Origin of the sequence: Methylobacterium sp. CB376 (assembly GCF_029714205.1) — a bacterium.
Lineage (GTDB): Bacteria > Pseudomonadota > Alphaproteobacteria > Rhizobiales > Beijerinckiaceae > Methylobacterium.
Genome location: NZ_CP121648.1, coordinates 1 through 56,599 on the forward strand (window position 1 = coordinate 1; position 56,599 = coordinate 56,599).

Consider the following 56,599-nt stretch of genomic DNA (forward strand, 5'->3'; position numbering starts at 1 on the left):
ATGCGTGTGGATGGCGGCTTGGCGGAAGGGGTCGATCCGGGCAGGGGCGCTGGCGGCGACGTCGCGGCGGCGTGGCAGCGGGTCAAGCGGCGCCTGCGGGCCGAACTCGGCGAGGATGTCTTCGCGAGCTGGTTCGCGCGGCTCGAATTGCAGGACGTGGCGGGCGGCACCGCCCGGCTGACCGTGCCCACGCGCTTCCTCAAGAGCTGGATCGAGTCCCACTATCTCGACCGGGTCCTGGCGACCTTCCGCAGCGAGGCGGACGGGATCGACGGCATCGAGGTCGGGGTGCGCGGCCCGATGGCCCCGGCCCGGGCGGCGCCGGGCGCGGCGGCCTCCGCGCCGAAGCCCGCCTCGCCGATCCGGACGCCCGGCGCCGCGCCCGCGGCCCCGGCCACGATCGAACTGCCCGACGCGGATCGGGCGCAGCGCGGCGAGGGCGACCTCAGCGGCGCCCCCCTGGACGCGCGCCTGACCTTCCAGACCTTCGTGGTCGGCCGCTCCAACGCCCTGGCGCACGCGGCGGCCGAGCGCGTCGCGGGCCACGAGGGCTCCGGGCCGATCTACAACCCGCTCTACTTCCACGCGGGCGTCGGCCTCGGCAAGACGCACCTCCTGCACGCGATCGGCCACGCCGCCAAGGAGGCGGGGCGCCGGGTGATCTACCTCACCGCCGACCGCTTCATGTACGGCTTCGTCAACGCCCTGAAGACGCAGAACGCCCTCGCCTTCAAGGAGCGCCTGCGCGCCATCGACGTGCTCATCCTGGACGACGTGCAGTTCATCCAGGGCCGCTCGATCCAGGCCGAGTTCGGCCACACGCTCAACGCGCTGATCGATGCCGGCCGGCAGGTCGTGGCCGCCGCCGACCGTCCGCCGACGGAGCTGGAGAGCCTCGACGAGCGGGTGCGCTCCCGCCTCGCGGGCGGACTCGTGGTCGAGATCGGCACCCTCGACGAGGCCCTGCGGGCCACGATCCTGCAATCGCGCCTGGAGGCGGTCCGCGTCAGCCATCCGGGCTTCGAGGTGAGCCCCGCCGTCGCCGAGTACGTCGCCAAGGCGATCACCGCGAATGGCCGCGACCTCGAAGGGGCGGTCAACCGCCTCCTCGCCCACGCCACGCTCACCGGCGCCCCGGTGACGCTGGAGACGGCCGAGACCGCGATCCGCGACCTCGTCAAGAACCGCGAGCCGAAGCGGGTCAAGATCGAGGACATCCAGAAGCTGGTGGCGAGCCGCTACAACGTCTCGCGCTCGGACATCCTGTCGGAGCGGCGCACCGCCGCCGTGGTCAAGCCGCGCCAGATCGCCATGTACCTCTCCAAGGTGCTGACGCTGCGCTCCCTGCCGGAGATCGGCCGCCGCTTCGGCGGGCGCGACCACACCACCGTGCTGCACGCCGTGCGCAAGATCGAGAAGGCGATCGGGGAGGATTCGGCCCTCAGCGACGAGGTCGAACTCCTCAAGCGCATGCTGCAGGATTGACGCCGCGCCGCCGGGCGCCGCCGGCGGTGCTTCGGCGGGGCCCTCGCGGCGCCCCGCCCCGGACCCCGCCTTCGCGCGCGGGCGGCCCCGGCTTGCCTTCGGGATGGAGCTTCGCCAAAGTTTCGACCCCGTGCGGGGCACGGGAAGCGATGCGGTGCCGGCCCTTGCGGGCCGCGAGAGTGTGAGACGGCGGACCACCCCCATGAGAGTCACAGTCGAGCGCGCGGCCCTCCTACGGTCGCTCGGCCACGTGCACCGCGTCGTCGAGCGGCGCAACACGATCCCGATCCTGTCGAACGTGCTGCTGCGCTCCAGCGCCGACGGCCTGCAGCTGAGGGCGACCGACCTCGACATCGAGGTCACGGAGACGATCCCGGCCGACGTGGTGGATGGCGGCGCCACCACGGTGCCGGCCCACGTGATCTACGACATCGTGCGCAAGCTGCCCGACGGCGTCCAGGTCTCCCTGGAGACGACGGGCGAGACCGGCCAGATGCAGATCCGCTCGGGCCGCTCGCGCTTCATGCTGGGCGCCCTGCCGGAGGCGGATTTCCCCGACCTCGCCGCGGGCGAACTGCCCCACCGCTTCCAGCTCCAGGCCGCCGAGCTGAAGAAGCTGATCGACAAGACGCAGTTCGCGATCTCGACCGAGGAGACGCGCTACTACCTGAACGGGATCTTCTTCCACACGATCGAGACGGAGGCGGGCTTGCGCCTGCGCGCCGTCGCGACGGACGGGCACCGGCTCGCGCGGGTCGAGATGCCCGCCCCCGAGGGCAGCCGCGGCATGCCGGGCATCATCGTGCCGCGCAAGGCCGTGGCCGAGATCCAGAAGCTCGTGGAGGATGGCGGCGACAGCGTCGGGGTGGAACTCTCGCCCGCCAAGGTCCGCTTCACCTTCTCCAGCGGGGTGACGCTGATCTCGAAGCTGATCGACGGCACCTTCCCGGATTACCAGCGCGTGATCCCGACCGGGAACGACAAGCTCCTCACCGTCGAGCGCGAGCAATTCGCCAAGGCGGTCGACCGCGTCTCGACCATCTCCTCGGAGCGCGGGCGCGCGGTGAAGCTCGCGGTCGGCGGCGGGCGGCTGTCGCTCTCGGTGAACAACCCGGATTCCGGCAGCGCCACCGAGGAACTCGACGTCGATTACGAGGCCGCGCCCCTCGATATCGGCTTCAACGCCCGCTACCTGCTCGACATCACGGCGCAGCTCGACGGCGACAGCGCCCTGTTCAAGCTCGCCGATCCGGGCTCCCCGACCCTGATCCAGGACAAGGAGGGGGCGCCGGCCCTCTACGTGCTGATGCCGATGCGGGTGTGAGGCGGGCGCGCTCCCGCGCCGGTCGCGCCGGGTTCCGCCAGGCCCGGCCCGGCGGCGCGGGTCCGCGCTCCGCCGGGCCGCGACGGCGCTCCGTGGCGATCGATCGCGTCGGGCCGCGGGCGAGGGATCTTGCAACCCGGCGCCGGGACGGGTGATTGGGTGGCCCAGGACCCATGGCCGCCCCCGATCCCTTCCGCGTCACGCGCCTCATCGCCCGCGACTTCCGCAACCACGCCAGCCTCGACCTCGGCGTGGGCCGGCCCTTCGTGGCGCTGGTGGGCGAGAACGGTGCCGGCAAGACCAACATCCTCGAGGCGCTCTCGCTGTTCGCGCCCGGCCGGGGCCTGCGCCGGGCCGATTTCGCCGCCATGGCGCGCGAGGGCGGGCCGGGCGGCTTCGCGGTGTCGCTCAGCGTCGAGGGGCCGCACGGTGAGCACCGCGTCGGCACCGCCTGGGAGCCGCCGCAGGGGCGCGAGGAGCGCGGCGGGCGCCAGTGCCGGATCGACGGAGCGAGCGCCCCCTCGCCCACCGCCTTCGCGGAGCAGTTGCGGGTCGTCTGGCTCACCCCGGACCTCGACGCGCTGTTCCGCGGCCCGGCGGGGGATCGGCGGCGCTTCCTCGACCGCCTCGTCCTCGCGGTCGATGCCGGCCACGGCAGCCGCGTCAGCGCCCTTGAGCGTGCCCTGCGCTCCCGCAACCGGCTGCTGGAGGAGCGGCCCGAGGACGGGCCCTGGCTCGACGCGATCGAGCGCGAGGTGGCGGAACTGGCGATCGCCGTGGCGCTCGCCCGGCGCGAGACGGTGGAGCGCCTCGACCGGCTGATCCTCGCCACCCGCGACGCGGCCTCGCCCTTCCCCTGGGCGGGGGTCCGGCTCGAGGGCGACATCGACGACCTCGTGGCGGTCTGGCCGGCCGTGGACGCCGAGGACCGCTTCCGCGCGACGCTGCGCCAGAACCGCTTCCGCGACCGCGCCGCGGGCCGCACGCTCGCCGGCCCGCAGGCCTCCGACCTCGTGGTGCGCCACGGCCCCAAGGACGTGCCGGCCGGCACCGCCTCGACCGGCGAGCAGAAGGCGCTGCTGATCGGCCTCGTGCTCGCCCATGCCCGCCTGGTCGCCGGCATGAGCGGGCTGGCGCCCCTCGTCCTCCTCGACGAGGTCGCGGCCCATCTCGACCCGCGCCGGCGCGCGGGCCTGTTCGACGCCCTGGAGGCGCTGCCGGGGCAGGTCTGGATGACCGGGGCGGATCCGGCGCTGTTCGCGGAACTCGGGAGCCGCGGCGACGTGGTCGCGGTGGCGGAGGGGCAGGTGCGGCCCGGCTGAGCCGCCTCAGGGGCGGGCGGAGGGAATGTCGGTCCGCACGACATCGTCGCCGACGAAGGGCAGGGGCACGTCGGGCGGCACGCGCGGGAGCATGGTCCGACGAAGGGGATGCCGGTTCGGCGAAGACCATCTGCCGAGCCGGTGGCCGGATAGCGCGCGACGCGCTCCTGGATCGGTTTGGCGCGCTCGCGCAAGGGGGGCGTCCCCGACGCGCGATGCGTGACGCTTGGCGCCGTTGCGGCGCGTTCGTGAGTGCCATACGCACGGCATCCGTCTTGCTCACGCGCGCGATCGACGCCAGCGTCGCGGCGAGGCGCTCCACCTCGTCGTCCTGGTCGTTCAGGGGCATCGAGACCCTGCCTTTGGGACGCCGGGAGAGCTGTGTCGACCCGGGCCGGCCGCGATCGCCGCGACGGCCCCGAACCGGAGGCGGGACGCGGCGCCCGCCCGACCTTGAAGCAGGGACCCGATGACCTCACGCCTCGACGAGGCCCGCGCCGCCCTTCAGACGACCTTCGGCTACGAGGATTTCCGGCCCGGCCAGGCGGAGGTGATCGGCGCCGTGCTCGACGGGCGCGACGTGCTCGCCGTGATGCCGACCGGCTCCGGCAAGTCGATGACCTACCAGCTCCCGGCCCTGGTCGAGCGCGCCCTCACCGTGGTGGTCTCGCCGCTGATCGCGCTCATGCACGACCAGGTGCAGCAGATGCGCGGCTTCGGGGTCGCGGCCGCCACCCTCAATTCGAGCGTCGACGAGGCGAGCGCCAAGGCGGCATGGCGCCAGATCCGCGCCGGTGACCTGCGCCTCCTCTTCGTCTCGCCCGAGCGCCTGCTGATGGAGGGGCTGATCGAGGCGCTGCAGGGCGCGGGCGTGCGGCGCCTCGCCGTCGACGAGGCGCATTGCGTCTCGCAATGGGGCCACGACTTCCGGCCGGAATACCGGGAGCTCGCCCGCGCCCGCGAGGCCCTGGGCGGCGTCCAGATGGTGGCGCTCACCGCCACCGCCGACACGGCGACGCGGGCCGACATCACCGAGCGGCTCTTCCCGGCCGGGCGCAGGCCCGAGATCTTCGTCCACTCCTTCGACCGGCCGAACATCCGGCTCACCTTCGCCCCCAAGGAGCACCCGACCCGCCAGATCAGCCGCTTCCTGCGCACCCGCCGGTCGGAGAGCGGCATCGTCTACTGCTCGTCGCGCAAGCGCACCGAGCAGCTCGCCCAGATGCTGCAGGAGGAGGGCGTCAACGCCCTGCCCTACCATGCGGGCCTCGACCAGGGCACGCGGATGCGCAACCAGGACGCCTTCCTGCAGGAGGACGGCATGGTCATGGTGGCGACCGTCGCCTTCGGCATGGGCATCAACAAGCCGGACGTGCGCTTCGTCTGCCACGCCGACATGCCCTCGAACGTCGAGGGCTACTACCAGGAGATCGGCCGCGCCGGCCGCGACGGGCTGCCGGCCGACACGCTCACCCTCTACGGCCTCGACGACATGGCCCTGCGCCGCCGCCAGATCGAGGAGAAGGACATCCCGGACGAGCGCCGCCGGGTCGAGCGCCGCAAGCTCGACGCGATGATCGCGCTCTGCGAGGGCGCCACCTGCCGCCGCCAGTCGCTCCTCGCCTATTTCGGCGAGGCGAGCGCCCCGTGCGGGCGCTGCGACCTCTGCCGGGGCGGCGTGGCGCTGGTCGACGGCACCGTGGCGGCCCAGAAGGTGCTCTCGGCGATCGTGCGCACCGGCCAGCGCTTCGGCGCCGCCTATGTCTGCGACCTCGTCCACGGCAAGGAGACCGACCAGATCCGGCGCAACGGCCACACCAAGCTCAAGACCTTCGGCGTCGGGGCCGACAAGCCGGTCGCGGCGTGGCGCTCGATCCTGCGCCAGCTCTTCGCGGCCGGCGCCGTCGCCGAGAACCAGGACGGCTATGGCGGCCTCGCCATGACCGAGAAGGGCGAGGCGATCCTGTTCGGGCGCGAGCCCGTGCAGCTGCGCCCGGACCCCGAGCCGAAGGCCCCCAAGGAGCGCCGGGCCCGCGGGGCGGAGCGCGACGACACGCTCGGCCTCTCGTCCGAGGACGAGGCCCTGTTCCAGCACCTGCGCGGCCTGCGCGCCACCCTGGCCCGCCAGGAGGGCGTCGCCGCCTACATGATCTTCCCCGACCGCACCCTGGTCGAGATGGCCCGCGCGAAGCCGGTCGACCTCTGGGCCCTGCGCTCGGTCCACGGCGTCGGCGAGCGCAAGCGCGAGGCCTACGGCGAGGCCTTCGTCGCGACGATCGCGGATTTCCTCGCCGACGCCGCCAAGCGCGCCGGCTGAGGCGCCCGCCCGGAGCATTCCGCCGAGGCGCCTCGGCGGCAAGGCCGTTGCTCCGCTCCCGGCACGGTCGCCTCCCTCTCCGACCGGGGAAACCCTCGCCGCCAGGCTGGCAAATGCGCGGGCCGATGCGCCCTCGCGGGTCCGCGCCCATTGCCCTCCCTCCCCCGGCTGCCGTATGCGCTGGGCCTCGACCGCGAGGCCGCCGCAGAGGGTGCCGCATGATCCGCAACGACATCGCCATCACGCCCGACCTCGTGCGCCAGCACGGCCTCACCGACGAGGAATACGCCCGCTTCAAGGAGCTGATCGGCCGCGAGCCGACGATCACCGAACTCGGCATCGTCTCGGCGATGTGGAACGAGCACTGCTCCTACAAGTCCTCCCGCATCCACCTGCGCACGCTGCCGACCAAGGCGCCCTGGGTGATCCAGGGGCCGGGCGAGAATGCCGGCGTCATCGACATCGGCGACGGGCGCGCCTGCGTGTTCAAGATGGAGAGCCACAACCACCCGAGCTTCATCGAGCCCTACCAGGGCGCGGCGACCGGGGTCGGCGGCATCCTGCGCGACGTGTTCACCATGGGCGCCCGGCCGATCGCGGCGCTGAACGCCCTGCGCTTCGGCTCCCCCGACCATCCGCGCACCCGCCACCTCGTCTCGGGCGTCGTCGCCGGCATCGGCGGCTACGGCAATTCCTTCGGCGTGCCGACCGTCGGCGGGTCGGTCGGCTTCCACCGGCGCTACGACGGCAACATCCTGGTCAACGCCATGGCGGTCGGCCTCGCCCGCGCCGACGCGATCTTCTACGCGGCCGCCACCGGGGTCGGGAACCCGATCGTCTATCTCGGCTCCAAGACCGGCCGCGACGGCATCCACGGCGCCACCATGGCCTCGGCCGCCTTCGACGAATCCTCCGAGGAGAAGCGCCCGACCGTGCAGGTCGGCGATCCCTTCGCGGAGAAGCTGCTGCTCGAGGCCTGCCTGGAGCTGATGGCCTCCGGCGCCGTGATCGCGATCCAGGACATGGGCGCGGCCGGCCTGACCTGCTCGGCGGTCGAGATGGGCGCCAAGGGCAATCTCGGGGTCGAACTCGACCTCGACGCGGTGCCGACCCGCGAGGCGGGCATGACTGCCTACGAGATGATGCTCTCCGAGAGCCAGGAGCGCATGCTCATGGTGCTCAAGCCCGGCATGGAGGAGGAGGCCAAGGCGATCTTCGTGAAGTGGGGCCTCGACTTCGCGATCATCGGCCACACCACCGACACGCTGCGCTTCGTCATCAAGCACGGCGGCGAGACGGTCGCCGACCTGCCGATCAAGGAGCTCGGCGACGAGGCCCCGCTCTACGACCGGCCGCACCGCACGAACATGCACCACCCGGTCCTCAGGGCCGAGGACGTCCCGGCCCCGGTGACGCACGGCGAAGCCCTGCGGAGGCTGATGGGCTCGCCCGACCTCGCCTCGAAGCGCTGGGTCTGGGAGCAGTACGACCACTACATCCTCGGCAACACGGTCCAGAAGCCGGGCGGCGACGCCGCCGTGGTGCGGGTCGAGGACGGGCCGAAGGGCCTCGCGCTCACCACCGACGTGACGCCGCGCTACTGCGAGGCCGACCCGGTCGAGGGCGGCCGCCAGGCGGTGGCCGAGGCCTACCGGAACATCTCGGCGGTGGGCGGCCGGCCGCTCGCCGTCACCGACAACCTCAATTTCGGCAATCCCGAGAAGCCCGAGGTGATGGGCCAGTTCGTCGGCTGCATCCAGGGCATCGGCGAGGCCTGCCGCGCCCTCGACTTCCCGGTCGTGTCCGGCAACGTCTCCCTCTACAACGAGACCAACGGCGTCGGCATCCTGCCGACCCCGACGATCGGCGGCGTCGGCGTCGTCGACGACGTGCGCCGGATCGCCACCCTCGCCCTCAAGCGCGAGGGCGACGCGCTGGTGCTGATCGGGCGCAGCCAGGGCTGGCTCGGCCAGTCCCTCTACCTCGCCGAGATCTGCGGGCGCGAGGAAGGCGCGCCGCCCCCGGTCGACCTCGCCGCCGAGCGGAGGAACGGCGAGTTCGTGCGCGGGCTGATCGCCTCGGGCCTCGTCGACACCGTCCACGACCTCTCGGATGGCGGCCTCGCGGTGGCGCTCGCCGAGATGGCGATGGCCGGCCGGATCGGCGCGGCACTGCCCGAATGCCCGCTGCCGATCCCGGCCCACGCCTACCTGTTCGGCGAGGATCAGGGCCGCTACCTGCTCGCGGTCGAGCCCGAGACGGTGCCCGACCTGCTCTACAGCGCCGCCGCGCAGGGGATCGACGCCGCCGTCATCGGCGTCACCGGCGCCGATTCATTGACCCTGCCGGGCGACGAGATCATATCCGTGGAGGAGCTGCGCGCCGTCAACGAGGCGTGGCTGCCGACCTACATGGCCGGGCCCGGCGCCTGATCCCGAGGGCCGGATCCCGGCGGAGACGGAGAACGCTTCGATGCCCATGGACGCCCGCGAGATCGAGACGATGATCCGGGAGGCCCTCCCGGACGCGACGGTCGAGATCCGCGACCTCGCCGGCGACGGCGACCACTACGCCGCCACCGTCGTGTCGGCCGCCTTCAAGGGCAAGTCGCGGGTGCAGCAGCATCAGATGGTCTATGGTGCATTGCAGGGTCGCATGGGCGGCGTGCTTCACGCGCTTGCGCTCACCACGGGCGTCCCCCAGGATTAGGGCACCGCATCAGCTGCCGGCGGGCGCGCCGCACCGCCCTCACCGAGAGGACATCATGACCGACATCAACAGCCGCATCGAGAGCGAGATCAAGTCCCAGGACGTTGTCGTGTTCATGAAGGGCACGCCGCAATTCCCGATGTGCGGGTTCTCCGGCCAGGTCGCGCAGATCCTCAACTACCTCGGCGTGCCCTACAAGGGCGTGAACGTGCTGGAGGACATGGAGATCCGCGAGGGCATCAAGGCCTACTCGAACTGGCCGACCATCCCGCAGGTCTACGTGAAGGGCGAGTTCGTCGGCGGCTGCGACATCACCCGCGAGATGTTCCAGTCGGGCGAGCTGCAGCAGCTGCTCTCCGAGAAGGGCATCGCGGTCAAGACCGCCGCCGCCTGAGGGCGAACACCGCCGGACCGGCACGGGAGGGGGCGCGCGAGCGCCCTTTTTCGTGCCCGCCGTGAACCCTCCGCCCCCGGCCGCGTCTGTACCCGAGAGGGGCGGCAGCGGCGGATGGTTCCATGTACGACGTCATCATCGTGGGCGGCGGGCCCGCGGGTCTGAGCGCGGCCCTGGTGCTCGGCCGCTGCCGCCGCACCGTGCTGCTCCTCGACGCCGGGCACCCCCGCAACGCCGTGACGCCGCGCATGAACGGCTATCTCGGCCATGACGGCTGCCCCCCGGGCGCCCTGCGCGACCAGGGCCGGGCCGAACTCTCCCGCTACCCGACCGTCGAGGTCCGCGACGCCGACGTGGCCGACGCGCGGCGCGACGAGGAGGGCTTCACCGTGGTTCTGGCGGATGGCCGGCGCGAGGCCGCCCGCCGCCTCGTCCTCGCCACCGGGCTCGCCACCGAATTGCCGCCCGTCGAGGGATTCCGCGACTTCTGGGGGCGCGGCGTGCACCACTGCCCCTATTGCGACGGCTACGAGAACCGCGACGCGCCGGTGGCGGTCTACGGACGCGGCGGCTGCGGCAAGGGCCTCGCCCTGGAACTCACCGCCTGGACCCGGGACCTGACCCTGTGCAGCGACGGGCCGGCGGAGCACCTGTCCGGGGAGGACCGCGCGCGGCTCGCGCGCCAGGGCATCCGCCTCGACGAGCGCCCGGTCGCCCGCGTCGAGGGCGAGGACGGGCGCCTCGCCCGCATCCGCTTCCGGGACGGCGCCGCCCTGCCCTGCGGCGCCATGTTCTTCACTCCCGCCGAGTGCGTTCCCTCGCCCCTCGTCGCGCGGCTCGGCTGCGACCTCACCCCGAAGGGCACCGTGCCGACGCGCGACTACGAGCAGTCGAACGTCCCGGGCCTCTACGTGGCGGGCGACGCCTCGCGCCGGGTGCAGTTCGCGATCGTGGCCGCCGCGGAGGGCGCCATGGCGGCCTTCGCGATCAATACCGAGCTCCTGCGCGAGGACACCGCGTGAGCCGAGCTTTCGTCCGCCTGATGCGCACGCACGTTGCGCCCATCGCCGCGGTTCATGCCGGCCGGTAGGGCGGTGCGCGGGCGCTTCAAGAATACCCTGCCCGGCAAAACGTTGTTAAGCTTACCGGGTGATTTGCAGCGGGGGGTTGAGCATGCTGGCTTTGGCGAGGGTGTGGCGCGTCCGGCTCTCCCGGGAGCCGCAGCCCGGAGCGCGGGCGGGGGCGCCGCCCGCGCCGGCCCTGGCCGGGCCTCCGGCCGAGGGCGAGCAGGAGCGTCGCGGACTGACCGCCCGCGAACTGATCCGGATGGCGCAATCGGCGCGCATCACCCGCAACTGAGCGTCGCGGCCCCGGCGCGACGGGGCCGCACGATCGCCGCGCGGCGCTGGCGAGCCCGGCGGCGGACCCGATTCGTCCCTGCGGGAGCGCGCGGGGCGCCGGAGCCCTTCGCGAGGCCGGGGCGGCCTGCTTCGCCGCATCGGGCCGGCCGCCGGGCGACCCGCAACCTGTGATCCCCTGAGCCGGTCATCCCGCGGCCGTCGCGTGGTCGGCCGGCAGCAACCAGCGCGCGATGCTTCGCGCGCCGGGCGCCGACGTCCCGCAGCGCAGCGGGGAGATCTGCGTGCGCTGCCGCACATCCATCGCGGCGACCGTTCACTACTTCTTGCGAAAGCCGAACCGCCCAAGTCCTCGGGACTTGCGGGGGAGCTGCAAAACTTTTTGCATGGAGCCACGACGCGGGCGGAACTGTTCAGCTCGCTCCGTGTTTCTCAGTATCCTGTATGCGTACGCGTACCCCACCAGCCACGGGCTCCGCGCCCGGGGGACCGCTATGCCCGATTTCGACGCCCGCCATCTCGACGACACAGAGGCCCTCGCCCGCCTCGCCGAGATCCTGCACCCGACCAAGGCCCTGCGCGGCCAAGCCAAGGCCCGCGGCCGACGCCGCGTGCGCGAGGGCTTGGCCGACCCCGCGAAGCCGGCCGACAAGTCGGACGAGGCGGCCTGACCCTCACCAGATCTGCGGCGTGATCAGGCCCCGGCTGGTCACCACGACCCAGGCCTTGCCCCGGCGCTCGATCGCCTCGACGCGCCCGACGCCCGGCACCGTGTCGCCCGGGCCCACCTCGATCAGGCGCCGGTTGCGGTTCTCGATCATCGCCACGCCGTCGTAGACGTCGCGCAGCACCCAGCTGTCCACCATCGCGGGCGCGGTCGTGGCGCTGGGCGCGGCCGGCGCGGCGGGCTTGGCCGCGGGCTTGTCCGGCAGGCTCCCGGTCAGGGTCGGCTCGGCGCTCGCGAGCTTCGGGGCCGGCGCGGGCGCGACCGCCACCGGGGCCGGCGCCGCCGCGCGCTGGCGGTCGAGCCGCTCGCCGAGGGCCGCCACGCGGGCCTGCTGCTCGCGGTCGAGATGCTCGATCCGGTCGGAGAGGCCGGCGAGCTTGGCCGCCGCGTCGCTCCCGACCTTGCCGATCCGCTCCAGCCGCTCGGCCATCTGCCCGAACTGCGCCGCCGCCTCGCTCCGCGCGGCCTCGGCGGCCGCCTGCGCGGCGCCGGAGCGCTCCTTCACGAGCTTGAGGTCGCCGGCGAGGCGGGCGGATTCCGCGGCCTGCGCGTCGAGGCGCGTCGCCAACTTCTTCCACTCGGCGAGGCCGACCGCCGCGCGCTCCGCCCGCGCGCCCTTCCCCATCAGCGCCACCGCGGCGCCGCCGCCGAAGGCCCCGACGCAGAGGCCGCCGATCAGCGCCGCGACCGGCAGGCCGAGCTTGACGCGCGGGCGCCGCAGCCGCGGAAGGGCCGCCCGGGCGCGCGCCGCCACGTCCTTGAGACGCCCCTCCGCGGAGGCCGCCTTCGTGCCGGGCGCGTCCCCGGCCTGATCCTTGCCGTCGCTCATGACGAAAAGCTTCCTCGCCGTCCTGGAAGCTTTTGGTTAACGATACTTCTTTACCGAATGGTTAGCGCCTCAGGGGCTGCGGAGCGGCGCGGGGTCGCCCCGCGCCGGGGTGCGGTCCTCAGGCGGCGAGCCCGCGCTTGCGCAGGAGCGGGTCGATGCTCGGCAACCTGCCCCGGAAGGCCATGTAGGCGCGGCGCGCGTCGCGCAGGTTTCCGGCCCCGTACACGAAGGTGCGCAGGCGCTGCGCGGTCTCGGGGTCGAAGATGTCGCCGGCCTCGCGGAAGGCGTCGAAGGCGTCCGCGTCCAGCACCTCGGACCACAGGTAGGAATAGTAGCCCGCCGCGTAGCCGCCCGCGAAGATGTGGGCGAAGTGCGGCGAGCGGTGGCGCATGCTGATCTCGGCCGGCATCCCGATCCGGGTCAGGGTCTCGGCCTCGAAGGACCCGACATCGAGTCCCGCCTCGGCCGCCTCCGACAGGTGCAGGTCGAGGTCGACGATCGCCGAGGCGGCGTACTCGACGGTGGCGAAGCCCTGGTTGAAGGTGCGGGCGGCGAGGAGCCGCTGCAGCAGGGCCTCGGGCATCGGCTCGCCGGTGCGGTAGTGGCGGGCATGAGCCCGCAACACCTGCGGTTGCTCCAGCCAATGCTCGTAGAGCTGCGAGGGCAGTTCCACGAAGTCGCCCGCCACCGCCGTGCCGGCGAGGAGCGGGTAGGTGACGCTCGAGAGCAGACCGTGCAGGGCGTGGCCGAATTCGTGGAACAGCGTGCGGGCATCGTCGAAGGACAGGAGCGCGGGCTCGCCCTCGGCGCCCTTGGCGAAGTTCATCACGTTGACGATGATCGGGGTGACCTCGCCGGTGAGCCGCTCCTGCGAGCGGAAGGCGCTCATCCAGGCGCCGGAGCGCTTGCTCGGCCGCGCGAAGTAGTCGCCGAGGAACAGGCCGACGACCGAGCCGTCGCGGTCGCGCACCTCCCAGGCCCGGACGTCGGGGTGGTAGCGCGGGACCTCGGCCAGTTCCGCGAAGCGCAGGCCGAACAGGCGCGAGGCGGTGTCGAAACAGGCCGCGATCACCCCGTCGAGGGGCAGGTACGGCTTGATCTCGCCCTCGTCGAGGTCGTGCTCGGCCCGCCGGAGCTTCTCCGCGTAGTGGCGCCAGTCCCAGGGCGCCAGGGCGAAGTTGCCGCCCTCGTCGCGGATCAGCCCCTGCAGCCGGCCGCGCTCCGCCGCGGCCCGCGCGCGGGCGGGCGCCCAGACGTCGCGCAGCAGCGCCAGCGCCGCCTCGGGCGTCTCCGCCATCGTGTCGGCGAGCTTGAACGCGGCGAAGTTCGGGTAGCCGAGGAGCCGCGCCCGCTCGGCGCGCAGCTGCAGGGTCTCGGCGATGATCGCCCGGTTGTCCGTCTCGCCCCCGTTCTCGCCGCGCCGGATCCAGGCCGTGTAGGCGCGCTCGCGCAGGTCGCGTCGGGTCGAGAAGACCAGGAACGGCTCGATCAGCGAGCGGGCCAGGGTGATGACGTGGCCGCCCTTTCCCCGCTCCGCCGCGGCCCGGGCGGCGGCGGCCCGCAGGAAGGGCGGCAGCCCGGCGAGGTCCTCCTCGGTCTCGAGCGGCAGCACGAAGCCGCTCTCGTCGGCGAGCAGGTTCTGCGAGAAGCGGGTCGCGAGTTCGGCGAGCCGCGCCGCGATCGCGGCCATGCGCTCCTTGGCGGCGGGGTCGAGATCGGCCCCGGCCCGGCGGAAGAGCGTGCGGTAGCGGTCGAGGACGCGGGCCTCCTCCTCCGACAGGTCCGCCCCGTCGACCGCCCTCACCCGGGCCCAGAGCGCCCCGTTGAGGAAGAGCGCGCTGTGGTGCCGGGCGAGGCGCGGCGCCATGACCCGCTCCACCGCCTGCAGGTCCGGATTGGTGTGGCTGCCGGCGAGGTTGAAGAACACGCCGCCGACGCGCTTGAGCGCCTGGCCCGAGCGCTCGAGCGCCGCGACCGTGTTGGCGAAGCTCGCCGGCTCCGCGCTCCCGGCGATGGCGGCGATCTCGGCCTCGTGCGCCGCGAGCGCCCCGGCGAAGGCGGGTTCGTAATGGGCGGGTTCGATCCGCTCGAAGGGCGGCACTCCGTGGGGCGTCGTCCAGACCGGGTCCAGGAGCGGGTTGCCGGGAGGGGTCGCCGGGGTGCCAGCCATGCGCGTGCGTCCTTTGCGGAATCGAGTCGCGGCCGACGATAGAGGGTGGCGGGTCCGGCGCAAGCGCGCGAGGCCGCGCCGGAGCGCGGAACGGGGGAACGGCGTGGCCGTTGAGTGCCGGCCGGCGCCCGGTGGGCTCCGGCTCGATCCGGGAGAGATCGTGACCCGCCGCCCTGCGCTCCTCCTCGCGCTCCTCGCCGCCGCGCCGGCCCTCGCCCAGGCGCGCGACGCCCCGCCCCTGCCGCCGCCGCGGCCGGACCTGCCCGCGCCGGCGCCCCATCCCGCCACGGCCCCAAATCCTGCCACGACCTCAAGTCCCGCCACGGCTCCGGCTCCCGCCCCGCCCGCCGCCGAGGCGGCTCCCCTGCCGCCGGAGCGCCCCGCCGACCTGCCGGCCGGGCCGGCGGCACCCGCGGTGCCGGACGACACCGCCTGCCTGAGCCGGCTGGAGCGCCTCGGCGCCCGGGCCGAGCCGCTGCCGGCACTGGCGGACGGGCTCTGCGGCGCCCCGAAGCCCCTGCGCGTCGTCGAGCTGCCGGACGGGATCCAGCTCTCGCCGCCCGCCACGCTCACCTGCCGGGCCGCGGAGGCGCTGGCGCGCTGGAGCACCGAGGTGCGGGTCCTGGCCGAGCGCGACCTCGGCCGCCCGCCGAGGTCGCTGCGCATCTCGACCTCCTACGAGTGCCGCGGCCAGAACCACGATCCGGACGCCAAGCTCAGCGAGCACGCCTTCGCCAACGCGATCGACGTGATGGGCTTCACCTTCGAGGGACGCGAGCCGATCGGCATCGGGACGCAGGCCGAGGGCACGCCGGAGGGCCGGTTCCAGGCGGCGGTGCGGGCCCGCGCCTGCGCCTTCTTCCGCACCGTCCTCGGGCCGGGCTCGGATGCCGAGCACGGCAACCACCTGCACCTCGACGAGCGCGAGCGGAATGCCGGCCATCGCCTCTGCCAGTGAGCAGGGAACGGCCGGGCCCCGGTGCCGTTTGTGGCCCACGCAGGAGCGGAGGCGTGAGGCGATGCGACGGGTGCTGGCGGTGTGCGTGGCGAATGTCCTGGTGCTCGGTGCGGCGGCGGCCGCGCCCGCCCTCGACCGCGACGCGGTCAACGGGGCGCGCTTCGAGGCCGGCGCCCACCGCAAGCCCGCGGGCAAGCGGCCCGATCCGGTCCTGATCAAGGCGCAGGTGCTTCTCGACCGGGCGCGGTTCTCCCCGGGCGCCATCGACGGGCGCGACGGCGACAACCTGCGCGGGGCCCTCAAGGCCTTCGCCGAGGCGAAGGGAATGCCGGCCAGCGGGCACCTCGACGGCCGGCTCTGGGAGGCGCTGGCGGGGTCGAGCCAGGATCCGGTGCTCACCGATTACGCGCTGACCAAGGCCGATGCGGAGGGACCCTACGCGGAGGAGATCCCCGCCAAGATGGAGGACCAGGCCGAGCTCAAGGCCCTGTCCTATACCGGGCCCGCCGAGATGCTGGCCGAGCGCTTCCACATGAGCCGGGCGCTGTTCGACGCCCTCAACCCGGACAAGGACCTGGGCCGCGCCGGGACGGTGGTGACGGTCGCGGCGGTGCCGCCGCTCGCCACGGACCGGCCCGGCAAGGGCCTGCCCGAGGAGCCGAAGGTCGCCCGCATCGTGGTCGGCAAGGAGGCGCTGCAGGTGCGCGCCTACGGGGGCGACGGCGCGCTCCTCGCCGTCTACCCGGCCTCGGTCGGCAGCGAGGAGAAGCCTGCCCCGGAGGGCCGCTTCAAGGTTGAGGGCGTGACCTTAAACCCGACCTACACGTACGACCCGAAATACGCCTTCAAGGGCGTCGAGGCGACGCGCAAGTTCACGATCAAGCCCGGCCCCAACAACCCGGTCGGCCTGGTCTGGATCGAGCTCTCGGCCGAGTCCTACGGCATCCACGGCACGCCCGAGCCGGAGAAGATCGGCAAGTCCGAGTCGCACGGCTGCATCCGGCTGACCAACTGGGACGCCCGCGACCTCGCCCTCCACGTGGCGAGGGGCGCCACCGTGGAGATCGGCGAGTAGCGCTCGGGTCAGCGCGGCGCCAGGATCGGCAGCCGGCGGACGGAGATCGCCACCTCCTCCCCGGCCCGGGCGAGGGCGCGGGCGAGCCGCCCCCCGGTCCCGAGGCCGAGCTCGGCGATGACGAGGCGCCGGATCGCCTCGACCTCGCCCTCGGTCGCGCGGTCGAGGGGGCGGCCGGCGAGTTCGGTGGCCGGCAGGATATGCGGCGCCTCGATCCGGTCGTCCCAGCCGGTGGCCCAGACCCGCCGCGCCAGCAGCTCGTTCGTCGCCCGGTAATGGGCCGCCGCCCGCTCCAGCATGCCGGCGTCGAGGGCCTGGAAGGCGCCGCCGAGGCCCCGCTCGGCCGCGAGCGCCTCGATCCGCGCCGTCACGGCGCGGGCCTGCTCGCCGCGTCGCGCGATCCCGGAGGCGGCGAGCCGCCGCGCCACCTCCGCCGAGACCGGGTCGAGGCTGCGGTTGGCGCGGCAGGCGAGGTCGTCCGCGCTCATGAGCGGCAGGAGACGGTCCGCGAGGCCGAGTTCCGCCGCGACGCGCACGATCAGCGGCGCGTCCGCGCGCCGGTCCCGGTAAGGCACCACGCTGACGCGTCCCCGCGCGGCCCGCGCCCAGCCGTCGAGCCCGTAGAGGTAATCGTAGCGGCGGTGCCCGAGATCCGCCGCGAAGGCGGCCGCGAAGGGGCGCCGCTCCGCCAGGAATTGCAGGCGCCAGAGATGCTGCGACTGGAGATAGGCGGCTTGCGCGCGGACCGTGAGCAGGATCTCGGGCTCGTAGCCGTGGCGGCGCAGCAGGTCGCAGAGCAGCCCGGGCGCCGGGTGCCAGGACGGGAACAGGCACAGGCCCTCGTAGGAGATCACCACCGCCTCGGCCCGGCTCGCCGCGAGGCGCGAGGCGAGCGCGTCGAGGAGCTCCCGGCGCTCGCCGAGCGGCCGGCGTCCCGCGAGCGCCGCCCCCAGGTGCTGGTGGCTGAGATGCGGCAGCGGCGCCGCGCGCGGCGTCAGGTCGGGATAGAGGATCCCGGCCTCGCGCAGCGCGGCGCGGTGGCGGAACAGCACGGTCTGCAGCGACGAACTGCCGGTCCGCGGCGTCCCGATATGGATGATGGCGCGGCGCATCGGACCGCGTCAGGCCAAGTGCCGACCGCGAGACACCGAACAGTGACTGTACAGCAACATGTATATTCGGTCTTTCGTCGCATTCGTCCGCCAAGCTTACAATTCTACAAGCATCCGATAAAGCCCCGCTCGGCATCGAGCCGGGAAGTTGTTTCAGAACAATCACTTGGAGGGATTTTTCGCTGCGACGAGCGCCCGATCTCGGTGGAATGCGCGGGGAGGCCGCGCTGGCGCGGGCGGCTCAGCGTGCCTCCTCCCGGACGGGATCCCCCGCGCGCACGCGTCCCGCCGGCCGCCATTGGCTGCGCCCGAGGCCGAGCCGCTCCGCGAGGGCGAGCAGGCCCCAGAACAGCGCGATCTTGCGGCCCCTGAGGCCGGGCAGCGCCCAGGGATCGAGCCCGACGAAGGGCAGGAAGGGATTGCGGCGGCTGGCGGCGTAGATCTCGACGCGCAGGCTCGGCCGCGCGGCGGCGCCGCGGGCGTGGAAGCCGCAGGTGTCGCCGACCACCAGGGTGTTGCCCGGGACCGCGAATCGGACCGGCTCCGCCAGGCCGAGGCGGGGGAGTTCGTCGGGCCGGATCCGGAAGGCGCCGCCGCCTCCCGCGGCGGGATCGCAGGCGTCGATGCTCCGGCGCCGCTCCCAGGCGAGGCGCCGCCGGGAGCGCGTCGCCGAGCCGCGCACATACGTGAAGGGGCCCTCGTCCGCCGGCACGTCGTGCAGGAACAGCCACGCCTTCATGGTCGGGTGGAACGTGTCCATGTGCAGATCGCCCTGCGGGTCGGCCGACCCGTCGAGCCGCGAGAAGATCGTCTGGATGTAGACCTCGGGCTCGGCGTCGAAGCTCGCGACGTAGCGGAGCCGGCCCTGGAAGGCCGGCATGGCGAGGAGGCGGCGGCAGGCGGGCAGGCCGCGCAGGGTGGCGGGCGTCAGGGGCACCCGCCGGGTCACCGCGTTCCCCTCGCGGAACTGCTTGGCCGGCAGCGGGAGCGAGGTGACCTCGCGCACGAGATCCGCGAAGTGATCGGGCGCCAGGAAATCCCGCACCTCGATGTAGCCCTGTGCGGCGAGCTGGCGCCGATCCTCCTCCGTCACCAGCGGCGCGAGCGCCGCGCGGCGCCGCGCGGTCATCGCCGCGGCGAGCCGCACCCGCCAGACATGCAGGCCGCGCCGGTTCAGGCGGACGCTGCCGAGCACCGGATTGGTCCGGAACGACTTCGCCCCCGTCAGGATCTGGGTGGCGTAGAATGGTGCGAGAACAACATGCGAAAGATGGAGTGCCATTTCGATAACCAGCGCATTTCTCATCTCGACAATGCAATTTTGAATCGTGGCAGAAAACCGAACCGCCCCGGCAGGCGCCGCTTTCTTAGCGGTTAGGGCAGGTTAAATTATGCCATCGGGTCGCGACCGGACCGTCGTGAGACTATATATCCCGAAATATTGGGCTGGTTTTCCCGGCCGGCGGAGGAATGGATGGCGATGACGGGCTGACCTCGGCGCGTCTTGTCGGGTCGCAGGGGCGCCGGCGGCCGAGAGGAAGGAGATGGCCGCGGCCCTCCTGACCCAGCGCTTCCCGTGCCGGCGCGACTCGCGGCCCGGGCGGCGCGCCGCGGGAACCCAAGGTCGCGGCTCCCGCGCGCACCGATCGGGCGATCCCGGTCCGCGGGCGGCGCGTCCGAACCGAGGACCGGCGACGGCCCGGCGGGCGCCGCGCTCCCCGGGACGGTTCCCCGCCCTCAGCGCGGCGGGACCGGCCGAAGCAGCGCCTCGGCCGCGAGCATGGCCGCGTCCGCCAGGAAGGCGAGCGCCGCCGCGGCCGCGGCGCCCTGCAGCAGCGCGAGGCCGTTCTGGTTCTGGAGCCCGACCACGATCGGGGTGCCGAGGGTCGGCGCGCCCGCGAGCGCGCCCACCGCCGCGGTCGCGACCGCGACCACCATCACGACCCGCAGGGCGGCCAGGATCGGCCCGGCCGCGAGCGGCAGGTCGACCTGCCGGAACAGCTGCGCGGGGGTGAGCCCCACGGCGAGGGCGGCGTCCCGCACCTCCGCCGGGACCGTGGCGAGGGCGTCGATGGTGGCGCGCATTACCGGCATCAGCCCGTAGGCCGCCAGGGCCAGGAGCGTCGGCGGCGCGCCGAAGCCCAGGATCGGCAGGGCGAGGCCGATCACCACCACCGGCGGCACCGCCTGGGCGGCGGCGGCGAGCGCGTCGATGGCGCCGCGCAGGCGCGCGTCGCGGCTGCGGACCGCCAGGATGCCGAGGCCGAGGCCGAGGCCGCCCGCGAGCGCGAAGCCGCCGAGGGCGAGGAGGAGGTGGCGCTGCGCGAGCCAGAGCAGGCGATCGAGGGGAACCGGCGCCCCGGTCCCGAGCCCGACCGCGCGGGCGATCGCGGCGGCGGCGGCGGGATGCGCCGCGGCCGCGAGGGCGAGACCCACCGCCGCGCTCCCGAGGGCGGAGACCAGCCGGCTCACGCGGAGGCTCCCCGGGCGGGGCGCAGGGCCGCGAGCGCGCGATCCGCCGCGAGCGACAGCGCGACCACCGGCGCCGCCCCGAGCAGGATCAGGTCGGGGGCGAATTGCGCCATGCCGTCGAACACCACCGCGCCGAGCCCGCCCGCCCCGACCAGGCCGCCGAGGGTGGTGAGGCCGATCGCCTGCACGGCCGCGACGCGCAGGCCCCCGAGCAGGATCGGGGCGCCGAGGGGCAGCCGCACCCGGGCGAGGATCTGGACCGGCCGCAGGCCGAGCGCCCGGGCGGTCTCGATCACCTCCGGATCGGGCGAGGCCAAGCCCTCGGCGAGGCTGCGCACCAGCGGGAGGGCGAGGTAGGCGGCGGTGCCGAGGATGGCCGGCGTCGGCCCGATCGCCGCGAGCCCGAGGCCGCGCAGGGATGGGAGCAGGGCGAGCAGGCCCGAGAGGAGCGAGACCAGGGCGGCGAAGAGCGCGAGGGCGGGCACGACCTGCACGCCGTTGAGGACCGCGTCGATCAGGCGGGCGCCCGCCCCGCCCCGCAGCCGCAGCAGGGCGAGCGGCACGCTGGCGCCGCCGCCGAGGGCGAGGGCGCCGGCCGAGAGGGCGAGGTGCTCGCCGAGGGCGGCCCTCAGGGTCCCGGCGCGCGCGCGGCCCTCGACCACCAGCGAGACCCCGTCGAGGAGCCCGGCCCGGAGCGCGAGCACCGTCCCGAGCAGCGCGAGCGCCGCGACGGCGAGGCCGGCGGCCCGGATCCCGAGGGCGCGCGCGGCCTCCACCGCCAGCAGCCCGATCGCTGCGGCGGCGATCCAGGCACCCGAGGCCAGGGAGGCGCGGGCGGCGGGGGGGCGGCCGGCGAGGTGACCGGCCGCGGCCGCGCCGAGGCCGAGAGCGAGCACCGCCAGGGCCGCCAGCCCCGCCGCGAGGGCCAGCGCCGCCGGGCCGCGCCCCCGGCCCGCGAGCAGCGCCGCCGCCGCCAGGGCGAGGAACCCGGCGGCGGGGCCGGTCCAGCCGGTGCCGACCGGCGTGCCGGGGACCAGGCGGTTCGGCGCGAGGGTCAGGAGCGGCAGGCCGAGCAGCGCGGCGAGGGCCAGGGCGGCCGCCGCGAGCGGCAGGACGCGCCGCGCCCCGGGGAGCGGGACGGCGCTCACGGGGCGGGTCCGCGGCGCGGGCGCCCGGCATCGCCCGGACCGGCCGCCCGTGCGACGCAGCCCGCGCGGGGCCGACGACCGAGCGCCTCGCCCCGCCCGGCCTCGCCGCCCGGCGCGCCCTCGCGGCGCGGTTCGGCACGGCCTTCGGCGGGCCCGAGACCGACCGGGCGGCTCCGCCGGACGACGCCTCTCTGCGGGACCTGCTGGGGAAGGCGCATGTCGTCGTCCTGGCCGTGATCCTGGCCGTGATCCTGGCCGTGATCCTGGCCGTGATCCTGGCGGCCGTGCCGGGCGCGCACGGGCCCGCCCACGCCCTCAGCCCTCCGCCAGATAGCGGCGGGCCACCGCCTCCGGCGTCCCGCCCTCGACGGTGATCGCCCCGTTGAGCCGCCGCAGGGTCGGCAGGTCGAGCCGGGAGAAGATCCCGTCGAGGGCCGGGGCGATCGCCGGGTGGCGGGCGAGCACCGGGGCGCGGAAGACCGGCGCCGGCTCGTAGACGATCTGGGCGCCCAGGGGATCCTCCATGACCACCACGTCGAGGGCGGCGATCGCCCCATCGGTGCCGTAGACCATGCCGGCATTCACGCCGCTGATGCCCTGGGCGGCGGCCCGCAGGGTGACGGAGGTGTCGCCGCCCGGCAGGGTGATGATGCGCTCGCGCGGCAGGACGAAGCCGTAGGCCTTCTCGTAGGCGGCGAGCGCCGCCGGGCTCTCGACGAACTCGGCGGAGGCCGCGAGCTCGATCAGCCCGCGCCGCACCGCCCCGGCGAAATCCGCCATGCCGGACAGCCGCTCGCGGCGGGCGAGGTCGCCCCGCACGGCGATCTGCCACGAATTGTTCGCCCGCGCCGGGGTGAGCCAGACGAGGCCGTGCGGGGCGTCGAAGCGTCGCGCTGCCGCGATCGCGGTCGCGGCCGATTTCCAGGCCGGATCGGTCTCGGTGCCCGAGAAGAAGGCGGCGTTGCCGGTATATTCCGGATAGGCGTCGATCTCGCCGGCCGTGATCGCCGTCCGGACGATCCGGGTCGGGCCGAGCTGCAGGCGCGCCACCACCGGGATCCCGAGGCCGCGCAGGGTCTGGGCGATGATCTGGCCGAGCAGCGTCCCCTCGGCATCGCCCTTCGAGGCGACCGTCACGGCCTCCCCGTCGGCGGAGGCCCGGCCGCCCGCGAGGGCGCCGCCGAGCCCGAGCAGGAGGAGGCGGCGGTTCGGGCCCGGGCGCGGCCGCGCGGCGGACGATTTCGCGGGCGTTTTCATCCCTGCCCTCCCTCGGCGCACAGGCCGGCCGCCGCGCGGCCCCGCGCTTGACATGGTGCGCGTTCCGGGCGACGCCTCAACCGCCCTCCCGCCCGGCGAGGGTGCGGTTCCGCGGCGAGCGCGGGCGCGCCGATCCGTCGCCCTGGCGGCTCACGGTGAGTGCGACAAGTCCAGGGTGACAGCGTGACCTCGGTCCGAGGTGTTGAGGAAAGAGCCTCCGGCGTGAGCACGGATACAAGCGACCAGATCCTGAACGGCGCCCGCGTCCTCGTGGTCGAGGACGAGGCGGCGATTTCCATGCTCCTGGAGGACATGCTCCTGGACTTCGGCTGCGACATCGTCGGTCCGGCCGCTCGGCTGAGCACGGCCCTGGAGATGGCCGAGAAGGAGAGCTTCGCGGTCGCGATCCTGGACGTCAACGTGGCGGGGGAGCCGATCTATCCGGTGGCCGAGGCGGTGGTGCGGCGCGGCCTGCCCCTCGTCTTCTCGACGGGCTACGGCGGCGCGGGGATCCGCGAGCCGTTCCGCGACCGCCCGGTCGTGCAGAAGCCCTTCAGCCAGCAGGACCTCAAGCGCACCCTGATCCAGGCGATCCAGGGCCATCCGGGCTGAGGCGCGGCTCCGGCTCCTGCGCGCGCGCGACCCGGTTCGCCTCCGCCTCGACGCGGCGCTTGAACGCGCCCCAGGCCATCAGCGTGCAGCCGCAGCGGTCGCACTGCACCGGCGCGTCCTCGTGCAGCACGGCGGGAAATCGCACGGCCGGGCTGCCGCAGGCCTCGCAGCCGAATCCACTCCGCATGGCGCCCCCTTCCGGCTGCTTCCTGCAGCATACGCTACCCATGCTGCGCTGCACGGAAGATGAACGCCGGCTTCGCACTTGCCAACCGCCGTCAGGACATTTCCAACGCGAAGGCCGAGACGAGGTGACGCGGCCAGCGCCGCGGCGCGACGAAGACGGCGTCCGCCCGCAGGGTGAGCCCGGCGCTCCACGGGTTCCGGGCCATCCAGGCGCGCGCCGCCCGCGAGAAGGCGCGGCGCTTGCGCGCGTCGATGGCGGCGGCGGCCTCGTCGAGGGTCGGCCGCGCCTTCACCTCCACGAAGGCGACGACCGCGCCCCGCCGCACCACGAGGTCGATCTCGCCCCCCGCCGCGCTGTAGCGCCGGGCGAGCGGCCGGTAGCCCTTGACGAGAAGGGCCAGGAGGGCGAGCCGCTCCGCCCCGTGCCCGCGCAGGTAGGTCGCGCGGCGGCGCTGCGCCGCCCGCCGCGCCGGGCCGGCCTCAGCCCTGGTCATCGCCGCGCCGGGCCAGCGCCAGCGCCCGGGCGTAGACGTCCCGGCGCCTGAGGCCGGTCTCGTCGGCGACGAGGGCGGCCGCGTCCTTGATCGAGTGGCGGGCGAGCGCGGCGGAGAGCCGCGCGTCGAGGTCGGCGTCGGCCTCGGGCCCGGGCGCCGACTCGACCGCCGCCCCGATCACGACCACCACCTCGCCCTTCGGCGGGCCGGAGGCGGCGAACTCCGCCGCGAGCCCGCCGAGTTCGCCCCGGCGCACGGTCTCGAACAGCTTGGTGAGTTCCCGCGCGACCGCGGCCGCCCGCCCGCCCCCGAGGATCTCGGCCGCGTCGGCCAGCATCTCGGGCAGGCGGTGGGGGGATTCGAACAGCACGAGGGTCCCGGGCACCTCCGCCAGGGCCGCGAGGCGGGTGCGCCGGGCTCCGGCCTTCTGGGGCAGGAAGCCCTCGAAGAAGAAGCGGTCGGTCGGCAGGCCCGCCGCCATCAGGGCGGTGAGGGCCGCGGAGGGGCCGGGCACCGGCGTCACCGTGATCCCCTCGGCGATCGCCGCCTGGACGAGCTTGAAGCCCGGGTCGGAGACGAGGGGCGTGCCCGCGTCCGAGACCAGGGCCAGCGCCTCGCCGGCCTTCATGCGGGCGATCATCCGCTCGCGGACGCTCTCGCCCGAATGCTCGTGATAGGACAGGAGCGGGGTGGTGATGCCGTAATGCGCCAGCAGCGTGCGGGTGACGCGGGTGTCCTCGGCCAGGACCGCGTGCGCCGCCGCGAGCGTGGCGAGGGCCCGGAAGGTCACGTCCTTCAGGTTGCCGATCGGGGTGGCGACGACGTGCAGGCCCGGGGCGAGGGATTCGGCCTCGGCGGCGAGGCCGAAAGCGGTGAACACGGCCGGTCCGCGCCCGGGCGCGGCGGGGCGGCGGGCGGACTCGTCGGCGCGGTCGCTCATGGCGTCATCGGTCGCGGCGGGATCGGACTTCGCGGGATCGGACATGGCCTGATCGGTCGTGGCCTGATCGGTCGTGGCGTCATCGGTCATGGCGCGGTTGTCGCATGATTGCGGCGCGGAAGACCATAAGCTTTTCCCCGACGGAAGGGGGAGTGCGGCGCGGCGACCTGCCGTTTACTTTTCCTGAGGAGACTTTATGCAGCGGGGCGTGATCCGTCGGGCGTCGGGGCGGCCGCAGCGGGGGAGCGGGGTGATGGCGGCGTTGCGCGTGGGATGGCCTGGATGGCGCGCGGCCTGCGCGGTGCTGGCCCTCGGCCTGTCGGCCTGCGGCGGGAGCGGCGTGAGCCCGGTCGTGGCGACCCGGCCCGGCGCGGAGGCGACCGCCCCGGCGGCGCCCGCCCCCGGCACGCCCGACGCCTCCGCGATCGGCCAGGGCAGCGTCACGGTGGCGCTGATCCTGCCCCTCACGGGGCCCGGCGCGGCGGCGGGCGCCGCGATGCGCAACGCCGCGGAACTCGCCGTGGCGGAATTCCAGAATCCCGACCTGAAGGTCCTGGTCAAGGACGACCGCGGCACGCCCGACGGGGCCCGCGACGCCGCCGCGTCGGCCCTGGCGGAGGGCGCCGAGATCGTGATCGGCCCGCTCTTCGCCGGGAGCGTCCAGGCCGCGGCCGGGGCGGTGCGGGCGGCCGGCAAGCCGGTGGTGGCCTTCTCGACCGACGTGAGCGTCGCCGGGCGCGGGGTCTACCTGCTGAGCTTCCTGCCGCAGCCCGAGGTCGACCGGGTGGTCGAGGAGGTGACGGGTGCGGGCCGGCGCTCCTTCGCGGCGCTGATCCCCGAGACCACCTACGGCAACGTGGTGGAGGCGCAGTTCCGCGAGGCGGTGGCCCGCAAGGGCGGCCGGGTGGTGGCGCTGGAGCGCTTCCCGGCCGGCAACCCGGCCGCCGCGGTGGCGCGAATCGCCCCGCTCGTCACCGGGCCGGGAGCGCAGGCGGACGTGCTGTTCCTGCCCGACACGCCCGAGGGCCTGACCGCCACGGCCGGCGCCCTCACCCGCGCGGGCTTCAACCCGGCCCGGGTGAAGCCGGTGGGCACCGCGATCTGGAACGATCCGCGGGTCTTCGCCATCCCGGCCCTGCAGGGCGGCTGGTTCGCGGCGGTGGAGCCCGGCGGCTACGCGAATTTCGCCCAGCGCTACCGGACGCGGTTCGGCGGCGAGCCGGTCCGGGTCGCTTCCCTGGCCTACGATGCGGTGTCGCTCGCGGCGGCGCTGAACCGGCAATACGGGTCGCAGCGCTTCGCCGAGACGACGCTCACCAATCCCTCGGGCTTCGCGGGGACCGACGGCACCTTCCGCTTCAAGGCCGAGGGGCCGAGCGAGCGGGCCCTCGCCGTGTTCGAGATCCGCGGCGGGTCGAGCGCGGTGGTGAGCCCGGCGCCGCGGGCGCTCGGGCCGTCCGGGACCTGAGCGCGGCAAGGTTCTCCCGGCACCGCTCTCCCGCGCCCTCGACCGGCGGCCGTCCCGCCGCCCGCGCTCACGCCGCCAGTTCCGCCACCACGGCGTTGAGGACCGGGGCCCCCTTCGGGGTGGCGGCGATCCGGCCCGCCTGCGTCACCCGCACCAGATCCTCGGCGAGGAGCCCGTCGAGCCGCCGCCGGTCGAGGGGGCGGCCGGCCAGCCGCGCGAACCGCGCCGGGTCGATGCCCTCGGCGAGGCGCAGCCCCATCACCAGGAACTCGTCCCCCTCCTCGGCTTGCGTCAGCGCCTCGGTCCGCACGATGCCGTGGCCCTCCCGCGCGACCCGGGCGAGCCACGCCTCAGGGGCCCGCTCCGTCACCGTGCCGGTGCGGCCCCCCGGCAGGACGAGGCGGCCGTGGGCGCCGGGACCGATCCCCGCATATTCGCCGTAGCGCCAGTAGAGCAGGTTGTGGCGGGATTCGGCGCCGGGCCGGGCGTGGTTCGAGATCTCGTAGGCCGGCAGCCCCGCCGCGCCGCAGACCTCCTGCGTCACGTCGAACAGGGCCCGGGCCGTGTCCTCGTCGGGCGGCACGAGCCGGCCCGCGGCCGCGAGCCCGTGGAAGGGCGTCCCCTCCTCGATGGTGAGCTGGTACAGCGAGAGGTGCTCGGCCGCGCGCGCGATCGCCTGCCGCAGCTCCGCCGCCCAGGCGGCGGGCGTCTGGTCCGGCCGGGCGTAGATCAGGTCGAAGGAGAAGCGCGCGAAGTGGCGCGACGCGGTCTCGACCGCCGCGAGCGCCTCGGCCGCGCTGTGCAGGCGCCCGAGCCGCCTGAGCGCCCCGTCGTCCAGCGCCTGCACCCCGAGCGAGACCCGGTTGACCCCGGCGAGCCGGTAGCCGCGGAAGCGGTCCGCCTCGACGCTGGTCGGGTTGGCCTCGAGCGTGATCTCGGCCCCGGGCGCCACGGTCCAGGCCGCCGCCACCGCGTCGAGGAGCGCCCCCACGGTCGCCGGCTGCATCAGCGAGGGCGTGCCGCCCCCGAGGAAGACGCTCGTCACCGTGCGGCCGGGCGCCAGCGCGGCCGCGTGGGCGATCTCGCGCGCGAAGGCCGCCCGCCACGCCGCCTCGTCGGGGGGCGCGTGGCGGACATGGCTGTTGAAGTCGCAGTACGGGCACTTCGCCGCGCAGAACGGCCAGTGCAGGTAGACCCCGAAACCGACGTCCCGGGTCGGATGATCGATCATCCGGGGGATGTGCCGCCGCGCCGCGCCCGGCACAAGCCCTCAGGACGCCGCGGCGCCGGTCTCATCCGACCTCCGGTTGATGGCTTCGCCATCTCCGATTTCGGCCATGCGGATGTCGGCGTCGCTCAGGCGCCGCGCTCAGGCGCCGCGCAGGCCCGTGATCCGGGATCCGCTTCGATCAAGCGGATCCCGGATCAGGAGGCCGGGTCCGCCGGCACCGGCAGGCCGTGCCGGCGGCGGGCGAGCAGGCATTCCGGGTCGCCCGGCTCGCAGGTGCGGCAGACCTCCGGGCGCACCGCGTAGACGCGGCAGCGCACCGCGACGCCGACCCGGCCCTCCAGGGCGCTGCAGCGGTCGCCGAGGCAGCGCATGCGCCCGGCCGGGTCGTCCACGTACGCGGCCGGGATCGCCGCCAGCGCCGCGTCGTCCTCGGTCGAGAAGCGCGGCCACTCGGCCGAGTAGGCGCAGCAGGCGCCGCAGGCCTGGCAGGCGAAGGTCGGGTCGCTCACTCCGCGGGCGGCGCGAGGCGCAGGGCGTTGGCGGCGACGTGCTCGCGGTAGCGCGCCACCACGGCCCCCATGCCGCCGCCGGTCAGCAGCGTGCCGGTGGCCTCGATCAGGGCGCTCACCTTCTCGCTCACCATCTGGTGCGATTCCGCCACCGCCTCGGCGTCGCAGGCCGCGAGCTTCACGAGGCGCTGCGCGATCACCCCCTGGGCCTCGACGGCCAGGAGCATTGACTCAACCCACATTTCGAACATGCCCGGCTCCGGGAGCCGCGTGCTGCGGCGGACCCTATCAATGCGCGGAACATTGAAAGGTCCCCTACCGCCGCGTCATGGCCGCTCTGCCTTGGCCGCAGGCGGCACCGGGCGCGGCCGCCCCTCGTCGTCGATCGCCACGAAGGTGAAGGTCGCCTCCGTCACCTTCTCGCGCAGCTGCGTGCGGAAGCGCCGGGCCCAGGCCTCGATCTGGATCCGCATCGAGGTGCGGCCGACATGGGCGACGCGGGTGTAGACGCAGAGCACGTCCCCGACCCGCACCGGCCGGATGAAGCTCATCGCCTCGACCGCCACGGTGACGACGCGGCCCTGCGCCCGCTCGACCCCGGCGATGCCCCCCGCCTGGTCCATCTGCGACATCACCCAGCCGCCGAAGATGTCCCCGTTGGCGTTGGTGTCGGCCGGCATCGCGATCGTGCGCACGGTGAGCTCCCCGCGCGCAAGCCCGTTCGTGGTGTCCTCGGTGTCGGCCATGTCGCTCTCCCTGCCGGACTCGCGGTCCCGCGGGACGATACCTCGAAGATCGGGCGAACGGGCTCCTTATCCGCACGCGGCCGCCCTCCGACGCGCGCGAGCGGGTTGCCGATGAGGGAGTCTGCGGTCGGCCCGCCATCACGCAATCGCCCCAATCCCCGTGCGGATTCGGCCCGCTTCCCCTGCGAAAGCCGCCCTCCCGAGGCCACTCCGAGCAATCGACGCGCGCCGCCTCCGTCTTATCGCTCCTTTCCCTCGCTCTCCCATGGGAAGGCCATGCCTCCGACACCGTGCTGAAATCAGATCTCAAGAAATGTTGGACCAAGCAGTCCCTGCCCGCGAAGGCTCGCTTCGTCAACATACTAACGATGTGTTTCAGATCGCGCGGACGATTGCACGGTATTACGGTGGACGGTGACGACGGATGGGATTGGGCCGCGCGCTGGAGATTGGACCGCGGCCGGCGGGCCGTCCTGATCGACGACGCGTATCGGGATCGCCAGGTCTGCTCCGTCCAACTCGACACGTCGGGCAAGCGCCTCGTGCCCGACGGTTGCGGCTTCTCGGGCACTTTCGAGTTCGACGAGGGCATGTCGGCCGTGTCCTTCGCGGAGTGAGCGGCCGGCGCGAGCCCGATTCGCAGCGAGCCCGGCCTGCGCAGCGCTTGCGCCGCGCCACGTTCGAATGCAGGGAATCCGGGATGCGCGCATCGCGTCACCCGGAGGGATCTGTGCGGCGGATCGGGGTCTGGCTGGTCCTGTGGGTCTGCGCGCTCCTCGGCTCGGAGGCCGCGGCGGCCGATCGGCTCGCCTTCGTGGTCGGGGTCGACACCTACCCGAATCTCGGGCCGGGCGCCGCCCTGGAGCGTCCGGTCGCCGATGCCAGGGCGGTGGGGGCGGCCCTCGAATCGATCGGGTTCCGGGTCACGCTGCTCACCGCCGGGGTGACGCAGGAGACTTTCCTGCGCCGCTTCTCGGTCTTCGCCGACCAGGTCCAGCCCGGCGACACCGCCCTGTTCTACTTCGCCGGTCACGGCATCGCGCTCCAGGGCACGAACTACCTGATCCCCTCCGACATCCCGGCGATCGAGCCCGGCCAGGAGCTGCTCGCCCGCAACCGCGCGCTCGCCGAGGCGGATCTGAGCGCGGCCCTGCGCGAGCGCGGCGCGCGGGTGGTCGTGATGGTGATCGACGCCTGCCGGGACAACCCCTTCCCGCGCAGCGGGACCCGCAGCGTCGGCCTCACCCGCGGCCTCGTCCGGACGGAGCCGGCGGAGGGCGTCTTCTCCCTCTACGCGGCGGGCGCCGGCCAGCAGGCCCTCGACCGGCTGCCGGGGTCGGATCCGAGCCCGAACTCGGTCTTCACGCGGGTCTTCGTCGCGCAGATCCGGCGGCCGGGCGTCAACCTGATCGATCTCGGCGAGACCGTCCGGGACGAGGTGGTGCGGCTCGCCGAGACCGTGCCGCACAAGCAGGTGCCGGCCTATTACAACGAGGTCCGCGGCGCCCGCTTCCTCAGCCTCTCGGGGAGCGATCCGGCCCCGGCCGAGCCGCCGCGGCCGGCTCCCGCCCCGGTCCCGCTGCCGGCGCCGCCCCCGCCCCTCCCGGCGCCGGTCCCGAGCGCGGGGCCGGCCCCGCCGCGGGTCGCCCTCCCGGCCCCCGCCCCGGAGCCGCCGCGCGAGATGCGGGTCGGCCTGTTCAGCCACCCGATCCGGCTCGACCCGTCCGGCGACAACTGGCTCGCCCTGCGCAGCCGCCCGAGCGCCAGCGAGGGCGTGCGCCTGATGAAGCTCGGCCCCGACGCGCTCTTCACGGTGCTCGGGCGCCAGGGCGCCTGGCTCAACGTGCGCCTGCGCGGCGGCGAGACGGGCTGGGTCCACGGCGATTACGTGGGCTGCTGCCGCCGGGCGCCCGTGACGCCCTGAAGCCCGTGAGCCCTGGGCCCCTTGGGCGCCCGGCCCGCACCCGTCGCCCCGCGGCCGGTGCTTGTTGCAAATTGGCATCTCGTGTAGAGAGACCCATCCCCGATCCGCCGTTCGCCTGAAGGAAGGAGCCGCGCATGGCTCGCGTCACCGTTGAAGATTGCATCGACAAGGTCGAGAACCGGTTCGAGCTCGTCCTGCTCGCCGGCCATCGGGCCCGGCTGCTCTCGTCCGGCGCGCCCCTCACGGTCGACCGCGACCGCGACAAGAACCCGGTCGTGGCCCTGCGCGAGATCGCCGACGAGACCATCACGCCGGACGACCTCAAGGAGCAGCTGATCCACTCGCTCCAGAAATACGTCGAGGTCGACGAGCCGGAGCCGGAGGCGGTGCCGCTCCTGTCGAGCTCGCCCGCCGCCGCCGCGGTGGCGCCCCAGGCCGCCTCGGGCGACGACAACGACATCCAGTTCGACCGGATGAGCGAGGAGGACCTGCTGCGGGGCCTCGAGAACCTCGCGCCCCCGACCGAGACCGAGGACGAGGGCGACTGACCCTTCCGATCCCGGACGGACCCGCGGAACCCGGCCCTCGCGCCGGGTTTCTGCGTTCCGGGCAGGGCCGCCGCGCCCCCTTGCGACGAGAAGGATCTGGCGCGGGGCGCGATTCCCCCCGATAGTCGGACATCCCCTCAAGCCTCGTCGCCAAGGCCCGCGCGGCCGCCTTCGTGCGACGGCGCGCCGCCCGCGTCGGGCGGCAGGGCGTCAGGAGACCACCGGCGGATGATGCGCCAGTACGAACTCGTCGAGCGGGTGAAGGCCTACAACCCCGCCGCCGACGAGGCGATGCTCAACCGGGCCTACGTTTACGCGATGCGGGCGCACGGCTCGCAGATGCGCGCCTCGGGCGACCTGTTCTTCGCCCACCCGCTCGAAGTGGCGGCGATCCTGACGGACCTGCGGGTCGACGACGCCACCATCGTGGCCGCCGTGCTGCACGACACGGTGGAGGACACGGCCGCCACCCTGGAGGAGATCAACCGCACCTTCTCGCCCGAGATCGGCACGCTCGTCGACGGCCTGACCAAGATCAAGCGCCTCGACCTCGTCTCCAAGCAGGCGGCCCAGGGCGAGAACTTCCGCAAGCTGCTGCTCGCCATCGCGGCGGACGTGCGCGTGCTGCTCGTCAAGCTGGCCGACCGGCTGCACAACATGCGCACCCTGCAGCACATGCCGCCGGAGAAGCGCGTCCGCATCGCCCAGGAGACGCTCGACATCTACGCGCCGCTGGCGAGCCGGATGGGCATGCAGGAGCTGCGCGAGGAGCTGGAGGACCTCTCCTTCCGCAACCTCAAGCCGGATGTCTACGCCACGATCAGCCGCCGGCTCGACGACCTGACCGCCAAGTCCGAGCGCCTCGTCGAGAGCATCGAGCGCGATCTCGTCCAGAGGCTCGCCGCCAAGGGCATCGTCGCCAAGGTCAAGGGCCGGCAGAAGCGCCCCTACTCCATCTGGAGCAAGATGGAGCGCAAGTCAGTCGCCTTCGAGCAATTGTCCGACATCTTCGGCTTCCGGGTCATCGTCGATTCGGTCGATACCTGCTACCGGGCGCTCGGGGTCGTGCACACGACCTGGCCGATGGTGCCGGGCCGCTACAAGGACTACATCTCGACCCCGAAGCAGAACGATTACCGCTCGATCCACACCACGGTGATCGGGCCGAAGAGCCAGCGCGTCGAGCTGCAGATCCGCACCGCCGAGATGGAGGAGGTGGCGGAGTACGGCATCGCCGCGCACGCGCTCTACAAGGACGGCTCGCCCCACCTCGCCACCGAGAGCGGCGCCTACCAGTGGCTGCGCCGCACCATCGAGCTCCTCGCCGAGGGCGACAGCCCGGAGGAGTTCCTGGAGCACACCAAGCTCGAGCTCTTCCAGGACCAGGTCTTCTGCTTCACCCCGAAGGGCCGGCTGATCGCGCTGCCGCGCGGGGCGACCCCGATCGACTTCGCCTACGCGGTCCACACCGAGCTCGGCAACGCCGCGGTCGGCGCCAAGATCAACGGCCGCATCGCTCCGCTCCTCACCGAGTTGCAGAACGGCGACGAGGTCGAGATCGTGCGGGCGGACGGCCAGACCCCGCCGGCGGCCTGGGAATCCCTCGTCGTGACCGGCAAGGCCCGGGCGGCGATCCGGCGGGCGACGCGCTCGGCGGTGCGGCGGCAATATGCCGGGCTCGGGCGGCAGATCCTCGACCGCGCCTTCGAGCGGGCGGGCAAGAATTTCTCCGACGAGAAGCTGCGCGGCGCCCTCCCCCGCCTCGCCCGCACCTCCGCCGAGGACGTCTTCGCGGCGGTGGGACGCGGCGAGATGTTCTCGGGCGACGTCGTGAAGGCGGTCTATCCCGACTACAAGGACGAGCGCCGCAGCCAGCCCGCCCCGAGCGCGCCGAGGCCCCACGTCAACGGCGCCGGCCGCCTCTCCCTCGACAAGGACCAGACCGTGCGCCTGACCTGGCCCGGCAAGGGCGGCGAGGACGCGATCCCGATCCGCGGCCTCGACCGCGACCTGCCGGTGCGCTTCGCGCCCGAGGGCGGCGCGGTGCCGGGCGACCGCATCGTCGGCATCCTCACCGCCGGCGAGGGGGTGACGATCTACCCGATCCAGTCCCCGGCGCTCGCCGATTTCGACAACGAGCCGGACCGCTGGCTCGACGTGCGCTGGGACGTGGACGGCGGCACCCACCAGCGCTTCCCGGCCCGCATCGCCCTCCAGTCGATCAACGAGCCCGGCAGCTTCGCGCAGATCGCCCAGGTCATCGCCGACCACGACGGCAACATCGACAACATCTCGATGAAGCGGCGCAGCCAGGACTTCACTGACGTGCTGATCGACCTCTCGGTCTGGGACCTCAAGCACCTCAACGCGATCATCTCCGAGCTGAGGGCCAAGCGCGTGGTCAGCAAGGTCGAGCGGGTCAACGGCTGACCCGGTTGCACCGCGAACGCGCCCCTGCCACAAGCCCCGGAACCGGAGGACCCCGCTCGATGACGCCCGACGACCTGCTCGAGGAATTCCGCGCCGCCGGCGCCCTGCTCGAGGGCCACTTCATCCTCTCGTCGGGCCTCCACAGCGCCGTGTTCCTGCAGAAGATGGCGATCTTCAGCGATCCCGTGCGCACCGCGCGGGTCTGCGCCGGGCTCGCGTCCGTGATCCGCGACCGCTACGGCGCGGTCGACCTCGTGGTCTCCCCGGCGATCGGCGGAATCGTGCCGGGCTACGAGACCGCCCGCGCCCTCGGCGCCCGGGCGATCTTCGTCGAGCGCGACCCGGGCGGGCCGTTCCAGCTGCGGCGGGGCTTCAGCATCCCGGCCGGCAGCCGCGCCGTCATGGTCGAGGACATCGTCACCACCGGCCTGTCCTCGCGGGAATGCCTCGCGGCGCTGAGGGACCAGCCCGGCGAGGTCGTGGGCGCGGCCTGCCTGATCGACCGCTCCGGCGGGCGCGCCGATCTCGGCGCCCCCCTCGTCGCCCTCGCCACCCTCGACATCCCGAACTATCCTGCCGACCAACTCCCGCCCGACCTCGCCGCCATCCCGGCCGTGAAGCCGGGCAGCCGCGCCACGACGCCGGGCTGACTGGACGCGCGTCAAGCTCAGCTTGACACGGAGCGGCCCTACTCCTTACCTCAACGCTATTGCAGGCCGCGGGCCGGCGCGCCCTACGCGGCGGATGTTTTCGCGATCATCCGATCTGTCGATGTCGCGCCGAATCCACGGACGTCGCCGCCATTTCCGCCGGCCCCGCCGCGCGGTCAGGAATAACAAATGACATATCAGCGCAGCGCCCTCTTCATCGACGGCGCTAATGTTTACGCGACCACCAAGGCGCTCGGCTTCGACATCGACTATCGAAAGCTTCTCGCAGACTTTCGGTCCCGCGAGAATCTTATTCGGGCATTCTACTATACCGCTTTGATTGAAGATCAAGAATACTCGTCGATCCGGCCGCTGATCGACTGGCTCGACTACAACGGTTACCGTGTCGTGACGAAGCCGGCTAAGGAATTCACCGATTCGACCGGGCGGCGCAAGATCAAGGGCAACATGGACATCGAGCTGACGATCGATGCCCTGGAGCTCAGTCCCTACATCGACCACATGGTACTGTTCTCGGGCGACGGCGACTTCAAGCCCCTGGTCGCCGCGATGCAGCGGCGGGGCGTGCGCGTGACCGTGGTCTCGACCATCCAGACGCAGCCGCCGATGGTGTCGGACGACCTGCGCCGGCAGGCGGACGACTTCGTCGACATCGTGCACCTGATCCCGCGCATCGGCCGCGACCAGAGCGACCGGCCGACTCGGCCGATGCGGCCCCACCCCGACGCGGGCGGGGAGCGCGGGCCCGCCCGCTCCCCGGTCAGCCTGGAGCAGCGCTACGGCATCCGTCAGAACGAGGAGGAGGCGGACGAGGAGTGATCCGGGATCCGCTTGACCGAGGCGGATCCCGGATCACGCGCCTGCGCGGCGCCTGAGCGCGGCGCCTGAGCGACGCCGACATCCGCTTTGCCGAAATCGGAGAGGGCGAAGCGCTCAACCGGATGTGGTGTGAGCCGCCTCCCCGCCCGCGACCGCGCGGGCGAGCGCGGTGAGGCCCTCCCGGCTGCCGCGCGGCGCCGTCCAGCCGAGGCCGGCGAGCGCCTCCGCCCGGGCGACGAGCGAGCCCGCGAGGCGTTCGCCGAGTTCGCCGCGGCCCGCGAGCCGCAGGGCCGCCGCGACGAGCGGCGCCGGCACCGGCATGAGCCCGGGCGGGCGGCCGAACCCGGCCCTGAGCGCGGCCAGCATCTCCGGCACGGTGAGCGGGTCCGGCTCGGCCACGATGAGCGGCCGCCGCAGGGAACCGGGGGCGCGCAGCACCGCCTCGACCGCGTCCGCGAGCGTCTCGACCGAGACCAGGGAGCGGCGTCCGCGCAGGCCGCCGAGGGGCAGCGGGACGGGCCGCGCCGCCAGGGCGAGGAGCGCGGCCATGTTCCCCTTCACCCCGGGTCCGTAGACCAGGACCGGGCGCAGGGCCGCGAAGTCGATCTCGACCGCGGCGAGGGCCTCCTCGGCGGCGAGCTTGGAGCGGCCGTAGGCGTCGGTGGGGGCCGCCGCATCCGCCTCGGTGAGGATCCCGGGCGCCGAGGGGCCGCACTGCGCCCGGATCGAGGACAGGAACACGAAGCGGCGCACCCGCGCCTTGGCGGCGGCCTGGGCGAGGCCGCGCGTCGCCTCGGTGTTGAAGGTCCGGTAATCGTCCTCCGGCGCCCCCGACATGGCGTGGGCGAGGCCGGCCGAGTGCACCACCGCGTCGACGCCCGCGAGCGCCGCCGCCATGTTCTGCGGCCGGGCGAGGTCCCCGACCACGGCCCCGCTCGCCCCGGGCGGCAGCGCGACCGGCCGGCGCAGCAGCACCCGGACCCTGTAGCCGCGGCCGGTGAGGTCGCGCAGGAGGTGGCGGCCGATGAAGCCGGTGGCGCCCGTGAGCGCGATGAGCGGGGCAGCCGTCATGGGGTCACCGAGAATTCATGGGTCACCGGGATCATGGGGTCACCGGGATGGCGCGCGGGGTCGCGAAGGCGCGCAGCACGAGGGCGACGAGGCCGCCCGCGACCGCCAGCGCCGAGAGGGCGGCCGGCCAGGAGGGCCAGGCCAGCGTCGCCCCGGCGAGACCCGCGAGGGCGAGGTTGAGGCCGAAGACGGTCCCCACCACCTCCGGCACGCCGTAGCCGTTCGTCGTGGCGCGCTGGTAGAAATGCGTGCGGTGGGCCTGCCAGACCGGCTCGCCGCGCCGCAGGCGCCGCAGCAGCGTCAGGGTCGCGTCGGCGAGGAAGTAGAGCGGCAGCAGGATCGCGGCGGCGAGGCCGCCCTCGGCGGCGAGCCGGTAGAGCAGCCACGCCATCACGAGGCCGAGGGGCAGCGAGCCGACGTCGCCGAGGAAGAGCCGCGCCACCGGCCGGTTGAACGGCGCGAAGCCGAGCACCCCGCCGAGGAGTGCGCCGGCGACGAGGGTGGCCTCCGGCGGCAGGACTCCGCAGGCGCCGAAGGCGAGGAGCGCGGCGAGCAGCGGCACCGCCTCCGCGACGGTCATCCAGTCGAGCCCGTCCATGAAGTTCACGAGGTTGACGAACCAGAGCCCGGCGAGGAGCGAGAGGCCCCATTCGAGCCCGGCCGGGATCCCCGGCCAGAGCCGGACGGGGGTCGCCGCCAGCAGCGCTCCGACCGCGAGGGCCTGGAGCGCGAGGCGCGGCAGCGCCGGCAGCGGGCGCAGGTCGTCCACGGCCCCGACCAGGGCGAGTCCGAGCGTCGCCGCGGCGAGGCAGGCGGCCTCGCGCCCGACGGGCAGCGGCCAGAGGGCCGCCCCGACCAGGAGCGCCGCCCCGATGACCGCGACGCCGCCGCCCTGCGGCGTCGGCACCCGGTGGCTCGAGCGGGCATTCGGCCGCGCCAGGGCGTAGCGTCGCAGGAGCGGGCGCAGGGCCAGGATCAGGGCGGCCGCGCCGGGCGCGGCGACGAGCAGGGCGGTGACGGGGGCGGGCAGCGGCATCCCGGTGATCTACGCGGGATGCCGGGTCGAGGGAAAGAGCGCGCCGGCGAGGCGGCCTGATCCCGACGCCCCGGGATGCCGGCGCGTCGGGCCGTTGACCATCTCGGATCGCCGCCACCACGCCGAAGGCTTGACGACGATCCGAGAACGGAACCGGCGGTCGTGGGACATGACCGCCGGGATCAGAACACCTGCTCGCGGTTCGGCACCGGGCCCTGCGCCTCGCGCGCCGCGAGGGCGCGCTCGACCACCTTGGCGAGGCCGACCATGATCGCGTCGATGGCGTAGTCCTTCGGCGTGTAGACCGCCGCCACGCCCATGTTCTTGAGGACGAGCTCGTCCTCCGGCGAGATGATGCCGCCCACCACGACCGGGACGTGGTCGAGCCCCTCGCGGCGCAGCCGCGCCTTCACCTCGCGCACCAGCGGCACGTGCGAGCCGGAGAGGATCGACAGGCCGATGACGTGGGCGCCGCGCTCGCGGGCCTTGGCGACGATCTCGTCCGGGGTCTGGCGGATGCCGTCGTAGCTGACGTCGAAGCCGACGTCGCGGGCGCGCAGCGCGATCTGCTCGGCCCCGTTCGAGTGGCCGTCGAGGCCCGGCTTGCCGACCACCAGCTTGGGGGTCTCGCCGAGCCGCTCGCCGAGATCGGCGATGAGCAGGCGCGCCTCCTCGGCCGCCCCCGAGGTCACGGTCTCGGGCGTGACGCCGGTGGGCGCCCGGTACTCCCCGAAGACCGCGCGCAGGCGCGCGCCCCACTCGCCCGTCGTCACCCCCGCCTTGGCGCAGGCGATCGAGACCGGCATGATGTTGGCGCCCGAGCGGGCCGCCGCGTCGAGCTCGTCGAGGGCGCGCGCCACCGCCTGCGCGTCGCGCTCCGCCCGCCAGGCGCGGATGCGGCCCTGCGCCTCCATCTCGACCGTCTCGGAGACCGTGAAGATCGCCCCGTCCCCGGCGGTGAGCGGCGAGGGCTCGCCGGTCTCGAAGCGGTTGACGCCGACCACGACCTGCTCGCCGCGCTCGATGGCGGCGATGCGCTGCGCGTTCGACTCGACCAGCGCCCGCTTCAGGGCGCCGGTCTCCACCGCCGCAACCGCGCCGCCGAGCGCCCCGATCCGCTCCAGCTCGGCCCGGGTCCGGGCCTTCAGCTCCTCGACCTTGGCGTCGATCACCCGCGAGCCGTCGAAGATGTCGTCGAATTCGAGCAGGTCGGTCTCGTAGGCGAGGATCTGCTGCATGCGCATCGACCATTGCTGGTCCCAGGGCCGCGGCAGGCCGAGCGCCTCGTTCCAGGCCGGCAGCTGCACGGCGCGGGCGCGGGCGCGCTTCGAGAGCGTCACCGCCAGCATCTCGATCAGGATCCGGTGGACGTTGTTCTCCGGCTGCTGCTCGGTGAGGCCGAGGGAGTTGACCTGCACGCCGTAGCGGAAGATCCGCTTCTTCGGGTCCTTGATGCCGTAGCGGTCGCGGGTGATCTCGTCCCAGAGATCGCTGAACGCCCGCATCTTGCAGATCTCGGTGATGAAGCGCAGGCCCGCATTCACGAAGAACGAGATGCGCCCGACCACCTCCTCGAAGCTCGCCTCGTCGAAATCCGGATCCGCCCGCACGGTGTCGAGCACCGCGATGGCGATGGCCAGCGCGTAGGAGAGTTCCTGGACCGGCGTCGCGCCCGCCTCCTGCAGGTGGTAGGAGCAGACGTTCATCGGGTTCCACTTCGGCACGTGCTTGGTCGTGAACAGGATCACGTCCTTGGTGAGCCGAAGGCTCGGGGCCGGCGGGAACACGTAGGTGCCGCGCGAGAGGTACTCCTTGATGATGTCGTTCTGCGTCGTGCCCTGCAGGGCCGCGATCGGCGCACCCTGCTCCTCCGCGACCGCGAGGTAGAGCGCGAGCAGCCAGGGCGCCGTCGCGTTGATGGTCATCGACGTGTTCATCTGGGCGAGCGGGATGTCGCGGAACAGGGTCCGCATGTCGCCGAGATGCGCGATCGAGACGCCGACCTTGCCGACCTCGCCGCGGGCGAGTTCGTGGTCGGGGTCGTAGCCGGTCTGGGTCGGCAGGTCGAAGGCCACCGACAGGCCGGTCTGCCCCTTGGCGAGGTTCTTCCGGTAGAGCGCGTTCGAATCCGCCGCGGTCGAGTGGCCCGCATAGGTGCGGATGATCCACGGCTTGTCGCGCTGCGCCGTCCTCGTCGCCTGTTCGCCCATGGCGCCCTCGCCCCTCGCTTCCGTCCGAGCCCCGTCCGGGGCGCCGCATCGTAGACAAGCCCGCGGGGGGCCGTCACGCCCCCGCGCGCGTCGCTCGCGCCGGCCGCACGGGCCCGACCGCGCGTCAGCGCAAGCAAGCGGTGCGCCGACCGCCCGCGCGGCGCCGGCGCGGGAAGCGGATTGCCTGCGTTTTCGGCGTCCGTCTGCCCTGCTTTTGGTCTATTTGACCCCGTCCTGATCGTCGCTAGGATCGGTGCAGTGCAATATCTGAAGGGAGGGTCCGCAATGGGTGCGGGCGCTGCGGTGCGGCCGATCCCCGGGGGATCGGGGCAGCTGAAGGACCTCTACGAGATCGGCGAGATCCCGCCGCTCGGCCATGTGCCGTCCAGGATGTACGCCTGGGCGATCCGCCGGGAGCGGCACGGCCCGCCCGAGGATTCCATGCAGGTCGAGGTCGTCCCGACCTGGACCATCGGCGACGACGAGGTGCTGGTCCTCGTGATGGCCGCGGGCGTCAACTACAACGGCGTCTGGGCGGGCCTCGGCGAGCCGATCTCGCCCTTCGACGTCCACAAGGCCCCCTTCCACGTGGCCGGCTCGGACGCGTCCGGCATCGTCTGGGCGGTCGGCGCCAAGGTGAAGCGCTGGAAGGTCGGCGACGAGGTCATCGTCCACTGCAACCAGGACGACGGGGACGACGAGGAGTGCAATGGCGGCGACCCGATGTTCTCGCCGTCGCAGCGGATCTGGGGCTACGAGACCCCGGACGGCTCCTTCGGGCAGTTCTGCCGGGTGCAGTCGCGCCAGCTGATGCGGCGGCCCCAGCACCTGACCTGGGAGGAGAGCGCCTGCTACACGCTCACCCTCGCGACCGCCTACCGGATGCTGTTCGGCCACGCGCCGCACACGGTGAGGCCCGGCCAGAACGTGCTGATCTGGGGCGCCTCGGGCGGGCTCGGCGTGTTCGGGGTGCAGCTCTGCGCGGCCTCGGGGGCCAACGCGATCGCGGTGATCTCGGACGAGTCGAAGCGCGACTACGTCATGAGCCTCGGCGCGAAGGGGGTGATCAACCGCAAGGACTTTAAGTGCTGGGGTCAGCTCCCGAAGGTCAACTCTGCCGAGTACACGGAGTGGCTGAAGGAGGCGCGCAAGTTCGGCAAGGCGATCTGGGACATCACCGGCAAGGGCAACGACGTCGACATCGTGTTCGAGCATCCGGGCGAGGCGACGTTCCCGGTGTCGTCGCTGGTGGTGAAGCGCGGCGGCATGGTGGTGTTCTGCGCCGGGACGACCGGCTTCAACATCACCTTCGACGCGCGCTACGTCTGGATGCGCCAGAAGCGGATCCAGGGCTCGCACTTCGCGCACCTCAAGCAGGCGGCGGCCGCGAACCAGTTCGTGATCGACCGGCGGGTGGATCCGTGCATGAGCGAGCTGTTCCCGTGGGACAAGATCCCGCACGCCCATACCAAGATGTGGCGCAACCAGCACGCGCCCGGCAACATGGCGGTGCTGGTGAACGCCCAGAAGGCGGGCCTGCGCACCTTCGACGACGTGCTGGAACTCTCCGGCTCGCGCTGAGGCGCGAACCCGGCCCGGGCGCGCCCGGGCCGGGGCGTCGGGCTTGAGCGTCTCGTCGCCGCCGGGCTAAGGGCGTCGTTGCCCCCGGCCTCCTCCGGAGGGCCCGCCGGAGTTCGCGATGCGCGCCACCCTCGACCGCTACGCCCCCGTCATGCTCAGCGTCCTGCGCATCATGGCGGCGCTGATCTTCATGGCCCACGGCACCCAGAAGGTGCTGGGCTTCCCGCCCCACCCGAACCCGCCCGGCCTGACCACCCTTCCCGGGATCGCCGGCATCCTCGAACTCGTGGGCGGCGCGCACCTCGCCCTCGGCCTCCTCACCCGGCCGGTCGCCTTCATCCTGTCGGGCGAGATGGCCTTCGCCTACTTCATCGGGCACGCGCCGCGCAGCTTCTTCCCGACCCTCAACGGCGGCGACGCGGCCATCCTCTACTGCTTCGTCTTCCTCTACCTCGTCTTCGCCGGGCCGGGGCCGCTCAGCCTGGACGCGGCCCGCCATCGCGCGGGCGCCTGACGCGCGGTCGAGGGGCTGCCATCGGTCCCGCGCTCCGCGGCGCGTCGCCCGCGCGGCGCGTGAGCGACGCCGGCATCCGCATGGCGACGCAATCCGTCGGATGTCGGATCATACCCGATCCGCTTGATCCCTTCGGGACGGCGGATGTCGTCTGCGCTCAGACGCCGCGCAGGCGCGTGATCCGGGATCCGCTTCGATCAAGTGGATCCCGGATCACAGCCGCATCCGCCCCAGCAGCGCGACGAGTTCCGGCTGGCGGTGGGTGCGTGTCTTGGCGAAGACGGCCTTGAGCTGCGAGCGCGCGGTGGCGATCGTGATGCCGTGCGCCGCCGCGACCGCCGCGAGTTCGCCCCCCTCGGCGAGGTCGCGGGCGAGGCGCGCCTCCGCGGCCGTGAGCCCGAAGGCCTGCCGCAGCAGGGCCTCGCCCGGGCGCCCGCCCGCCGCGGAATCGACCACCAGGATCACCGCGCGGGCGCGCTGGAACAGGTCCTGCGCCGCCCCGGCGAGCGGGGCCGCGTGCAGGATCAGGGGCGGGCCCTCGGGCCGCGGCACCGCCACCGGCCCCTCGGCCGCCCCCTCGTGCGGCCGGCCGGCGCGGATCGCGCTCGCGATCAGGCGGCCGAGGGCGGCGTTCGCCGCCCGATCCTGGGCGAGCAGCGCCCCCTTCACGACGGCGATGCCGCGGCCGAGCTGCCGCTCGGCGTGGGCGTTCATCCGCAGCACCGTGCCGCTCGCGTCGAGCAGCAGGCCGCCGCAGCGGAGGGTCTCGAAGGCGTCGAGCGCGGCGCCGGCCCGCGCCTCGGCGATCCGCAGGGCGATCTGCCCGGCCCGCTGCAGGTGCGGCACCGCCCGCCGGATCTGCGCGATCTCCCGGTGCGAGAACATCTCGCGCTCGCGGCGGCGCTCCGCCGACAGGATGACGCTGCGCTCCCCCTCCGCCACCATGTAGAGGCCCGCGAACCAGCGGTAGCCGTGGCGTCCCACGTAATCCGCGTTGAACGGGATGTGGTCGAGTTCCCGCGGCGTGAAGATCTGGGACTCGGTGATCACGCCGCGCGGATCCTTCAGGGCCTGGATGCCGCGCGCGATCCGCGGGTTCTCGGCGAGCCAGCCGTCCCGGACCCCCGCCTCCACTACCTCGGCCATGTCCTCCGACACCGAGGCCGCGAGCGGCGCCGCCGGCCCGGGCAGCATCACGGCGCCGTCCGCGCCGACGGCGCGCCCGTAGGCCTCCAGCACCGCCGGCCAGCGCTCCGGGTTCAGCGCCGCCTCGTAGAACAGATCGATCGCGTCAGCCAGACGATCGTCGCGAACATCTGTCATCACGATCCGGTTCCGCGCCTGCTCTGCTCAGCTTGAGCATATATTCCTATGATGACAAGCCGCAACGGGGGATCACGCCCCGGCGAGGCACGGCCGTCGGTGCCGCGCCGGGGACCGGGCCGCGCCCTCGCCCCGGTTTGGCCGAAGCGCGGCCGCGCGGCATCCGCCATTCGCGGGACGCCGGTGCCCGCAGCCGCGCGGGCGCGGCCTTTGCGGCGCCCCGCCGGCTTGCTACAAGCGCCCGATGGGCCGCCCCCGGGGCCGCCGGAAAGCTCGCATCATGGAAAAGTTCACCGTTCTCGAAGGCGTCGCGGCGCCGCTGCGGATCGTCAACGTCGACACCGACCGCATCATCCCCAAGCAGTATCTCAAGACCATCAAGCGCACCGGCCTCGGCAAGGGCCTGTTCTCGGAGATGCGCTACCGGGACGACGGCTCGGAGAACCCGGACTTCGTTCTCAACCAGCCCGCCTATCGCAACGCCAAGATCCTGGTGGTGGGCGATAATTTCGGCTGCGGCTCCTCGCGCGAGCACGCCCCGTGGGCGCTCGCGGATTTCGGCATACGCTGCATCGTCTCGACCAGCTTCGCCGACATCTTCTTCAACAACAGCGCCAAGAACGGCATCCTGCTGATCACCGTGGCGCCCGAGGACCTGGAGAAGCTGTTCGACGACGCGGAGCGCGGCGCCAACGCGACCCTGACCGTGGACCTGGAGCGGCAGGAGATCCGCGGGCCGGACGGCGGGGTGCTCCACTTCGACATCGATCCCGCCCGCAAGCACACGCTGCTGAACGGGCTCGACGAGATCGGCCTCACCCTCGAGAAGGCGCCCGCGATCGAGGCCTACGAGCGGGCGCTGGCGGACCGCCCCTGGGCCTGAGGCGCGCCACGGGGCCGCGCGCGGCCGGCAGGACTTCGTTAACCCTCATCCTGCCCTATTCGGGTGCTTGGATCCCGGTCCACGGAGTTCTTTCCCGATGACGCTTCGCCTGCGCCTGACGGCCGCGACCCTGCTGTGCCTGGGCGGCTTCGCGCTGCCCGGCGCGGCGCGGGCCGATTTCCGCTCCTGCCTCGCCGGCCTCGGCCAGGAGGCGGGGGGCAGGGGCATCTCGCCGGCCGCCTTCCAGGCCGCCACCGCCGGCATCGTCTACGACGACAAGGTCATCGAACTCTCCCAGGCCCAGCCAGAGTTCAAGACGCCGATCTGGGACTACATGGCGGCCCTCGTGGACGACGAGCGCGTCGAGGACGGCCGCGCCGCCATGCGCCAGCACGCCGCCGCCCTGGCCGAGGCCGAGGCGCGCTTCCACGTGGACCGCTACACGATCGCGGCGGTCTGGGGCGTCGAGTCCAATTTCGGCAAGAACCTCGGCAAGATGCCGCTGATCCAGTCGCTCGCGACCCTGGCCTGCAGCCCGAACCGGCGCGCCGGCTACTTCCGCGGCGAGCTGATGGCGACCCTGAAGATCATCGACCGCGGCGACATCGCGCCGGACCGGCTGACCGGCTCCTGGGCCGGGGCTTTCGGGCAGACGCAGTTCATGCCCTCGACCTACCAGCGCCTCGCCGTCGACCTCGACGGGGACGGGCGGCGCGACGTGGTCGATTCGGTGGCGGACGCGGTCGGCTCGACGGCCAATTTCCTGCGCGCCGCCAAGTGGCAGAACGGCCTGCCCTGGGGCTACGAGGTGCGGCTGCCGCGGGGCTTCAGCGTCGCCGCCGCCGGGCGCAAGAACAAGCGGCCGATCGCGCACTGGGCGAGCCTCGGGGTCGCCCGGGTCGACGGGCGCCCGCTCTCCGGCGAGGGTCCGGCCGGCATCATCGCCCCGGCCGGGGTCGACGGCCCGGCCTTCCTGGTGACCCGGAACTTCGACGCGATCTACTCCTACAACGCGGCCGAATCCTACGGTCTCGCCATCGCGGTGCTGTCCGACCGGCTGCGCGGCCGGGCCGGCATCCAGACCGCGTGGCCGACCGACGACCCGCCCCTGTCGCGGGCGGAGCGCCGGACCCTGCAGAGCGCCCTCGCCTCGCGCGGCTACGACGTCGGCGAGCCGGACGGCCGGGTCGGCGCCAAGACCCGCGACGCGATCAAGGACATCGAGCGTCAGCTCGGCTGGCCGCAGACCGGCCGTCCCGGCGCGAAGGTGCTGGAGGCGCTCCGCCGCGGCTGAGCGGGCGGCCGGGCGGCGTCACGCCGCCGACGGGGCTGCCCGCTGCGCGATGAAGCCGGGAACCTCCGCGGCGGGCATCGGGCGGCCCAGCAGGAAGCCCTGCACCTCGGTGCAGCGCTCGCGGCGCAGATGGGCGAGCTGGTCGGGGCTCTCGACACCCTCGACCGTCACGGTCTTGCCGAGGACGCGGCCGAGGCGGATGATCGCGTGGAGGATCACGCCGGCGGCGGCGTCCGGCCGCTGCGCGTCGAACCCGGCCAGGAAGGCGCGGTCGATCTTGATCTTGTCGATCGGGAAGGCGGTCAGGTAGCCGAGCCCGGAATAGCCGCGCCCGAAATCGTCCAGCGCGATGCGGGCGCCGAGCGCCTTCCAGCGCTCGAGCTCGGCCCGGCTTCGCGCCTCGTCGGCGAGCAGCACCGATTCGGTGATCTCCAGTTCGAGCCGATGCGGCGGCAGGCCGCTGCGCAGAAGCGCCTCGGCGAGCGTGAGGGAGAAGCGCCCGCTGCGCACCTGCAGGGGCGAGACGTTGACGGCGAGCCGCAGGTCCGTCGGCCAAGTCCGCGCCTCGGCGCAGGCGGTATCCAGAATCCAGGTGCCCAGGGCCTCGATGAGCCCGTTCTCCTCCATGATCGGGATGAAGGTCGAGGGCGGGATCGGCCCGTGTCGCGGATGGGTCCAGCGCGCCAGGGCCTCGAAGCCCGCGAGGCCGCCATCCTGCGTCCTGAATTGCGGCTGGTAGTGCAGCGCGAACTCGCCGCGGCGCAGGGCCCCGCGCACGTCCTCGATCAGGGCCAGCTGCGCCAGCCGCTGCTCGCGCAGGCCGGAATGGAAGAAGCGGTAGCCGCTGCAGCGCAGCGACTTGGCCTCGTACATCGCGAGGTCGGCCCGGCCGATGATCGCGTCGATCTCGGTCTGCGGGCCGCGCACCGCGGCGATGCCGATGCTCGCCCCCACGCTCAGCGCGAGGTCGCCGTCACGGATCGGCTCGGTCACGGCGGCGATGATCGCCTCGGCCATCGCCGCCAGTTCGGGTTCCTCGGCGGCCTGCTCCAGCAGGACGAGAAATTCGTCGCCGCCCAGCCGCATGAGCACGGCCTCGGGCGGCAGGATGCCCGACAGGCGCGCGCCGACGATCCTGAGCACCCTGTCGCCGCAATCGTGGCCGTAGGTGTCGTTCACCGCCTTGAAGCCGTTCAGGTCGATCATGAGGACGCAGAGGCCTGCGACGCGCCCCTCGGCCAGCGCCCGTTCCAGCTGCTCGACCTTCTCGCGCAGGTAGGCGCGATTGAACAGGCCGGTGAGGGAATCCTGGAAGGCGAGGGTGCGCAACTCGGCTTCGCGCTCGCGCAGGCGCGCCTCGGTCAGGGCCTGCTCGGTGATGTCGGTGCGCCGCGACAGGGTCGCGCCCGTCCTGGAACGCGTGCGCGTGTAGATGTAGGTCCGGCCGCCGACGCGCTGGATCTCCCGCTGCCGATCGGTCAGCAGGCGCGATTTCCGCGCCCGCTCAGCGAGGTAGGTCTCGGGATCCGCCCGCGCCAGGGGATCGTCGATGATGCCGGCGTCGAGGTCGAGCCGGTAGAGGTCGAGATGGTGCGCGCCGCGCAGGGCCCGGCGGTCCGGATAATGCGGGAAGATGCGGTGATACGCATCGTTGGTGAAGACGATGCCCTCCTCCTCGTCGTAGAAGGAGACCGCCTCCTCGCTCTGCTCCAGGGACTCCAGCACGAGCTGCGAGAGGCGCCGCTGGTGCAGCCCGGACAGGGCGTCGGCCGTCAGCCGGGCGAGGACGGCGCAGCGGCGCTCGTCGGCGGGGCCGAGGTCGGGGCCGGCCAGGACCAGCCCGCCGAGCAGGAGGGAGTCGGAGACGAGGCGCTGCCGCAGGATCGTGCCGCCCTCCTCCGCCCGCTGCCGGACCGGACCGGTCTCGCCCCCCGCCACGAGCCAAGGACCGGCTTCGGCGAGGCCGCCCCGCCGCGAGGCCGCCCCGCTCCCGAAGACCCGGCGCGCGCAGCGGCCGCTCATCGACATCATGTATCCGTCGAGATCAATCGCTGTCGTCTGCTGATGAATCACCTCGGCCGCAACGGAGAAGACGTCTTCGCCATTGACCGCGCGATGCATTCTGGCGGCAATGATAGCCGCGAATTCGGATTCGGACGATCCCAGATTGTCCCACATGGTACCGGCTCCGGGATGAACTCTTCAGTCGCGAACCCAGCGTAGGGTGTGGCGGTAAATGAACAACCATCGTTTTCATGACTTTACGTCATGAAATGGCCGGAGTGGCACGGTCGTGGCGCGGCGCCGCACCTGGGTTGAGCAGGTGGTGACTGGTTCTCCGGCAAAGCACCGCGAGGGAGCGCCCTTCCCGGCGGATCCGCGCGGCGCGGTTCCGCCCGAGGCCCGGATGGCGCGCGGCGGCGGCGCACGCCCCGCGGCGCACGCGATCCGGGCGCCGCGGGGCCCTCATCCGGCCGGCGCGCGCCGCTCGTGCGCGCGGACGAGCCGGTCCCGGGCCGCCTGCCGGCCGAGCACGATCCCGCCCAGGCCGATGCCCAGGTACAGCAGGGCGGGCAGGCCCCAGCCGCCGCTGGCCTCGTGGGCGAGGCCGATCAGGAACGGCCCGAGCGCCGCGAGGCTGTAGCCCACGCCCTGCGCCATGGCGGAGAGGTCGGCGGCGGTCTGCGGGTCGGGGGAGCGCAGGACGATCAGCGTGAGGGCGAGGCCGAAGCATCCGCCGAGGCCGAGGCCGAGCAGCAGGGCGGAGAGCCAGACGAGCGCGGCCGGACCGACCAGCAGGAGGACGAAGCCCGCCACCGCGAGCCCGATCACCAGCAGCACCCAGGGCCGCTGGTCGCGGCGTCGGGCGGCGAGCGGCGGCACCGCCAGGGCGAGCAGGCACTGCGCCATGGCGGAGACCGAGGCGACGAGCCCCGCCGCCACCGGGTCGAGGCCGCGGTCCATGAGGGCGGCCGGCAGCCAGCCGAACACGATGTAGGCGAGGGAGGATTGCAGCCCCATGAAGCCGGTCACCTGCCAGGCCAGGGGATCGCGCCAGAGGCCGGAGATGCGCCGCGCCGCGCCGCCCCCGGGCGGCGGGGCGCCGCCCGGACCAGGGGCAGCCAGGCGAGGGCCGCGAGGAGGGCCGGCAGGGCCCAGATCATCATCGGCCCGCGCCAGCCGGAATCGAGCAGCCGGCCCGCCGGCACCGTGAGGCCGGCGCCCGCCGCGGCGCCGAGGCACAGAACGGCCGTGTAGAGGCCCATCATCAGGCCGGGCCGGTCGGGAAAGTCGCGCTTGACGATGGCGGGGAGGAGCACGTTGACGACGCCGATGCCGCAGGCGGCGACCACCGAGCCCGCGAACAGGGCCGGGATGCCGTCGAGCCCGCGCAGCACCAGCCCGGCCGCCATGACGATCAGGAAGGCGAGCACGCCCGCATCCGCCCCGAGGCGGCGCATCACCGGCGGCCCGAGCCGCCCGAACACGCCGAGGCAGAGCACCGGCAGCGTGATCAGCGCCCCGGCCAGGGCCCCGCCCATCCCGGTCTCCTCGCGGATGCGCCCGAGGAGCGGGCCGACGCTCGACAGGGCCGGGCGGAGGTTGAAGGCGATCAGCATCAGCCCGAAGGTGATGACGAGGGGCCGCCGCAGGAGCGCCCGCCGCGGCGTCCAGGCGCCCGTTCCGGGCGCGAAACCCGTTCCGGGCCGGGCGCCCGTTCCGGGCGCGAAACCCGTTCCGGGCCGGGCGCCCGTTCCGGGCGCGGTGCCCGTTCCGGGCACGGCGCCCGTCTCAGGGGCGGCGCCCAGCTCGGTCGCCGCCCGGCTCTCCCCGATCGTCCGCACCCCTGCCCTCCCGACCCGCGTGCTGCGCAATCGGGAGGCACTTAGCCGATTTCGGCGGCGGGACCAGCCGCGCCGGCGCGGGCCGCCGCCCGGCCGGAGCATGGCTCGCCGCGAGCAGGCGGGGCGCCCTCAGGCCTGCGCGGCGAGCGCCGCCGCGACCCGGCGGGCGAAGGCGACGGGGTCGCGGGGCGGGTCGCCGCCCTGGACATGCGCGAGGTCGAGGAGCGTCTGGGCCGCCTCCCCGACATCCTCGCCCGCCCGCGCCCGCTCGGCGATGCGCCGCACCAGCGCGTGGCGCGGGTTGAGTTCGAGCACCGGCAGCCCCGCCCCGAATCCGCGGCCCGCCCGCCGCAGCAGGCGCTGCATCTGCAGGTCCGGCCCGCCCGAGGAGGCCGAGAGCAGCACCGCGCTCTCGACGAGCCGCTGGCTCGCCCGCACCTCGGCGACGTCGTCCTTCAGGATCTCCTTGAGCTTGGGCAGCAACTCGGTCAGGTCCGCCGCCTCGCCCGCGGCCTCCCCTCGGGCGCGAAGGCCGAGAGGTCGTCCGCGCTCTGGGTGATGCTGCGGATCGGCTTGCCGTCGAACTTGTCGAGCCGCTCCGGCCAGAAGGCGTCGACGTGGTCGGAGAGCAGCAGCACCTCGATCCCGCGGGCCCGGAAGCCCTCGATCTGGGCGGAGCGCGCCAGCGCCGCCGCGTCGTCCCCGACCAGGATGTAGATCGCCTCCTGGTTCGGCTTCATGCGCGAGACGTAGTCCGCGAACGAGGTCCAGCCCTCCACGGCCGTGGAGCGGAAGCGCAGCAGGGCCGCGATGTCGTCGCGGTGCTCCGCATCCTCCCAGATGCCCTCCTTCAGCACCGGCCCGAAGGCCTGCCAGAAGGTGGCGTAGCTCTCCGCGTCCTTGGCCCGGGATTTCAGCTCCGCCATCACCTTGCCGGTGACCGCGCGGCGGATGCGGGCCAGGACCGGCGTCGCCTGCAGCATCTCGCGCGAGACGTTGAGCGGCAGGTCCTCGGTGTCGACCACGCCCTGCACGAAGCGCAGCCACGAGGGCAGCAGCCCGGCCTCGTCGGTGATGAACATGCGGCGCACGTGCAGCCGCACCCGGCTCTCCCGCTCCTCCTCGACCGCCAGGAAGGGCTTCATGCCCGGGATGAACAGCAGGGCCGTGAAGTCGAGGGCGCCCTCGGCCCGCCAGTGCAGCGTCGCCCAGGGCGCGTCGAAATTGTGGGTCACGTGCCGGTAGAAGGCCGTGTAGGCCTCCTCGGAGACCTCGGATTTCGGCTTGCGCCAGAGGGCCGTGCCCTCGTTGCCCGAGACCTCCTCGCCGTCGCGCAGGAGCGTGATCGGCACCGTGATGTGGTCGGCCCACTTGCGCACGATGGTCTCGAGGCGCAGCGGCTCCAGGTACTCGTCCGCGTCGGCCTTGATGTGGAGCACGACGTCGGTGCCCGGCTCCGCGCGGGTGGCCGGGCTCAGCGTGTACTCGCCCTGCCCCTCCGAGGCCCAGGTCCAGGCCTCGTCGCTGCCGGCCTTGCGGGAGGTCACCTCGACCCGGTCCGCCACCATGAAGGCCGAGTAGAAGCCGACGCCGAACTGGCCGATCAGGCTCGGGCGCTCGTCGGGCTTGGCGTCGGCGAGGGACTGGCTGAAGGCCCGGGTGCCGGAGCGCGCGATGGTGCCGAGGTTCTGCGCCAGATCCTCCTTGCTCATCCCGATCCCGGGATCCGAGATGGCGAGCGTGCGCGCCGCCTTGTCGGGGCGGATCCGCACCTTCGCGTCCGCCGGCAGGGACAGCGCCGGGTCGGTGAGCGCCCCGAAGCGGCGGCGGTCCACCGCGTCCGCCGCGTTGGCGACGAGTTCGCGCAGGAAGATCTCGCGCTCGGAGTAGAGCGCGTGCACGACGAGATCCAGGAGGCGCCCGACCTCGGCCCCGAAGGCATGCCGTTCCAGAGTCTCGCTCACGTGTGTCTGGCTCCCTCAATCCAGGTTGACGGCGGCGATATGCGAAGCCCGGCCGTTATTTTCAACACGCGCGCGGTCTCGACCCGGCGCGCGGACGCGGCGGGCCGGCCGCCGGCCCCTCAGGCCCCGAAGGCGACGGTCTCGACCGGGCCCGCGGCCTCGCGCCGGATCGCGACGCGGCGGGCGAGCAGGTCGCGCAGCTGCAGGTAGATCATCGCGGTCATCAGCGCGTCGTTGAACGCGTCGTGCTGCGGCAGCGCCGGCAGCCCGAGATCCTCCAGGATGCGCGCGAAGCTGAGGTCGATCTTCACGTAGTCGGGCGCGTCGCGGTACTTGGCGGCGTGGTAGAGGGAGGAGACGTCGATGCGCGGGTTCGGCAGGCGGATGCCGAACTGCCGGCGCACGCTCTTGTCGAGCATGCGCACGTCGAACTCGGTGTAGTAGCCGACGATCGGCCGGCCGCCGATGAAGCGCAGGAGCGCCGGCAGCACCGCGTCCAGGGGCTCTGCCTCGCGGATCTCGGCGTTGAGGAGCCGGTGCACCTTGATCGCCTCGGGCGAGGAGGGCCGGTCGCTGCGCACGGTGGCGCGCAGGCTCTCGCTGGTCAGGATCCGGTCGCCGCGGATGCGGATCGCCGCCACGGCGACGATCTCGTCCCGGCGCGGGTCGAGGCCGGTGGTCTCGCAGTCGAGGGCGACGGCCTCGTCGGGGGGCGGCGGCTCGAACAGGAAGGCGAAGGCGGGGTCGCGCAGCCGCGCCCGGTCGAGGCGGCGGCGCAGGGAGGTCCACATCTCAGAACTGCCCCAGGGAGTAGCGGACGTGGATCACCTCCCGGAACTGCCGCACGATGCGCAGCGCCTCGCGCAGGAGATCCCGCTCCAGGGTCGGCATCGCGTCGGTGGCGAGGGTCACGGGGTCGCCCACCTGCCCGCGATGGGCGGCGGCGAGCTGCCGCTCGAGCCGCAGGGCCATGAAGGCCCGCAGTGCGCTCGCGAGGTCGCGCCCGAACCCCTCCTCCAGCACGCCCCTCTCGACGAGCGCCCGGATCCGCTCGGCGGTGCCGGTCGGGGCGAGGCCCGCCTCGATGGCGAGCACCCGCACCCCGTGCACGAGCGGGAACAGGCCGGCCCGCTTGAGGTCGAGCTCGCCCCGGCGCAGCCCGATCCGCGCGAAGACCGCGTCGAACAGCCCGCCATGGCCGCCCTCGCCCACGATGTTGATGAGGTTGGCGATCTGCGCGAGCAGCCGCGTCTCCCCGCGCACCGCCTCGACGAGGTAGTTCTTCGCCCGCTGCAGCGGGGCGGGATCGCCCGCGACCGCGGCCGCGTCCGCGAAGATCGCGAGGTTCATGGCGGCGTCCGGGTCGCCCGCGAGGGTCCAGAGGCGCAGCTGGTTGACGAAGCCGTCGGCCTCCTGCGACCAGAGCGGGTTCCTCACCATGATCTCGCCCGGGCAGGGCGGGAAGCCGAGTTCGCCGAGCGCCTCCGAGAAGGCGGCGCGGAACGTCGCGAGGTCGTCCTCCGGCACCCGGCGGGCCAGGATGAGGCCGTTGTCCTGGTCGGTGCGGTAGGTCTGCTCGCCGCGCCCCTCCGAGCCCATCAGGAACAGGCAGCCGGCCTCGCGGATCGCCGGCGGCGCGAGCAGCGCGAACAGCTTGGCGTAGAGGCGGCGGTTGAGGTCCGAGATCACCTGCGCGATCGCGTCGACGCGCACGCCCTGGCGGTGCAGCTGCTCGGCCTGCACGGCGATGTCCTGGGCGGGCTCGCGCAGCTCCTCGGGGCGCTCGGCCCGGTCGATGCGGCTCGGCACGAGCTGGGCGTTGCCCGCGAAGGCCCCGAGCAGGTCGATGTCGCGCAGCCAGCCGGTGTAGCGGCCGTTCTCCCGGACCGCGATGCGGCGGTGGCCGTGGCGCGTCATCACCAGGAGGGCGTCGAGCAGCACCTGGTCGGCCTCGACGGCGGTGAGGTCGAACTTGGCGAGGTCGCGCACCGGCGTGTCGAAGGGGCGCTTCTCGATCACCGCCGCGCGGGTGACCTTGTGGCCGGTGAGGAGCCCGGTCCGCCCGCCCGCCTCGATGAAGACCGCGTCGACATCGGCCGCGAGCATCTGGCGGGCGGCCTCCTCCAGGGTGGCGTCGGCGGGCAGGAACACTGCGGGGCCGTGGCGCGCGTCGCGGATGCGGGTGCGCAGCACCGCGTCGACCCCCTCCCGCGGCTTCCAGGCGGTGAGTTCGTCGAGCTTGCGGGAGATCTCGGCGTAGAAGAAGGCCGCGAAGGCGCGGTTGGCGTGGACGAGCCGCACGATCACCTCGCGCGGGATCAGGAAGCAGAGCGTCTCCTCGGCGGCGACGAAATCCTCCCCCGCCTCCCCGTGCACCACCGCGCGGGCGTCGAAGGTGTCGCCCGCCCGCAGCACCGCCAGGGGCGCGTCGTCGATCCGGGTCTCGACCGCGCCCTTGATGACGACGTGGAGGAGCTCCGCCGGCTTGCCGCGGGCGACGATGACGGCGCCGGGCCGGTAATAGCCGATGTCGACGTGCCGCCGCAGCCCGTCCGCCTCCTCGGCCGTGAGGCGGTCGAAGGGCGGGTTGAGGACGTCGAATGTCTGCATGGCCCCTCCCCCTCGCCCGGAAGGTAGCCAGAACCGGGCGGTCGCGGGAGTGGGGCTCGGGCGCCCGTGCGGGCTAATACCACCGGTCATTTCTCATGACCGGTGGTGCGGCTCTCGAATTTTCGGCAAGCCTCTGGTTCGGCAAGCCTCTGGCTTGAAATCGAACATTCGAGATGGAGCAACGGCTCGATGCGTCAGCATCCTGAGCCGTTGGTACGAGCACCATGCGCCGAAGCGGTCGCCGGTGCGGCGGCGGACGTGACGTGCGAGCGGGATCCTCGGCAGGATCGCCCCCCGTCGGCGCGGTCAGGCCGGCCCGCCCGCCCGCCGCTGGACCACGAGGTTGGCGACCAGCACCTGGACCGGCGCGCCGTCCTGGTTGAGCGTGGTGGTGCGCACCTTGGCGAGGCCCTGGCGCGGGCGCGAGCGCGAGGCGCGCAATTCCAGCACCTCGCTCTCCAGGCGGATCGTCTCGCCGGGGCGCAGCGGCCGCGGCCAGCGCAGCTCGTCCATCCCGGCCCCGATGATGCCGCCCGCGAGCGGCAGGCCGCCCTCCACCAGGAGGCGCATGGTCAGCGCCGCCGTGTGCCACCCGCTCGCCGCGAGCCCCTGGAAGAAGGAGGCGGCGGCCGCCGCCTCGTCGAGGTGGAAGGGCTGGGGGTCGAACTCGGCCGCGAAGCGCGTGATCGCCTCCGCGGTGACGGTGAGTTCGGCCGAGCGGTGGATCTGGCCCGCGGCGAGATCCTCGAAATACAGGCCAACCGTGGGATCGGGAGTCATGGGCTGGGGCTCCGGTTTCAGGCGCCGGGACGGATCGCGAGCGGGCCCGCGACGGGGGGACGGGTGCGGAACCAGGCGCCGGCCGCGACGGCGCCCGCGTTGATGAGGCCGAGCGCCGCGAGCCCGAGGGCCTGCGCCAGGAAGATGCCGGCCAGCCCCGCCCCCGCCCGCGATCCGAGCCAGCCGCCGCCGACCGCGACGGTGACGCGGGTGAGCCCGGCGACGAGGGGCCAGGCGATCCGTCCCGCGCCCTGGGCGGCGAAGTAGAGCGCGAGGCCGAGCCCGGCGAAGCCGTAGAAGGGGCCGACGAGCCGAAGGTAGCGGGCCCCGACCTCCCGCATGACCGGATCGGTCGCGAAGAGGCCCAGGAAGGCGTCGGGCCGCAGGGAGGCCGCGAGGCCGATCGCCTCGGTGAGCCCGACCGCGATCGCCGCGCCCGTCCAGGCCACCCGCAGCGCCCGCACCCGGTCCCCGGCCCCGATCCCGGTCCCGACCATGGCGGAGATCGGCGCGCCGAGGCCGAAGACCAGCGGCACCAGCAGGTATTCGAGCCGCGCCCCGGTGCCGTAGCCGGCCACCGCCGAGGGGCCGAAGCGGGCGACGAAGCCGGTGGCGGCCGCGATGGTGAGGTTGGTGGTGAGGCTCACCAGGGCGGAGGCGGCGCCGACCCGCAGGATCTCCCGGGCGGGGCCGCGGGCGAGCGGAGGCGGGCGGCGCAGGCGCAGGACCAGCCGGCCCGAGCACAGGGCGGCGATGAGCACGGCGCTCCCCGCCGCGTAGTAGGCGAGGATCGCGACCGCGCCGCCGACGATGCCGAGGCCGGGCAGCGGCCCGAGGCCGAAGATCAGCGCGGGCGAGAGCGGCACCAGCACGACGGCGCCCGCGCAGGTGACGCCGGCCGGCAGCGCCATGTTGCCGGTGCCGCGGATGACGGCCGCGAGCGCGTTGAACAGCCAGACCAGGGCCGCCCCGGCGAAGACCACGCCGCCATAGGAAGCGGCGGCCGCCAGCGTCGCGCCCTCGGCCCCCATCGCCCGGTAGAGGGAGGGCCCGCCCAGCAGGGCCGCCGCGGTGGTGAGCAGGCCGAGCCCGAGCGCGATCGCGAGCGCGTGCCAGGCCACCGCCTCGGCCGCCTCGCGCCGCCCGGCCCCGAGGGTGCGGGCCACCGCCGACAGGATGCCGCCGCCGACAGCGCCGGCCGAGATCATCTGCACAGTCATCACCAGCGGGAAGACCAGGGCCATGCCGGCGAGCGCGTCGGTGCCGAGCCTGGCCACGAAGGCGGTCTCGAGCAGCCCGACGCCGGCCTGGACCAGCATGACGAGCACGTTGGGCACGGCGAGGCGCAGGAGCGTCGGGCCGATCGGTCCGCGCAGAAGGCGGCGCGTGCGGTCGTCCATGGGACCTCGCGATCGGGCCTCGACGGCGGCCGGTGGGATCCGGCATCCTGGCGCTTGGCCCCGCGGGAAGATTGGTGGCATATGCCAGTATTCGTCAAGGGCGGGGCGGACGGGGAAGCCATGCGGCCGGAGCGGGACGGATCCGAGGCGGCAGGGCCGGCGGCGGTCGCGTGCAGCAACGCGGGGCTGCGGCGGGCGACGCGGCGGCTCGGCCAGCTCTACGACGAGGCGCTGGCGCCGGCGGGGCTGAAGGCGACGCAGTTCGGGCTCCTGGCGCAGGTCCGCCAGCTCGGCAGGCCGACCATGAAGGATCTCGCCGCCGCGATGGTGATGGACCTCTCGGCGCTGGGCCACACGCTGAAGCCGCTGGCGCGGGACGGGCTGGTCGCGCTGGAGGTCGACCCCGCGGACCGCCGCGCCCGCCGGGTGGTGTTGACGGCGGCGGGCCGCGACCGGTTCCGGGCGGCGGCGCGGCTGTGGCGGGAGGCGCAGGCGCGCTTCGAGGCGACGCTCGGGCCCGACAAGGCCGCCCAGCTGCGGGTGCTGGTGGACGAGATCGCGTCGGCGGAGTTCGGCGCGTCGTTCGCGGGGCGGCCCGGCGGGACGGAAGCGGGCGAGGCGGTGCGCGAGGAGTGATACGGGAGCCGCTTGATCGAAGCGGATCCCGGATCACGAGCCCGCGCGGCGCCTGAGCGAAGCCGACATCCGCATTGCGAAGCAATTCGTCGGATGTCGTATGCCAAACCCGCGCGGCGCTTGAGCGAAGCCGACATCCGCATTGCGAAGCAATTCGTCGGATGTCGTATGCCAAGCCCGCGCGGCGCTTGAGCGAAGCCGACATCCGCATGGCCGA

Annotated in this window: 47 protein-coding genes and 3 pseudogenes; 25 read left to right on the plus strand and 25 right to left on the minus strand. The window is 73.6% G+C overall.

What is annotated here, in order from left to right:
- The 3 genes from dnaA to recF all read left to right on the plus strand — a co-directional run bounded on the left by dnaA (position 1) and on the right by recF (position 4,131).
- The gene (dnaA, locus tag QA634_RS00005) at positions 1-1,485 is read left to right on the plus strand and encodes a chromosomal replication initiator protein DnaA (protein WP_012330007.1); all 1,485 of its coding nucleotides are present in this window, start codon (positions 1-3) and stop codon (positions 1,483-1,485) included.
- Positions 1,486-1,687: 202 nt separating this feature from the next.
- Positions 1,688-2,809, plus strand: coding sequence for a DNA polymerase III subunit beta (gene dnaN / locus QA634_RS00010; RefSeq protein ID WP_012330008.1), 1,122 nt, complete (start codon positions 1,688-1,690; stop codon positions 2,807-2,809).
- A 173-nt stretch (positions 2,810-2,982) separates the two neighbouring features.
- Positions 2,983-4,131, plus strand: coding sequence for a DNA replication/repair protein RecF (gene recF / locus QA634_RS00015; RefSeq protein WP_012330009.1), 1,149 nt, complete (start codon positions 2,983-2,985; stop codon positions 4,129-4,131).
- Between the two features lie 271 nt (positions 4,132-4,402).
- Here the strand turns inward: recF and QA634_RS35670 are convergent.
- Positions 4,403-4,480: pseudogene (locus QA634_RS35670) on the minus strand (hypothetical protein); the annotation flags it as partial.
- Positions 4,481-4,600: 120 nt separating this feature from the next.
- Here QA634_RS35670 and recQ point away from each other — a divergent pair.
- The 7 genes from recQ (at position 4,601) to QA634_RS00050 (ending at position 11,580) form a co-directional block, all read left to right on the plus strand.
- Positions 4,601-6,448 carry a DNA helicase RecQ gene (gene recQ, locus QA634_RS00020; RefSeq protein ID WP_012330010.1) on the plus strand — a complete coding sequence of 616 codons (1,848 nt, stop codon included), beginning with the start codon at positions 4,601-4,603 and terminating at the stop codon, positions 6,446-6,448.
- 218 nt (positions 6,449-6,666) lie between these two features.
- Positions 6,667-8,880: a phosphoribosylformylglycinamidine synthase subunit PurL gene (purL, locus tag QA634_RS00025; protein WP_012330011.1), complete on the plus strand. Its 2,214-nt coding sequence runs from the start codon at positions 6,667-6,669 to the stop codon at positions 8,878-8,880.
- 40 nt (positions 8,881-8,920) lie between these two features.
- Positions 8,921-9,157: a BolA family protein gene (locus tag QA634_RS00030; RefSeq protein WP_012330012.1), complete on the plus strand. Its 237-nt coding sequence runs from the start codon at positions 8,921-8,923 to the stop codon at positions 9,155-9,157.
- 55 nt (positions 9,158-9,212) lie between these two features.
- Positions 9,213-9,551, plus strand: coding sequence for a Grx4 family monothiol glutaredoxin (gene grxD / locus QA634_RS00035; protein WP_012330013.1), 339 nt, complete (start codon positions 9,213-9,215; stop codon positions 9,549-9,551).
- Between the two features lie 122 nt (positions 9,552-9,673).
- Positions 9,674-10,573, plus strand: coding sequence for an NAD(P)/FAD-dependent oxidoreductase (locus QA634_RS00040; protein ID WP_012330014.1), 900 nt, complete (start codon positions 9,674-9,676; stop codon positions 10,571-10,573).
- A 151-nt stretch (positions 10,574-10,724) separates the two neighbouring features.
- Positions 10,725-10,910 (plus strand): hypothetical protein, encoded by a 186-nt coding sequence (locus QA634_RS00045; protein WP_036270574.1) that lies wholly within the window; start codon positions 10,725-10,727, stop codon positions 10,908-10,910.
- Positions 10,911-11,403: 493 nt separating this feature from the next.
- Entirely contained in the window at positions 11,404-11,580 is a 177-nt protein-coding gene (locus tag QA634_RS00050; RefSeq protein WP_018263067.1) for a hypothetical protein, read from the plus strand.
- Between the two features lie 3 nt (positions 11,581-11,583).
- Here QA634_RS00050 and QA634_RS00055 read toward each other — a convergent pair whose 3' ends face one another.
- Positions 11,584-12,465: a hypothetical protein gene (locus QA634_RS00055; protein ID WP_012330016.1), complete on the minus strand. Its 882-nt coding sequence runs from the start codon at positions 12,463-12,465 to the stop codon at positions 11,584-11,586.
- A gap of 118 nt (positions 12,466-12,583) precedes the next feature.
- Positions 12,584-14,635: a M3 family metallopeptidase gene (locus QA634_RS00060; protein WP_012330017.1), complete on the minus strand. Its 2,052-nt coding sequence runs from the start codon at positions 14,633-14,635 to the stop codon at positions 12,584-12,586.
- A gap of 160 nt (positions 14,636-14,795) precedes the next feature.
- Here QA634_RS00060 and QA634_RS00065 point away from each other — a divergent pair, with 160 nt between their 5' ends.
- The gene (locus tag QA634_RS00065; protein WP_012330018.1) at positions 14,796-15,593 is read left to right on the plus strand and encodes an extensin-like domain-containing protein; all 798 of its coding nucleotides are present in this window, start codon (positions 14,796-14,798) and stop codon (positions 15,591-15,593) included.
- Between the two features lie 61 nt (positions 15,594-15,654).
- Entirely contained in the window at positions 15,655-16,668 is a 1,014-nt protein-coding gene (locus tag QA634_RS00070) for a L,D-transpeptidase family protein (RefSeq protein WP_012330019.1), read from the plus strand.
- 8 nt (positions 16,669-16,676) lie between these two features.
- Here QA634_RS00070 and QA634_RS00075 read toward each other — a convergent pair whose 3' ends face one another.
- From QA634_RS00075 to QA634_RS00095, 5 genes are all read right to left on the minus strand, one after another.
- A complete protein-coding gene (locus QA634_RS00075; protein ID WP_012330020.1) occupies positions 16,677-17,780 on the minus strand; it encodes a hypothetical protein in 1,104 nt (367 codons plus the stop codon).
- Between the two features lie 241 nt (positions 17,781-18,021).
- Positions 18,022-19,062, minus strand: a complete 1,041-nt coding sequence (locus tag QA634_RS00080) for a phytanoyl-CoA dioxygenase family protein (protein WP_012330021.1) — start codon at positions 19,060-19,062, stop codon at positions 18,022-18,024.
- A gap of 455 nt (positions 19,063-19,517) precedes the next feature.
- Positions 19,518-20,252: an ABC transporter permease subunit gene (locus QA634_RS00085; protein WP_012330022.1), complete on the minus strand. Its 735-nt coding sequence runs from the start codon at positions 20,250-20,252 to the stop codon at positions 19,518-19,520.
- Positions 20,249-21,400, minus strand: coding sequence for an ABC transporter permease subunit (locus tag QA634_RS00090; RefSeq protein WP_012330023.1), 1,152 nt, complete (start codon positions 21,398-21,400; stop codon positions 20,249-20,251). Before QA634_RS00090 ends, QA634_RS00085 begins: the two co-directional genes overlap by 4 nt.
- A 315-nt stretch (positions 21,401-21,715) precedes the next feature.
- Complete coding sequence (locus QA634_RS00095) at positions 21,716-22,657, minus strand: glycine betaine ABC transporter substrate-binding protein (protein ID WP_012330024.1); 942 nt, start codon at positions 22,655-22,657, stop codon at positions 21,716-21,718.
- 297 nt (positions 22,658-22,954) lie between these two features.
- On the opposite strand from QA634_RS00095, the gene QA634_RS00100 reads away from it, so the two are divergent.
- Positions 22,955-23,269, plus strand: a complete 315-nt coding sequence (locus QA634_RS00100) for a response regulator (protein ID WP_415926925.1) — start codon at positions 22,955-22,957, stop codon at positions 23,267-23,269.
- A gap of 278 nt (positions 23,270-23,547) precedes the next feature.
- On the opposite strand, the gene QA634_RS00105 is transcribed toward QA634_RS00100, so the two are convergent.
- Positions 23,548-23,949 carry a YraN family protein gene (locus QA634_RS00105; protein ID WP_012330027.1) on the minus strand — a complete coding sequence of 134 codons (402 nt, stop codon included), beginning with the start codon at positions 23,947-23,949 and terminating at the stop codon, positions 23,548-23,550.
- Complete coding sequence (rsmI, locus tag QA634_RS00110) at positions 23,936-24,889, minus strand: 16S rRNA (cytidine(1402)-2'-O)-methyltransferase (RefSeq protein WP_026190974.1); 954 nt, start codon at positions 24,887-24,889, stop codon at positions 23,936-23,938. The genes QA634_RS00105 and rsmI overlap by 14 nt, the downstream gene beginning before the upstream one ends.
- A 253-nt stretch (positions 24,890-25,142) precedes the next feature.
- Between rsmI and QA634_RS00115 the strand changes: the two genes are divergently transcribed.
- A complete protein-coding gene (locus QA634_RS00115; protein WP_012330029.1) occupies positions 25,143-26,357 on the plus strand; it encodes a penicillin-binding protein activator in 1,215 nt (404 codons plus the stop codon).
- A 67-nt stretch (positions 26,358-26,424) separates the two neighbouring features.
- Here the strand turns inward: QA634_RS00115 and hemW are convergent, their stop codons facing one another.
- From hemW to QA634_RS00135, 4 genes are all read right to left on the minus strand, one after another.
- Positions 26,425-27,588, minus strand: coding sequence for a radical SAM family heme chaperone HemW (hemW, locus tag QA634_RS00120; RefSeq protein WP_026190972.1), 1,164 nt, complete (start codon positions 27,586-27,588; stop codon positions 26,425-26,427).
- A gap of 194 nt (positions 27,589-27,782) precedes the next feature.
- Positions 27,783-28,097: a YkgJ family cysteine cluster protein gene (locus QA634_RS00125; RefSeq protein WP_012330031.1), complete on the minus strand. Its 315-nt coding sequence runs from the start codon at positions 28,095-28,097 to the stop codon at positions 27,783-27,785.
- Positions 28,094-28,348 carry a hypothetical protein gene (locus tag QA634_RS00130; protein ID WP_012330032.1) on the minus strand — a complete coding sequence of 85 codons (255 nt, stop codon included), beginning with the start codon at positions 28,346-28,348 and terminating at the stop codon, positions 28,094-28,096. Before QA634_RS00130 ends, QA634_RS00125 begins: the two co-directional genes overlap by 4 nt.
- Before the next feature lie 75 nt (positions 28,349-28,423).
- On the minus strand, positions 28,424-28,843 hold the full coding sequence (locus tag QA634_RS00135) for an acyl-CoA thioesterase (protein ID WP_012330033.1): 420 nt from the start codon (positions 28,841-28,843) through the stop codon (positions 28,424-28,426).
- A 407-nt stretch (positions 28,844-29,250) separates the two neighbouring features.
- On the opposite strand from QA634_RS00135, the gene QA634_RS00140 reads away from it, so the two are divergent.
- The 6 genes from QA634_RS00140 (at position 29,251) to QA634_RS00165 (ending at position 35,235) form a co-directional block, all read left to right on the plus strand.
- Complete coding sequence (locus tag QA634_RS00140; RefSeq protein WP_150108554.1) at positions 29,251-29,460, plus strand: hypothetical protein; 210 nt, start codon at positions 29,251-29,253, stop codon at positions 29,458-29,460.
- 113 nt (positions 29,461-29,573) lie between these two features.
- A complete protein-coding gene (locus tag QA634_RS00145) occupies positions 29,574-30,767 on the plus strand; it encodes a caspase family protein (RefSeq protein ID WP_012330035.1) in 1,194 nt (397 codons plus the stop codon).
- A gap of 134 nt (positions 30,768-30,901) precedes the next feature.
- The gene (gene rpoZ / locus QA634_RS00150; protein WP_012330036.1) at positions 30,902-31,315 is read left to right on the plus strand and encodes a DNA-directed RNA polymerase subunit omega; all 414 of its coding nucleotides are present in this window, start codon (positions 30,902-30,904) and stop codon (positions 31,313-31,315) included.
- A gap of 228 nt (positions 31,316-31,543) precedes the next feature.
- Positions 31,544-33,745 (plus strand): RelA/SpoT family protein, encoded by a 2,202-nt coding sequence (locus tag QA634_RS00155; RefSeq protein ID WP_012330037.1) that lies wholly within the window; start codon positions 31,544-31,546, stop codon positions 33,743-33,745.
- Between the two features lie 59 nt (positions 33,746-33,804).
- Positions 33,805-34,395 (plus strand): orotate phosphoribosyltransferase, encoded by a 591-nt coding sequence (gene pyrE, locus QA634_RS00160; RefSeq protein WP_012330038.1) that lies wholly within the window; start codon positions 33,805-33,807, stop codon positions 34,393-34,395.
- Between the two features lie 189 nt (positions 34,396-34,584).
- Positions 34,585-35,235 carry a LabA-like NYN domain-containing protein gene (locus QA634_RS00165; protein WP_012330039.1) on the plus strand — a complete coding sequence of 217 codons (651 nt, stop codon included), beginning with the start codon at positions 34,585-34,587 and terminating at the stop codon, positions 35,233-35,235.
- Between the two features lie 114 nt (positions 35,236-35,349).
- On the opposite strand, the gene QA634_RS00170 is transcribed toward QA634_RS00165, so the two are convergent.
- The 3 genes from QA634_RS00170 to QA634_RS00180 form a co-directional block, all read right to left on the minus strand.
- Positions 35,350-36,306, minus strand: a complete 957-nt coding sequence (locus tag QA634_RS00170; RefSeq protein WP_012330040.1) for an NAD-dependent epimerase/dehydratase family protein — start codon at positions 36,304-36,306, stop codon at positions 35,350-35,352.
- Between the two features lie 31 nt (positions 36,307-36,337).
- Positions 36,338-37,342, minus strand: a complete 1,005-nt coding sequence (locus QA634_RS00175) for a glycosyl transferase (RefSeq protein ID WP_012330041.1) — start codon at positions 37,340-37,342, stop codon at positions 36,338-36,340.
- 182 nt (positions 37,343-37,524) lie between these two features.
- Complete coding sequence (locus tag QA634_RS00180; protein ID WP_012330042.1) at positions 37,525-39,552, minus strand: protein meaA; 2,028 nt, start codon at positions 39,550-39,552, stop codon at positions 37,525-37,527.
- Between the two features lie 285 nt (positions 39,553-39,837).
- Here QA634_RS00180 and ccrA point away from each other — a divergent pair, with 285 nt between their 5' ends.
- Both ccrA and QA634_RS00190 read left to right on the plus strand, forming a co-directional pair.
- Positions 39,838-41,133 carry a crotonyl-CoA carboxylase/reductase gene (gene ccrA, locus QA634_RS00185; protein WP_012330043.1) on the plus strand — a complete coding sequence of 432 codons (1,296 nt, stop codon included), beginning with the start codon at positions 39,838-39,840 and terminating at the stop codon, positions 41,131-41,133.
- A 118-nt stretch (positions 41,134-41,251) separates the two neighbouring features.
- Entirely contained in the window at positions 41,252-41,647 is a 396-nt protein-coding gene (locus QA634_RS00190; protein WP_012330044.1) for a DoxX family protein, read from the plus strand.
- A gap of 213 nt (positions 41,648-41,860) precedes the next feature.
- Here the strand turns inward: QA634_RS00190 and QA634_RS00195 are convergent, their stop codons facing one another.
- On the minus strand, positions 41,861-42,970 hold the full coding sequence (locus QA634_RS00195) for a helix-turn-helix transcriptional regulator (protein WP_012330045.1): 1,110 nt from the start codon (positions 42,968-42,970) through the stop codon (positions 41,861-41,863).
- A 280-nt stretch (positions 42,971-43,250) separates the two neighbouring features.
- Between QA634_RS00195 and leuD the strand changes: the two genes are divergently transcribed.
- Both leuD and QA634_RS00205 read left to right on the plus strand, forming a co-directional pair.
- A complete protein-coding gene (leuD, locus tag QA634_RS00200; RefSeq protein ID WP_012330046.1) occupies positions 43,251-43,853 on the plus strand; it encodes a 3-isopropylmalate dehydratase small subunit in 603 nt (200 codons plus the stop codon).
- A 97-nt stretch (positions 43,854-43,950) separates the two neighbouring features.
- Positions 43,951-45,147, plus strand: coding sequence for a lytic murein transglycosylase (locus tag QA634_RS00205; RefSeq protein WP_012330047.1), 1,197 nt, complete (start codon positions 43,951-43,953; stop codon positions 45,145-45,147).
- 18 nt (positions 45,148-45,165) lie between these two features.
- Here QA634_RS00205 and QA634_RS00210 read toward each other — a convergent pair whose 3' ends face one another.
- From QA634_RS00210 to QA634_RS00245, 7 genes and pseudogenes are all read right to left on the minus strand, one after another.
- Positions 45,166-47,169 (minus strand): putative bifunctional diguanylate cyclase/phosphodiesterase, encoded by a 2,004-nt coding sequence (locus tag QA634_RS00210; protein ID WP_236728822.1) that lies wholly within the window; start codon positions 47,167-47,169, stop codon positions 45,166-45,168.
- 444 nt (positions 47,170-47,613) lie between these two features.
- Positions 47,614-49,094 (minus strand): annotated as a pseudogene (locus QA634_RS35505) (CynX/NimT family MFS transporter).
- A gap of 27 nt (positions 49,095-49,121) precedes the next feature.
- Positions 49,122-50,956 (minus strand): annotated as a pseudogene (htpG, locus tag QA634_RS00225) (molecular chaperone HtpG).
- Between the two features lie 119 nt (positions 50,957-51,075).
- Complete coding sequence (locus QA634_RS00230) at positions 51,076-51,747, minus strand: 3'-5' exonuclease (protein ID WP_012330051.1); 672 nt, start codon at positions 51,745-51,747, stop codon at positions 51,076-51,078.
- A 1-nt stretch (position 51,748) separates the two neighbouring features.
- A complete protein-coding gene (locus QA634_RS00235; protein WP_012330052.1) occupies positions 51,749-53,566 on the minus strand; it encodes a DUF294 nucleotidyltransferase-like domain-containing protein in 1,818 nt (605 codons plus the stop codon).
- Between the two features lie 306 nt (positions 53,567-53,872).
- A complete protein-coding gene (locus QA634_RS00240; RefSeq protein ID WP_012330053.1) occupies positions 53,873-54,346 on the minus strand; it encodes a MaoC family dehydratase in 474 nt (157 codons plus the stop codon).
- Positions 54,347-54,363: 17 nt separating this feature from the next.
- A complete protein-coding gene (locus QA634_RS00245) occupies positions 54,364-55,746 on the minus strand; it encodes an MATE family efflux transporter (RefSeq protein ID WP_012330054.1) in 1,383 nt (460 codons plus the stop codon).
- Between the two features lie 120 nt (positions 55,747-55,866).
- Here QA634_RS00245 and QA634_RS00250 point away from each other — a divergent pair, with 120 nt between their 5' ends.
- Complete coding sequence (locus QA634_RS00250) at positions 55,867-56,382, plus strand: MarR family winged helix-turn-helix transcriptional regulator (RefSeq protein ID WP_012330055.1); 516 nt, start codon at positions 55,867-55,869, stop codon at positions 56,380-56,382.
- The last annotated feature ends 217 nt before the right edge of the window (positions 56,383-56,599 follow it).

Bases quoted from the DNA above. Each gene is read 5' to 3' on its own strand.
- dnaA (WP_012330007.1), top strand. From the start codon at position 1: ATGCGTGTGGATGGCGGCTTGGCGGAAGGGGTCGATCCGGGCAGGGGC.
- dnaN (WP_012330008.1), top strand. From the start codon at position 1,688: ATGAGAGTCACAGTCGAGCGCGCGGCCCTCCTACGGTCGCTCGGCCAC.
- recF (WP_012330009.1), top strand. From the start codon at position 2,983: ATGGCCGCCCCCGATCCCTTCCGCGTCACGCGCCTCATCGCCCGCGAC.
- recQ (WP_012330010.1), top strand. From the start codon at position 4,601: ATGACCTCACGCCTCGACGAGGCCCGCGCCGCCCTTCAGACGACCTTC.
- purL (WP_012330011.1), top strand. From the start codon at position 6,667: ATGATCCGCAACGACATCGCCATCACGCCCGACCTCGTGCGCCAGCAC.
- QA634_RS00030 (WP_012330012.1), top strand. From the start codon at position 8,921: ATGCCCATGGACGCCCGCGAGATCGAGACGATGATCCGGGAGGCCCTC.
- grxD (WP_012330013.1), top strand. From the start codon at position 9,213: ATGACCGACATCAACAGCCGCATCGAGAGCGAGATCAAGTCCCAGGAC.
- QA634_RS00040 (WP_012330014.1), top strand. From the start codon at position 9,674: ATGTACGACGTCATCATCGTGGGCGGCGGGCCCGCGGGTCTGAGCGCG.
- QA634_RS00045 (WP_036270574.1), top strand. From the start codon at position 10,725: ATGCTGGCTTTGGCGAGGGTGTGGCGCGTCCGGCTCTCCCGGGAGCCG.
- QA634_RS00050 (WP_018263067.1), top strand. From the start codon at position 11,404: ATGCCCGATTTCGACGCCCGCCATCTCGACGACACAGAGGCCCTCGCC.
- QA634_RS00055 (WP_012330016.1), bottom strand. From the start codon at position 12,465: ATGAGCGACGGCAAGGATCAGGCCGGGGACGCGCCCGGCACGAAGGCG.
- QA634_RS00060 (WP_012330017.1), bottom strand. From the start codon at position 14,635: ATGGCTGGCACCCCGGCGACCCCTCCCGGCAACCCGCTCCTGGACCCG.
- QA634_RS00070 (WP_012330019.1), top strand. From the start codon at position 15,655: ATGCGACGGGTGCTGGCGGTGTGCGTGGCGAATGTCCTGGTGCTCGGT.
- QA634_RS00075 (WP_012330020.1), bottom strand. From the start codon at position 17,780: ATGCGCCGCGCCATCATCCATATCGGGACGCCGCGGACCGGCAGTTCG.
- QA634_RS00080 (WP_012330021.1), bottom strand. From the start codon at position 19,062: ATGGCACTCCATCTTTCGCATGTTGTTCTCGCACCATTCTACGCCACC.
- QA634_RS00095 (WP_012330024.1), bottom strand. From the start codon at position 22,657: ATGAAAACGCCCGCGAAATCGTCCGCCGCGCGGCCGCGCCCGGGCCCG.
- QA634_RS00100 (WP_415926925.1), top strand. From the start codon at position 22,955: ATGCTCCTGGAGGACATGCTCCTGGACTTCGGCTGCGACATCGTCGGT.
- QA634_RS00105 (WP_012330027.1), bottom strand. From the start codon at position 23,949: ATGACCAGGGCTGAGGCCGGCCCGGCGCGGCGGGCGGCGCAGCGCCGC.
- rsmI (WP_026190974.1), bottom strand. From the start codon at position 24,889: ATGAGCGACCGCGCCGACGAGTCCGCCCGCCGCCCCGCCGCGCCCGGG.
- QA634_RS00115 (WP_012330029.1), top strand. From the start codon at position 25,143: ATGGCGGCGTTGCGCGTGGGATGGCCTGGATGGCGCGCGGCCTGCGCG.
- hemW (WP_026190972.1), bottom strand. From the start codon at position 27,588: ATGATCGATCATCCGACCCGGGACGTCGGTTTCGGGGTCTACCTGCAC.
- QA634_RS00130 (WP_012330032.1), bottom strand. From the start codon at position 28,348: ATGTTCGAAATGTGGGTTGAGTCAATGCTCCTGGCCGTCGAGGCCCAG.
- QA634_RS00135 (WP_012330033.1), bottom strand. From the start codon at position 28,843: ATGGCCGACACCGAGGACACCACGAACGGGCTTGCGCGCGGGGAGCTC.
- rpoZ (WP_012330036.1), top strand. From the start codon at position 30,902: ATGGCTCGCGTCACCGTTGAAGATTGCATCGACAAGGTCGAGAACCGG.
- QA634_RS00155 (WP_012330037.1), top strand. From the start codon at position 31,544: ATGATGCGCCAGTACGAACTCGTCGAGCGGGTGAAGGCCTACAACCCC.
- pyrE (WP_012330038.1), top strand. From the start codon at position 33,805: ATGACGCCCGACGACCTGCTCGAGGAATTCCGCGCCGCCGGCGCCCTG.
- QA634_RS00165 (WP_012330039.1), top strand. From the start codon at position 34,585: ATGACATATCAGCGCAGCGCCCTCTTCATCGACGGCGCTAATGTTTAC.
- QA634_RS00170 (WP_012330040.1), bottom strand. From the start codon at position 36,306: ATGACGGCTGCCCCGCTCATCGCGCTCACGGGCGCCACCGGCTTCATC.
- QA634_RS00175 (WP_012330041.1), bottom strand. From the start codon at position 37,342: ATGCCGCTGCCCGCCCCCGTCACCGCCCTGCTCGTCGCCGCGCCCGGC.
- QA634_RS00180 (WP_012330042.1), bottom strand. From the start codon at position 39,552: ATGGGCGAACAGGCGACGAGGACGGCGCAGCGCGACAAGCCGTGGATC.
- ccrA (WP_012330043.1), top strand. From the start codon at position 39,838: ATGGGTGCGGGCGCTGCGGTGCGGCCGATCCCCGGGGGATCGGGGCAG.
- QA634_RS00190 (WP_012330044.1), top strand. From the start codon at position 41,252: ATGCGCGCCACCCTCGACCGCTACGCCCCCGTCATGCTCAGCGTCCTG.
- QA634_RS00195 (WP_012330045.1), bottom strand. From the start codon at position 42,970: ATGACAGATGTTCGCGACGATCGTCTGGCTGACGCGATCGATCTGTTC.
- leuD (WP_012330046.1), top strand. From the start codon at position 43,251: ATGGAAAAGTTCACCGTTCTCGAAGGCGTCGCGGCGCCGCTGCGGATC.
- QA634_RS00205 (WP_012330047.1), top strand. From the start codon at position 43,951: ATGACGCTTCGCCTGCGCCTGACGGCCGCGACCCTGCTGTGCCTGGGC.
- QA634_RS00210 (WP_236728822.1), bottom strand. From the start codon at position 47,169: ATGAGCGGCCGCTGCGCGCGCCGGGTCTTCGGGAGCGGGGCGGCCTCG.
- QA634_RS00230 (WP_012330051.1), bottom strand. From the start codon at position 51,747: ATGTGGACCTCCCTGCGCCGCCGCCTCGACCGGGCGCGGCTGCGCGAC.
- QA634_RS00235 (WP_012330052.1), bottom strand. From the start codon at position 53,566: ATGCAGACATTCGACGTCCTCAACCCGCCCTTCGACCGCCTCACGGCC.
- QA634_RS00240 (WP_012330053.1), bottom strand. From the start codon at position 54,346: ATGACTCCCGATCCCACGGTTGGCCTGTATTTCGAGGATCTCGCCGCG.
- QA634_RS00245 (WP_012330054.1), bottom strand. From the start codon at position 55,746: ATGGACGACCGCACGCGCCGCCTTCTGCGCGGACCGATCGGCCCGACG.
- QA634_RS00250 (WP_012330055.1), top strand. From the start codon at position 55,867: ATGCGGCCGGAGCGGGACGGATCCGAGGCGGCAGGGCCGGCGGCGGTC.